General features: G+C 66.7%; 48 protein-coding genes and 1 pseudogene. 35 read left to right on the forward strand and 14 right to left on the reverse strand.

The features are described from left to right. The 12 genes from uvrB to AC6LJ5_RS13545 form a co-directional block, all read left to right on the forward strand. A partial coding sequence (gene uvrB, locus AC6LJ5_RS13490; protein WP_498140725.1) for an excinuclease ABC subunit UvrB occupies positions 1-2,050 on the forward strand: 2,050 nt, incomplete at its 5' end. A 259-nt stretch (positions 2,051-2,309) separates the two neighbouring features. Next, positions 2,310-2,801 carry a low molecular weight protein-tyrosine-phosphatase gene (locus AC6LJ5_RS13495; protein WP_103275065.1) on the forward strand — a complete coding sequence of 164 codons (492 nt, stop codon included), beginning with the start codon at positions 2,310-2,312 and terminating at the stop codon, positions 2,799-2,801. A gap of 188 nt (positions 2,802-2,989) precedes the next feature. Further along, complete coding sequence (gene iscR, locus AC6LJ5_RS13500; protein WP_103275064.1) at positions 2,990-3,529, forward strand: Fe-S cluster assembly transcriptional regulator IscR; 540 nt, start codon at positions 2,990-2,992, stop codon at positions 3,527-3,529. A gap of 22 nt (positions 3,530-3,551) precedes the next feature. Further along, positions 3,552-4,763 carry an IscS subfamily cysteine desulfurase gene (locus AC6LJ5_RS13505; RefSeq protein ID WP_103275063.1) on the forward strand — a complete coding sequence of 404 codons (1,212 nt, stop codon included), beginning with the start codon at positions 3,552-3,554 and terminating at the stop codon, positions 4,761-4,763. A gap of 33 nt (positions 4,764-4,796) precedes the next feature. Next, a complete protein-coding gene (iscU, locus tag AC6LJ5_RS13510; RefSeq protein ID WP_498140726.1) occupies positions 4,797-5,201 on the forward strand; it encodes a Fe-S cluster assembly scaffold IscU in 405 nt (134 codons plus the stop codon). A gap of 150 nt (positions 5,202-5,351) precedes the next feature. After that, the gene (gene iscA, locus AC6LJ5_RS13515; RefSeq protein WP_103275061.1) at positions 5,352-5,675 is read left to right on the forward strand and encodes an iron-sulfur cluster assembly protein IscA; all 324 of its coding nucleotides are present in this window, start codon (positions 5,352-5,354) and stop codon (positions 5,673-5,675) included. Positions 5,676-5,678: 3 nt separating this feature from the next. Beyond that, positions 5,679-6,191 carry a Fe-S protein assembly co-chaperone HscB gene (hscB, locus tag AC6LJ5_RS13520; protein WP_212312614.1) on the forward strand — a complete coding sequence of 171 codons (513 nt, stop codon included), beginning with the start codon at positions 5,679-5,681 and terminating at the stop codon, positions 6,189-6,191. A 69-nt stretch (positions 6,192-6,260) separates the two neighbouring features. Further along, positions 6,261-8,123, forward strand: coding sequence for a Fe-S protein assembly chaperone HscA (hscA, locus tag AC6LJ5_RS13525; RefSeq protein ID WP_498140727.1), 1,863 nt, complete (start codon positions 6,261-6,263; stop codon positions 8,121-8,123). Positions 8,124-8,132: 9 nt separating this feature from the next. Continuing rightward, complete coding sequence (gene fdx / locus AC6LJ5_RS13530) at positions 8,133-8,474, forward strand: ISC system 2Fe-2S type ferredoxin (RefSeq protein ID WP_103275058.1); 342 nt, start codon at positions 8,133-8,135, stop codon at positions 8,472-8,474. Next, positions 8,474-8,668, forward strand: coding sequence for a Fe-S cluster assembly protein IscX (gene iscX, locus AC6LJ5_RS13535; protein ID WP_212312617.1), 195 nt, complete (start codon positions 8,474-8,476; stop codon positions 8,666-8,668). The genes fdx and iscX overlap by 1 nt, the downstream gene beginning before the upstream one ends. Positions 8,669-8,973: 305 nt before the next feature. After that, positions 8,974-9,858, forward strand: a complete 885-nt coding sequence (locus AC6LJ5_RS13540; RefSeq protein ID WP_103275056.1) for a methylglyoxal synthase — start codon at positions 8,974-8,976, stop codon at positions 9,856-9,858. A gap of 176 nt (positions 9,859-10,034) precedes the next feature. Next, positions 10,035-10,451 carry a DUF4399 domain-containing protein gene (locus tag AC6LJ5_RS13545; protein WP_498140728.1) on the forward strand — a complete coding sequence of 139 codons (417 nt, stop codon included), beginning with the start codon at positions 10,035-10,037 and terminating at the stop codon, positions 10,449-10,451. 36 nt (positions 10,452-10,487) lie between these two features. On the opposite strand, the gene AC6LJ5_RS13550 is transcribed toward AC6LJ5_RS13545, so the two are convergent. The 3 genes from AC6LJ5_RS13550 to AC6LJ5_RS13560 form a co-directional block, all read right to left on the reverse strand. After that, entirely contained in the window at positions 10,488-10,775 is a 288-nt protein-coding gene (locus AC6LJ5_RS13550) for a type II toxin-antitoxin system RelE/ParE family toxin (RefSeq protein ID WP_498140729.1), read from the reverse strand. Beyond that, positions 10,772-11,056 (reverse strand): antitoxin of toxin-antitoxin stability system, encoded by a 285-nt coding sequence (locus tag AC6LJ5_RS13555; RefSeq protein WP_498140730.1) that lies wholly within the window; start codon positions 11,054-11,056, stop codon positions 10,772-10,774. Before AC6LJ5_RS13555 ends, AC6LJ5_RS13550 begins: the two co-directional genes overlap by 4 nt. Before the next feature lie 205 nt (positions 11,057-11,261). Next, complete coding sequence (locus AC6LJ5_RS13560) at positions 11,262-12,065, reverse strand: enoyl-CoA hydratase/isomerase family protein (protein WP_498140731.1); 804 nt, start codon at positions 12,063-12,065, stop codon at positions 11,262-11,264. A gap of 327 nt (positions 12,066-12,392) precedes the next feature. Here AC6LJ5_RS13560 and AC6LJ5_RS13565 point away from each other — a divergent pair, with 327 nt between their 5' ends. The 9 genes from AC6LJ5_RS13565 (at position 12,393) to AC6LJ5_RS13605 (ending at position 23,293) form a co-directional block, all read left to right on the forward strand. Then, positions 12,393-13,190, forward strand: coding sequence for an ABC transporter ATP-binding protein (locus tag AC6LJ5_RS13565; RefSeq protein ID WP_369869795.1), 798 nt, complete (start codon positions 12,393-12,395; stop codon positions 13,188-13,190). Continuing rightward, positions 13,190-14,068 (forward strand): branched-chain amino acid ABC transporter permease, encoded by an 879-nt coding sequence (locus tag AC6LJ5_RS13570; protein ID WP_103275050.1) that lies wholly within the window; start codon positions 13,190-13,192, stop codon positions 14,066-14,068. The genes AC6LJ5_RS13565 and AC6LJ5_RS13570 overlap by 1 nt, the downstream gene beginning before the upstream one ends. Before the next feature lie 3 nt (positions 14,069-14,071). Then, a complete protein-coding gene (locus tag AC6LJ5_RS13575) occupies positions 14,072-15,109 on the forward strand; it encodes a branched-chain amino acid ABC transporter permease (RefSeq protein WP_103275049.1) in 1,038 nt (345 codons plus the stop codon). Between the two features lie 53 nt (positions 15,110-15,162). Continuing rightward, the gene (locus AC6LJ5_RS13580; protein ID WP_498140732.1) at positions 15,163-16,341 is read left to right on the forward strand and encodes an ABC transporter substrate-binding protein; all 1,179 of its coding nucleotides are present in this window, start codon (positions 15,163-15,165) and stop codon (positions 16,339-16,341) included. A 13-nt stretch (positions 16,342-16,354) separates the two neighbouring features. Continuing rightward, a complete protein-coding gene (locus AC6LJ5_RS13585) occupies positions 16,355-17,179 on the forward strand; it encodes an ABC transporter ATP-binding protein (RefSeq protein ID WP_392413447.1) in 825 nt (274 codons plus the stop codon). Next, positions 17,176-19,041 (forward strand): AMP-dependent synthetase/ligase, encoded by a 1,866-nt coding sequence (locus tag AC6LJ5_RS13590; protein ID WP_498140733.1) that lies wholly within the window; start codon positions 17,176-17,178, stop codon positions 19,039-19,041. The genes AC6LJ5_RS13585 and AC6LJ5_RS13590 overlap by 4 nt, the downstream gene beginning before the upstream one ends. Next, entirely contained in the window at positions 19,038-20,192 is a 1,155-nt protein-coding gene (locus AC6LJ5_RS13595) for a thiolase family protein (RefSeq protein WP_103275045.1), read from the forward strand. Before AC6LJ5_RS13590 ends, AC6LJ5_RS13595 begins: the two co-directional genes overlap by 4 nt. A gap of 5 nt (positions 20,193-20,197) precedes the next feature. Then, positions 20,198-20,881, forward strand: coding sequence for a TetR/AcrR family transcriptional regulator (locus AC6LJ5_RS13600; RefSeq protein WP_498140734.1), 684 nt, complete (start codon positions 20,198-20,200; stop codon positions 20,879-20,881). 129 nt (positions 20,882-21,010) lie between these two features. Then, on the forward strand, positions 21,011-23,293 hold the full coding sequence (locus AC6LJ5_RS13605; RefSeq protein WP_498140735.1) for an FdhF/YdeP family oxidoreductase: 2,283 nt from the start codon (positions 21,011-21,013) through the stop codon (positions 23,291-23,293). Positions 23,294-23,318: 25 nt separating this feature from the next. Here the strand turns inward: AC6LJ5_RS13605 and AC6LJ5_RS13610 are convergent, their stop codons facing one another. The 5 genes from AC6LJ5_RS13610 to prfB form a co-directional block, all read right to left on the reverse strand. Beyond that, the gene (locus tag AC6LJ5_RS13610) at positions 23,319-24,752 is read right to left on the reverse strand and encodes an aminotransferase-like domain-containing protein (RefSeq protein ID WP_103275042.1); all 1,434 of its coding nucleotides are present in this window, start codon (positions 24,750-24,752) and stop codon (positions 23,319-23,321) included. Between the two features lie 54 nt (positions 24,753-24,806). Next, the gene (locus tag AC6LJ5_RS13615) at positions 24,807-25,130 is read right to left on the reverse strand and encodes a preprotein translocase subunit TatB (RefSeq protein ID WP_498140736.1); all 324 of its coding nucleotides are present in this window, start codon (positions 25,128-25,130) and stop codon (positions 24,807-24,809) included. A gap of 16 nt (positions 25,131-25,146) precedes the next feature. Next, on the reverse strand, positions 25,147-26,670 hold the full coding sequence (gene lysS, locus AC6LJ5_RS13620; RefSeq protein ID WP_498140737.1) for a lysine--tRNA ligase: 1,524 nt from the start codon (positions 26,668-26,670) through the stop codon (positions 25,147-25,149). 9 nt (positions 26,671-26,679) lie between these two features. Next, a complete protein-coding gene (locus AC6LJ5_RS13625; RefSeq protein ID WP_103275039.1) occupies positions 26,680-27,435 on the reverse strand; it encodes an SDR family oxidoreductase in 756 nt (251 codons plus the stop codon). Positions 27,436-27,476: 41 nt separating this feature from the next. Continuing rightward, positions 27,477-28,581, reverse strand: a protein-coding gene (prfB, locus tag AC6LJ5_RS13630; protein WP_103275038.1) for a peptide chain release factor 2 whose coding sequence is annotated in 2 segments (ribosomal slippage) — positions 27,477-28,499 and positions 28,501-28,581 — 1,104 coding nt in all. Because the reading frame shifts where the segments join, the coding sequence is not laid out codon by codon here. A 301-nt stretch (positions 28,582-28,882) separates the two neighbouring features. Here prfB and AC6LJ5_RS13635 point away from each other — a divergent pair. Then, positions 28,883-30,193 (forward strand): MFS transporter, encoded by a 1,311-nt coding sequence (locus AC6LJ5_RS13635; RefSeq protein ID WP_498140738.1) that lies wholly within the window; start codon positions 28,883-28,885, stop codon positions 30,191-30,193. Between the two features lie 193 nt (positions 30,194-30,386). On the opposite strand, the gene recJ is transcribed toward AC6LJ5_RS13635, so the two are convergent. After that, positions 30,387-32,087 (reverse strand): single-stranded-DNA-specific exonuclease RecJ, encoded by a 1,701-nt coding sequence (gene recJ / locus AC6LJ5_RS13640; protein WP_103275036.1) that lies wholly within the window; start codon positions 32,085-32,087, stop codon positions 30,387-30,389. Continuing rightward, positions 32,069-33,010 (reverse strand): hypothetical protein, encoded by a 942-nt coding sequence (locus tag AC6LJ5_RS13645; protein WP_498140739.1) that lies wholly within the window; start codon positions 33,008-33,010, stop codon positions 32,069-32,071. Before AC6LJ5_RS13645 ends, recJ begins: the two co-directional genes overlap by 19 nt. Before the next feature lie 177 nt (positions 33,011-33,187). On the opposite strand from AC6LJ5_RS13645, the gene AC6LJ5_RS13650 reads away from it, so the two are divergent. From AC6LJ5_RS13650 to AC6LJ5_RS13665, 4 genes are all read left to right on the forward strand, one after another. Beyond that, entirely contained in the window at positions 33,188-34,420 is a 1,233-nt protein-coding gene (locus AC6LJ5_RS13650) for a lipoprotein-releasing ABC transporter permease subunit (protein WP_498140748.1), read from the forward strand. Beyond that, positions 34,413-35,102 carry a lipoprotein-releasing ABC transporter ATP-binding protein LolD gene (lolD, locus tag AC6LJ5_RS13655; RefSeq protein ID WP_103275033.1) on the forward strand — a complete coding sequence of 230 codons (690 nt, stop codon included), beginning with the start codon at positions 34,413-34,415 and terminating at the stop codon, positions 35,100-35,102. The genes AC6LJ5_RS13650 and lolD overlap by 8 nt, the downstream gene beginning before the upstream one ends. 107 nt (positions 35,103-35,209) lie before the next feature. Then, positions 35,210-36,028, forward strand: coding sequence for a TatD family hydrolase (locus tag AC6LJ5_RS13660; RefSeq protein ID WP_103275032.1), 819 nt, complete (start codon positions 35,210-35,212; stop codon positions 36,026-36,028). A gap of 218 nt (positions 36,029-36,246) precedes the next feature. Continuing rightward, positions 36,247-38,484 carry a TonB-dependent receptor domain-containing protein gene (locus AC6LJ5_RS13665; RefSeq protein WP_392409403.1) on the forward strand — a complete coding sequence of 746 codons (2,238 nt, stop codon included), beginning with the start codon at positions 36,247-36,249 and terminating at the stop codon, positions 38,482-38,484. A gap of 70 nt (positions 38,485-38,554) precedes the next feature. On the opposite strand, the gene AC6LJ5_RS13670 is transcribed toward AC6LJ5_RS13665, so the two are convergent. Together AC6LJ5_RS13670 and AC6LJ5_RS13675 are read right to left on the reverse strand one after the other, a co-directional pair. Beyond that, positions 38,555-39,940 (reverse strand): sensor histidine kinase, encoded by a 1,386-nt coding sequence (locus AC6LJ5_RS13670; protein WP_498140740.1) that lies wholly within the window; start codon positions 39,938-39,940, stop codon positions 38,555-38,557. 2 nt (positions 39,941-39,942) lie between these two features. Continuing rightward, entirely contained in the window at positions 39,943-40,650 is a 708-nt protein-coding gene (locus tag AC6LJ5_RS13675) for a response regulator transcription factor (protein ID WP_103275029.1), read from the reverse strand. A 213-nt stretch (positions 40,651-40,863) separates the two neighbouring features. On the opposite strand from AC6LJ5_RS13675, the gene AC6LJ5_RS13680 reads away from it, so the two are divergent. Genes AC6LJ5_RS13680 through AC6LJ5_RS13700 form a run of 5 tightly spaced genes read left to right on the forward strand, consistent with a single transcriptional unit; the run spans position 40,864 to position 46,628 of the window. After that, the gene (locus AC6LJ5_RS13680) at positions 40,864-42,894 is read left to right on the forward strand and encodes a ligand-gated channel protein (RefSeq protein ID WP_103275028.1); all 2,031 of its coding nucleotides are present in this window, start codon (positions 40,864-40,866) and stop codon (positions 42,892-42,894) included. Between the two features lie 14 nt (positions 42,895-42,908). Next, positions 42,909-43,853: a siderophore ABC transporter substrate-binding protein gene (locus tag AC6LJ5_RS13685; protein ID WP_199770880.1), complete on the forward strand. Its 945-nt coding sequence runs from the start codon at positions 42,909-42,911 to the stop codon at positions 43,851-43,853. A gap of 30 nt (positions 43,854-43,883) precedes the next feature. Further along, positions 43,884-44,870 (forward strand): ABC transporter permease, encoded by a 987-nt coding sequence (locus AC6LJ5_RS13690; protein ID WP_103275027.1) that lies wholly within the window; start codon positions 43,884-43,886, stop codon positions 44,868-44,870. 13 nt (positions 44,871-44,883) lie between these two features. Further along, positions 44,884-45,873, forward strand: a complete 990-nt coding sequence (locus tag AC6LJ5_RS13695) for an iron chelate uptake ABC transporter family permease subunit (protein ID WP_498140749.1) — start codon at positions 44,884-44,886, stop codon at positions 45,871-45,873. Then, positions 45,870-46,628, forward strand: coding sequence for an iron ABC transporter ATP-binding protein (locus tag AC6LJ5_RS13700; protein ID WP_498140741.1), 759 nt, complete (start codon positions 45,870-45,872; stop codon positions 46,626-46,628). Before AC6LJ5_RS13695 ends, AC6LJ5_RS13700 begins: the two co-directional genes overlap by 4 nt. A 73-nt stretch (positions 46,629-46,701) precedes the next feature. Here the strand turns inward: AC6LJ5_RS13700 and AC6LJ5_RS13705 are convergent, their stop codons facing one another. Together AC6LJ5_RS13705 and thiM are read right to left on the reverse strand one after the other, a co-directional pair. Continuing rightward, positions 46,702-48,804 carry a 5'-nucleotidase C-terminal domain-containing protein gene (locus AC6LJ5_RS13705; protein ID WP_103275025.1) on the reverse strand — a complete coding sequence of 701 codons (2,103 nt, stop codon included), beginning with the start codon at positions 48,802-48,804 and terminating at the stop codon, positions 46,702-46,704. A gap of 135 nt (positions 48,805-48,939) precedes the next feature. Next, positions 48,940-49,818, reverse strand: a complete 879-nt coding sequence (gene thiM, locus AC6LJ5_RS13710; protein ID WP_392409414.1) for a hydroxyethylthiazole kinase — start codon at positions 49,816-49,818, stop codon at positions 48,940-48,942. A gap of 266 nt (positions 49,819-50,084) precedes the next feature. Between thiM and AC6LJ5_RS13715 the strand changes: the two genes are divergently transcribed. From AC6LJ5_RS13715 to AC6LJ5_RS13730, 4 genes and pseudogenes are all read left to right on the forward strand, one after another. Further along, positions 50,085-51,230, forward strand: coding sequence for an alpha-hydroxy acid oxidase (locus AC6LJ5_RS13715; RefSeq protein ID WP_498140742.1), 1,146 nt, complete (start codon positions 50,085-50,087; stop codon positions 51,228-51,230). Positions 51,231-51,400: 170 nt separating this feature from the next. Continuing rightward, positions 51,401-53,875, forward strand: a complete 2,475-nt coding sequence (locus tag AC6LJ5_RS13720) for a DNA internalization-related competence protein ComEC/Rec2 (protein WP_498140743.1) — start codon at positions 51,401-51,403, stop codon at positions 53,873-53,875. 351 nt (positions 53,876-54,226) lie between these two features. Then, on the forward strand, positions 54,227-56,278 hold the full coding sequence (locus tag AC6LJ5_RS13725) for an endonuclease (RefSeq protein WP_498140744.1): 2,052 nt from the start codon (positions 54,227-54,229) through the stop codon (positions 56,276-56,278). Between the two features lie 244 nt (positions 56,279-56,522). Further along, a pseudogene (locus tag AC6LJ5_RS13730) lies at positions 56,523-57,584 on the forward strand (IS630 family transposase). Positions 57,585-57,671: the final 87 nt, after the last annotated feature.

Consider the following 57,671-nt stretch of genomic DNA (forward strand, 5'->3'; position numbering starts at 1 on the left):
GGGGGGGGACACCACCGTTCCGGGCGCTGCCCCGGGCTTTGTCGAGTATCCGGGCAGTCCATTCCAGCTGTACCAGCCGTATCCGCCGGCGGGCGACCAGCCGACGGCCATCGACAGCCTGGTCCAGGGCATGGAAGACGGCCTGATGTACCAGACGCTGCTGGGTGTCACCGGGTCGGGCAAGACCTACACCATGGCCAACGTGATCGCCCGTCTCGGCCGTCCGGCCCTGGTGTTGGCGCCCAACAAGACGCTGGCTGCGCAGTTGTACGCCGAAATGCGCGAATTCTTCCCGAAGAACGCGGTCGAGTACTTCGTCTCGTACTATGACTATTACCAGCCCGAGGCCTACGTGCCGACGCGCGATCTGTTCATCGAGAAGGACTCGTCCATCAACGAGCACATCGAGCAGATGCGGCTGTCGGCCACCAAGAGCCTGCTGGAGCGCCGCGACACTGTGATCGTGGGCACGGTGTCCTGCATCTACGGTATCGGCAATCCCGGCGACTACCACGCCATGGTGCTGATCCTGCGCTCGGGCGACCGGATTTCCAGGCGCGAGATCCTGGCGCGGCTGGTCGCCATGCAGTACACCCGCAATGACGCCGAGTTCACGCGCGGCGTGTTCCGCGTGCGTGGCGAGACGATCGACATCTTTCCGGCCGAAAGCGCCGAGCTGGCGCTGCGGTTGACACTGTTCGACGACGAGATCGAGAGCCTGGAGCTGTTCGACCCGCTGACCGGCCGCATCCGCCAGAAGCTGCCCCGCTTCACGGTGTACCCGGGTTCGCACTACGTAACGCCGCGCGATACCGTCCTGCGCGCCATCGAGACGATCAAGGAAGAGCTGCGCGAGCGCGTCAAACGCTATGTCGACGACGGCCATCTGGTCGAGGCGCAGCGGCTGGAGCAGCGCACCCGCTTCGATCTGGAAATGCTGCAGGAGCTGGGCTTCTGCAAGGGCATCGAAAACTATTCGCGGCATCTATCGGGTGCGGCGCCAGGCGAGCCGCCGCCCACATTGATCGACTATCTGCCCAGCGATGCGCTGATGTTCATCGATGAAAGCCACGTCACCATCGGGCAGTTGAGCGCCATGTATCGCGGCGACCGGTCGCGCAAGGAAACGCTGGTCCAATATGGATTCCGCCTGCCTTCGGCGCTGGATAACAGGCCGCTGAAGCTGGAGGAATTTGAAGCGCGCATGCGCCAGTGCGTGTTCGTGTCCGCCACGCCGGCTGCCTATGAGCGCGAGCATACGGACAACGTGGTGGAGCAGGTGGTGCGTCCCACGGGTCTGGTGGATCCGGAGGTGCAGGTGCTGCCGGCGCGCACCCAGGTCGACGACCTGCTGGGCCAGATCAAGGCCAGGGTGGCGGTGTCGGAGCGCGTGCTGGTGACCACGCTCACCAAGCGCATGGCCGAGGATCTGACCGACTTCCTGGGCGAGCACGGCATCCGCGTGCGTTATCTGCATTCCGATATCGATACCGTCGAACGCGTGGAAATCATCCGTGACCTGCGGTTGGGCACGTTCGACGTGCTGGTCGGGATCAACCTGCTGCGCGAGGGCCTGGACATTCCCGAGGTTTCGCTCGTAGCGATCCTGGATGCCGACAAGGAAGGCTTCCTGCGCTCGGAGCGCAGCCTGATCCAGACCATCGGGCGCGCCGCGCGCAACCTCAACGGGCACGCGATCCTTTATGCCGACCGCATCACGGATTCGATGCAGCGGGCCATGCAGGAAACGGAGCGGCGGCGTGTCAAGCAGCTGCAGTTCAACGCGGACCACGGCATCACGGCGCGTGGCGTCAGCAAGGCGGTGCGCGAGCTGATCGACGGCATCGTGGCGCCGGTCCAGCACGATGCGCTGGAAGCGTCGGTTCCCGCGGAATTCCTGAACGACGAAAAGGCGCTGGCGCGCGAGATCAAACGCCTGGAAAAGCTGATGATGGACCACGCCCGGAATCTGGAGTTCGAACAGGCTGCCGCCGCCCGCGACACCCTGACGGCATTGAAGCAGCGCGTCCTGCTGGACGGCGCGGTGTGAGGCGAGGGCGGCTTGGCGGGCCGCCCATCTGCCTCTCGGGTCGCTGACGAAAAGCTGAAAAATGTTGTTCTGGCGCAGCGCAATCGGGCGTTCAAATTTTGCGCAGATTTTTCCCGGACAAGCTTGGGGAAGGTCTGGATTTTTCATTCCAATTCATTGATTTAAAAGTAAATTTTTGATACGGCATTTTGTCCTGCTCCCCCCTTTTGGATGCAAAAAAAGCTTGCCTTATCGCGGGTTTTCCCGCACACTTGCCAGCATGATGACCAAGGTACTTTTCGTTTGCATGGGCAATATCTGTCGCTCGCCGAGCGCAGAGGGCGTGTTTCGCCATTTGGTGAACGACGCGGGTTTGGGCGACGTGGTTCGCATCGATTCCGCCGGCACGCACGCGTTTCACATCGGCGAGGCGCCTGACGCCCGGGCGCAGGCCGCGGCGCGCAAGCGCGGCTACGAGATCACGCACTGCGAGGCGCGTCAGGTCACCGCGGAAGATTTCCGTGAATTCGATCTCATCCTCGCCATGGACTGGGACAATCTGTCCGCCATGCAGCAGCAGTGCCCGAAGGCCTATCAGCACAAGCTGATGCTGCTGATGCGCTTCGCCAATGAGTTCGAAGAAGCCACCGTGCCTGATCCTTACTACGGCGGCGCCGACGGTTTCGGCAAGGTGCTGGACTACCTGGAAGACGCCTGTCAGGGCGTGCTCGAACTGGTCCGCAAGCGCGCCACTCAATACCAGGCGGCCTGAGCCCCTGGTTCGGGTCGGCGATAGCCGGCCTGGGCTGAATTGGCAGTGAATCAACCGCGCGTCAGCGCGGTTTTTTCTGGTTACGAGCCATACCAATTTAGTCGGGAATTTGTTATACTTGAGCCAATTACTCGGGTATTGGCCGTTGGATTCTCTGGCGGCCATGGCCGATTCACAGGGAACCCACCATGCGGTTAACTACCAAAGGGCGTTTCGCCGTGACTGCCATGATCGATCTGGCTATGCGGCAGCATAGCGGTCCGGTCACTCTCGCGGCCATCAGCCAGCGCCAGAATATTTCGCTTTCCTACCTGGAACAGCTGTTCGGAAAGCTGCGCCGCCACGAACTCGTGGATAGCGTGCGCGGCCCCGGCGGCGGTTATTCGCTCGCCCGCCTGGCGCGCAACGTGACCGTTGCCGACATCATCTTCGCCGTGGACGAGCCGCTGGATGCCACCAGCTGTGGTGGCAAGCGCGACTGTACCAGCGGCAACGACGGCAAGCCGGGCAAGTGCATGACGCACGAACTCTGGGCCACGTTGAACCGCAAGATGGTCGATTACCTGGATTCGGTGTCCCTGCAGGATCTCGTGGATCAGCAGCGTGTGCGCCAATTGCAGGAAGCCAATAATCAGGCACAGGCCTGCGCCGTGCGTGTGAACCGGGTGGGTGGCGCGAACGCCGCCAACGCCCCGACCACGACCGTCGCCGCCAACGCCACCGCATAAGCAGCATCAGGAGTTTGTAGAAATGACCACCCGCCCGATCTATCTGGACTACTCGGCCACCACGCCGGTCGATCCCCGCGTCGTCGACAAGATGGTTCCCTGGCTGTACGAGAACTTCGGCAACCCGGCCTCGCGCAGCCATGCCTTCGGCTGGGAGTCCGAGGACGCCGTCGAGCGCGCCCGCGAGGAAGTCGCCAAGCTGGTGAACGCCGATCCGCGCGAAATCGTCTGGACCTCCGGCGCGACCGAGTCCGACAACCTTGCCATCAAGGGCGCCGCCAACTTCTACGCCGAACGCGGCAAGCACATCATCACCGTCAAGACCGAGCACAAGGCCGTGCTGGACACCTGTCGCGAGCTGGAACGCCAGGGCTTCGAGGTGACCTACCTGGACGTCAAGGAAAACGGCCTGATCGACCTGGACGTGTTCAAGGCCGCGCTGCGCCCTGACACCGTGCTGGTCTCGATCATGATGGTGAACAACGAAATCGGCGTGATCCAGGACGTGGAAACGCTGGGCGAAATCTGCCGCGAAAAGGGCATCATCTTCCATGTGGACGCCGCGCAGGCGACCGGCAAGGTCGAAATCGACCTGCAGAAGCTCAAGGTCGACCTGATGTCGTTCTCGGCTCACAAGACCTACGGCCCCAAGGGCATCGGCGCGCTGTACGTGCGTCGCAAGCCGCGCGTGCGCATCGAAGCGCAGATGCACGGCGGCGGCCACGAGCGTGGTTTCCGCTCGGGCACGCTGGCCACCCACCAGATCGTCGGCATGGGCGAAGCCTTCCGCCTGGCGCGCGAGGAAATGGGCACCGAAAACGAGCGCATTCGCATGTTGCGCGATCGTCTGTGGGCCGGCCTGTCGCAGATCGAAGAGGTCTACCTGAATGGCGACATGGACCAGCGCGTGCCGCACAACCTGAATGTCAGCTTCAACTATGTCGAAGGCGAGTCCCTGATCATGGCGATCAAGGAACTGGCCGTCTCCAGCGGCTCGGCCTGCACCTCGGCCAGCCTGGAACCTTCCTACGTGCTGCGCGCCCTGGGCCGCAACGACGAGCTGGCGCACAGCTCGATCCGTTTCACGCTGGGCCGCTTCACCACCGAGCAGGAAATCGACTACGCGGTCGAACTGCTCAAGAGCCGCGTGGGCAAGCTGCGCGACATGTCGCCGCTTTGGGAAATGGCCAAGGAAGGCATCGACCTGAATACCGTGCAGTGGGCTGCGCATTAAGCGCCCGCGCCTTGAAATACGTGGAGAATCAATATGTCTTACAGCACTAAGGTCCTGGACCACTACGAAAACCCGCGCAACGTCGGTTCGTTCGACAAGTCGGACGACTCCGTCGGCACCGGCATGGTCGGCGCTCCCGCCTGTGGCGACGTCATGAAGCTGCAGATCAAGGTCAACGAATCGGGCGTGATCGAAGATGCGCGCTTCAAGACCTACGGCTGCGGCTCGGCCATCGCCTCCAGCTCGCTCGTGACCGAATGGGTCAAGGGCAAGACGCTGGACGAAGCGCTGACGATCCGCAACACGCAGATCGCCGAGGAACTGGCGCTGCCGCCCGTGAAGGTCCACTGTTCCATCCTGGCCGAAGACGCGATCAAGGCCGCGGTGCAGAACTACAAGGAAAAGCACTCGGTTCCGGCCGAGGCGGCGGCGAACTGAAAATGAATATGGCCCACCCCCGAAGCGCTGCGCGCTTCCCCCTCAAGGGGGCATGCCGGCGGACCGGCGGAGCCGGATCCGTGGCATCGCGATGGAGCGATATCGGTTTCATGCGTGGCGGGTGGTGCGTCGGCACCCTGGAAGAATAATATGTCCGTTACCTTGACCCAGAAGGCAGCCAATCACATCGGCCGCTACTTGCAAAAGCGCGGCAAGGGCATCGGCTTGCGGCTCGGCGTTAGGACCACGGGCTGCTCCGGCATGGCGTACAAGCTGGAATACGTGGACGAGGCAGCGCCCGAGGACATGGTCTTCGAGAGCTTCGGCGTGAATGTCTACGTCGATCCCAAGAGCCTTGCCTATCTGGACGGCACTGAGCTTGACTACGCACGCGAAGGCCTGAACGAAGGCTTCAAGTTCCGCAACCCCAACGAGAAGGCGACCTGCGGCTGCGGCGAGTCGTTCACGGTGTAAGTCTTGGCTGGAGACGATCACTTCAGCCTGTTCGGCTTGCCGGCGCGCTTCGACCTCGATACGCAAATGCTGGAATCGGCGTGGCGCACCGTGGCCGCGCAGGTGCACCCAGACCGCTATGCCACCGCCAGTCCGGCCGAGCGCCGGGTGGCGATGCAATGGGCGGCGCGAGCCAACGAGGCCTATCGCCAACTGCGGGATCCGATGCTGCGGGCGCGCTATCTGTGCGAACAGGCAGGCGTGGACCTGCAGACCGAGAGCAACACGTCCATGGATCCGGCGTTCCTGATGCAGCAGATGAGCTGGCGCGAAGCGCTGGACGATGCGCGCGGCGATGCCGCTGCGCTGGCATCGCTGCAAGCAGAGCTGCAGGAGGCGCGCGGACAGATGCGAGCGCGCCTGGCGCAACTGCTGGACGTGGACAAGGACTACGCGGCAGCGGGGCAGAAAGTGCGGGAATGGATGTTCGTGGAGAAGCTGGCGCAGGAGCTGGCCCACGCGCAACCGGCGGAATAGTCCAGGGCGCCGGACGGCCGCCACCGAACTTGCGGCCGGGCTGCGCCCACTGAGCAGAAAAACACAATCATGGCTTTATTGCAGATTTCCGAGCCTGGCGAATCGCCCGCGCCGCACCAGCGCAAACTGGCGGTGGGCATCGACCTTGGCACCACCAATTCGCTGGTCGCCGCCGTGCGCAGCAGCGTGGCCGAAGTCCTGCGCGACGAGCAAGGCCATGCGCTGCTGCCTTCGGCGGTGCGCTATTTCCCCGGCGGTCGGGTCACGACCGGTCGCGAGCCGCTGGCCGAGCAGGCGCTGGACCCGTTGAACACCGTGGTGTCGGTCAAGCGCTACATGGGCCGTACGCTGGAAGAGGCGCGGGCCTCGCGCGCGCCGTATGAATTCGTGGACGCGCCCGGCATGGTGCGCATCCGCACGGTGCAGGGCGACCTGAGTCCGGTGGAAGTGTCCGCCCAGATCCTGGCCGTGCTGCGCCAGCGCGCCGAGGATGTCCTTGGCGACGACCTGGTCGGCGCCGTGATCACGGTGCCCGCCTATTTCGACGACGCGCAGCGCCAGGCGACGCGTGACGCCGCCAAACTGGCCGGCCTGAACGTGCTGCGCCTGCTGAACGAACCCACTGCCGCGGCCATCGCCTATGGCCTGGATAACGCCGCCGAAGGCGTGTATGCGGTCTACGACCTGGGGGGCGGCACGTTCGACGTGTCCATCCTGCGCCTGACGCAAGGCGTGTTCGAAGTGATCTCCACCGGCGGCGACACGGCCCTGGGCGGCGATGACTTCGATGCGCTGATCGCCGACCACGCCGCGAGCGGCCTGGGTTCCGCCGAACTGCCGCCGGCCGACCGCCGCGCGCTGCTGGTGGCGGCGCGTGCGGCGCGTGAAGCGCTGTCCGACGCCGACGATGCGCGTCTGCGCCTGACCTTGTCGGATGGCCGCGAGCTGGACTTCGCGCTCAGCCGGCAGCAATTCGAATCGCTGGCCCAACCCTTGGTGCTGCGCACGCTGGATTGCGCGCGCCGCGCCTTGCGCGATGCCGAGTTGCGTCCCGCCGACGTGCGCGGCGTGGTGATGGTGGGCGGGGCCACGCGCATGCCCGTGATCCGCGCGGCCGTGGGCGAGATGTTCGGCACGACGCCGCTGACCGACCTGGATCCCGATCAGGTGGTCGCGCTGGGCGCCGCGCTGCAGGCGAACCTGCTGGCCGGCAACCGGGCGCCGGGCGAAGACTGGCTGCTGCTGGATGTGATCCCGCTGTCGCTCGGCCTCGAAACCATGGGCGGCCTGGTGGAGCGCGTGATTCCGCGCAACAGCACGATACCCGTGGCGCGCGCCCAGGAATTCACCACGTTCAAGGACGGCCAGACCGCCATGAGCATTCACGTGGTGCAGGGCGAGCGCGACCTGGTGAGCGATTCCCGCTCGCTGGCCCGCTTCGAGCTGCGCGGCATTCCGTCCATGGTGGCGGGCGCGGCGCGCATCCGCGTGACTTTCCAGGTGGATGCCGATGGCCTGTTGAGCGTGACCGCGCGCGAGCAGAGCAGCGGGGTCGAGGCAGCCGTCTCGGTCAAGCCTTCGTATGGCCTGAGCGACGACGAGATCGCCCGGATGCTGGCCGACAGCGTGGCGCAGGCCGATTCCGACGCGCGCGCGCGCATGCTGCGCGAGCAGCAGGTCGAGGCGCGCCAACTGGTGGAGTCGGTGCAGGCCGCGCTGGCCGCCGATGGCGATCTGCTGGACGCCGACGAGCGCAAGCGTGTGGACGATTGCCTGAGCGCCGCCGCCGGCGCGCAGGAGCTGTTGGACGTGGACGCGGTCAAGGCCGCCGTCGAGGCGTTGTCGGCCGCGACCGACGAATTCGCCGCGCGGCGCATGGACCGCAGCATCCGTGCGGCGCTGGCCGGCCGCAAACTTGACGAGATCGCCTGATAACAAGCTATGCCGAAACTGACTGTACTGCCTCACCCCGAATACTGCCCCGAAGGCGCGGTGATCGAAGACGCGCCCAAGGGCGTGTCGATCTGCCGCATCCTGTTGGACAATCACATCGACATCGAGCACGCCTGCGAACTGTCCTGCGCCTGCACGACCTGTCATGTGGTGGTCAAGGAGGGCTATTCCTCGCTGGAAGACGCGACGGATGACGAGGAAGACCTGCTGGACAAGGCCTGGGGCCTGACGCCGACCTCTCGCCTGTCGTGCCAGGCCTGCGTCGCCGACGCCGACCTGACGGTCGAGATCCCCAAGTACACGATCAACCATGCCAAAGAGGGCCATTGATGAAGTGGACCGACACCTACGAGATCGCCGCCGCGCTCTACGACGCGCATCCCGACGTGGACCCCAAGACGCTGCGTTTCACCCAGCTGCGCGAGTGGGTGCTGGCCTTGCCGGGGTTCAATGACGATCCCGCCCATAGCGGCGAGAAGATCCTTGAAGCCATCCAGATGGCCTGGATCGACGAAGCGGACTGAACCGCTGGCTGAAGACGCTCCCTGACGGGAGCGTTTTGCATTGCGGCGGACATTCCGGATCCCGCAATCAGGGACCGGACGCGCTTCGGGCCGTCGATGATGCCGGGTTCGGGCTGCCGCGCGGCGATATTGCCGCGCGGCACGTCACGTGGGCGGGGCCTCACGGTATCATCAAGGCTTCGTCAGCGCGTTTGGCGCCCCAGCGTCCCGCTGACGCTTTCCGAACGAGTCTGTCGGCCCGAGTTTGTTCGATCAGGTCTGTCAGGCCGAGGCCATTCACCGAGTCCATTCGACCGAGTTCATCGATGCCCGCTGCCCAACTGCGTTTTGGATTGGCCGCCAACCGGCTGCACCATGAAACCCCCGATGCCGCGCTGTTCACTTGGTTGCGCGCCAGTTCCGCCACCATCCGTGAACTGGGCGTGCAGCTGCACACCGTGGGTCGCACGCACGACGCCATCGTGCGCGAGGGCATGTTGCAGGGCTACAGCGGATTGATCCGCTATCCCTATGGCCGCGAGGGCGGGCTGATGAAACTGGTGGCGCGCGTCACCGAAGGTCGAGACGGCCAGGCGCCGTTCGACGGCGCCATCTACTTGATCGATCCGGTCGATCCTTCCTCGATTTTTCCCGAGGCGCTGGCGCTCAAGCGGCAGTGCATCACGCACGGCCGTCCGTTCATCTCGACGCTGGCCGGCGCCATCGAATGGATGGAGGTCGAGCGCGTGCATGCGGGCCTGACGCCGGACGCGTCGCTGTCCCGCATGTTCGATTACGAGGGCCAGACGCTGGCCCTGATCGCCCACGATGCGCTCAAGGATGAGATGGTGGCCTTCGCCAGCGAGCATTTCGACGTGCTGTCCCGTTTCGCGCGGCGCGTGGCCACCGGCACGACGGGCGGCCGGCTCAATGACCTGGCCTGGTCGCGAGGCTGGCCCAAGGACAAGCCCTGGGTACATCGCTACCTGAGCGGGCCGCTGGGCGGCGACGCGCAAATCGCCGAACTGGTGCTGGAACACCAATGCCAGCGCGTGATCTTCTTCGAGGATCCCCACGTGGCGCGCCAGCACGAGGCGGATATCCAGTTGCTGGAGCGCGCGGTGCGCGTGGTCACGGAGTCCGCGACCTGCGCGACCTCGCCGTCGGTGGCGCGCCGCTGGGCGCAGGCGGTGGAAAAGCGCGGAGCCTGAGACCGCAGGGTGAATCGGCGGCAGGCAGCGGAGCCGGGCTGCGTCGCAGCAAAGTGTCACGCTTGCGGCGGCGGGCTTCTGCGAGAATAGGGCGCGAGTGCGGCGCGATGCGCCGCGTCCACTCGGCCGCAGGCCACCAATGGCCGGGCCATCTTGTTCAACGCAAGGAGGATGCCATGATGCAAGCAGTATCGTTTGCCCGCATTTGCGCCGGCTTGGCTGGCGCGGTCTTGTTGAGCGCGAGTCTGGCAGCCAAGGCGGCCGACAAGGTGTATTTTGTCGAACCCAAGGACGGGGCCACGGTGGCTAGCCCGGTGAAGGTGAAGTTCGGCGTGGACGGCCTGGCCGTCAAACCGGCCGGCGACATGAGCGCCGGTTCCGGGCACCACCACCTGATCGTTGACGGCAAGCCCGTGCCCAAGGGCGAGGTCGTGCCGACGGACGACACGCACATCCACTTTGGCAAGGGCCAGACCGAAACCGAGCTCAAGCTCGCGCCGGGCAAGCACACGCTGACCATGCAGTTCGCCGACGGCGCGCATCGCTCTTATGGGCCGGACCTGAGCAGCACGATCTCGGTGACGGTGAAGTAGTCCTATTTTGCAAGGCTGGGGCCGCCTGCTGCCACGTCATCTGTGCAGCGGCGGCCATCTACGTGCCGTGTGGGTCAAGGCCAGGATCCATACCGTGCCGTCCGGCGCGATTTCATAGGCCAGCCGATACCGTTCATGCGGAACGAGTTCGCGCACGCCGGGAACGTCTGCAGGCTTGCCGATGCGCGGGTGTGTGGCGAGCTTGGCGGCAGCCAGGCTGAAAAGCTGGTCCACACGCGCCGCGGCTGCGGCGCTGTCGGCGGCGATGTAATCCCAGATATCAGAGCGATCCTGTTCGGCTTGCGGCGTCCAGACGACGGTCACGCCTTGTCTTCCGGGGCGGTTCGTATACGTCTGGCGGCGTAGACGGCTTCGACCTCGTCGTTCGGGCGGCCCAGGCCGGCGCGCATGGAGGCGCGTGCGGCGTCGATCTTGCCGCGTCGGTAGTCGTCATGGTCGCGAGCCGGCTGATGCTGGGCGACATAGTCGCGCATTAGTTCGCTGACGATCTGGGACGCGGGCCGATTCTCGGCGGCGGCCTGTGCCAGGAATGCGGCGTGCAGAGCGGGTTCCAGGGTCATGGTGAAAATGGTCTCTTCAGGCATGTGGGAGTCCTTTTTTTACCAAGGGGAGTATGGGCGGTACAGGCTCGGCATGTACGACTTGCGATGAATGCAGGACCGATGGCAAGACGTGCAAACCATCGCGTCTTGCGGCTCTCCGAGACGCTTGCCGATGGGGCTAGGCAAGGCCCGCGCCAAAGCACGCTAGCGTGCTGCCCGCAGGCCGTCCATCCTGCGGCAGCCAGCCTCAAGCCCCCGTGAACCGCGGCGGCCGCCTTGCGCGGAACGCCGCCACGCCCTCGGCGAAATCTGCCCGCGTCGCGCTTTGCAGAAAGCAGGCGGTTTCTTCACTGAGCTGGGTTTCCAGCGTGGCCTGCGCCGCCGTGCGCAGCAGCCGCTTGGCGCCGGCGATGCCGTGCGGCGCATGGGCGGCGATGGCGCCCGCGTAGGCCGCCGCCTGTTCGCGCAGCTGACCGGTCGGTGCTACTCGGGTGACCAGGCCCCAGGACAGCGCTTCCTCGGCGCTGAACGGATCGTGCCGCAGCAGCAGGTCCAGCGCCCGCTTTGGTCCCACTGTGCGCATCAGACCGTGCGTCATGCCGGCATCGGGCGTGGCGCCCAGCTTGAGATACGCCGTCATGAAGCGCGTGCCGGCCTCGGCGATCGCGAGGTCGCAGGCCAGCGTCAGCGACAGACCGGCGCCCGCGGCGATGCCATGCACCTGCGCCAGCCAGACCTTGTCCATGCGCGCGACGCGCACGAGGAAATCGTTGAGTGGCGTGAACAGGTCCATGAGCGACGCGCGCACCGCGCAGGCCGCGCCTTCGAACATCGAGATGTCGCCGCCCGCACAGAACGCGTTGCCCGCGCCCTGCAGCGTGACCACGCGAATGTCGGCGCGGGTTTCCAGCCACTGGGCGGCGCGCTGCAGGTCTTCGGCCATGGCCACGTCGATGGCGTTGAGCGCGTCGGGCCGGTTCAGCGTCAGCGTGGCGGCGGCGCCGCCGGTTTGGAGGATGAGCGTGCGGAAGGCGGGCAGACCGGTGTTCATGGCGAGTCTCCGGGGTAGGGCGCGGGCTGGGACGGATACCGGGTAAATACCAGCTACTTGTTCAAAAACCGCGATGCTATGTTCTGGACCGAGCGCTTGCTTGGTTTGTTGTCACGCCAAGCTAGCGTAACGCATAGAACGATTTTCCGGCGCTGTATTGGCGTAGGTTAAGACAGGTTCGTTGCATCGCCTGCCTCGCGGGTTGTCGCCAGTGCTTGCTGGATACCGAAGGGCCGTCGCCTCGCGCGCCGGCCTGCCGGCTCGACAAGAAGCGGACTTCGCGTCCCTGCGAGGAGACTACAGGTGGATCAATCCGACAGCGCCCCCTTGCTGGAGGTGGACGGGATCACGCTGGCGTTCGGCGGTATCAAGGCGCTGACCGGCGTGGGTTTTCGCGTGCAGCCCGGCTCCATCACCACCGTGATCGGACCCAACGGCGCCGGCAAGACCTCGCTGTTCAACACCATCTCCGGCTTCTACCATCCCGCCTCGGGCCAGATCCGTTTCCAGGGCGCCGATATCACGCGCAAGCCGGCGCCCGAGCGCGCCAGGCTGGGACTGGCTCGCAGTTTCCAGAACATCTCGCTGTTCCGCGGCATGACCGTGCTGGACAACATCAAGCTGGGTTGTCACGCGCACCTGCGCAGCAACGTGCTGGACGCGCTGCTGTACCTGGGCCGCGCGCGGCGCGAGGAAATGGCGCTGCGCGCCGAGATCGAGGAACGCATCATCGATTTCCTGGAGATCGACCACATCCGCCACGCGCCGGTGTCGGCGCTGTCCTACGGCCTGCGCAAGCGCGTGGAACTGGCGCGGGCGCTGGCGATGCGGCCCAAGGTGTTGATGCTGGACGAGCCGGTGGCCGGCATGAATCGTGAAGAGACCGAGGACATGGCGCGCTTCATCCTGGACGCGCGCGCCGAATGGGGCGTGACGGTGCTGATGGTGGAGCACGACATGGGCATGGTCATGGACCTGTCCGATCACGTGGTGGTGCTGAACTTCGGTCAGGTGATCGCCGACGGCGCGCCGGCGCAGGTGCAGGCCGATCCCGAGGTGATCAAGGCATACCTGGGCGCGGGCGACGTGGGCGACCTGCGCCGCCGCCTGCGGGAGGCGGCCTGATGGACGGGCTGTTCTTTCTGGAGGTGACGCTGGCCGGGCTGGGCAGCGGCGGCCTGTACGCGCTGGCGGCGCTGGCCTTCGTGATCGTCTACAAGGCGACCCGCGTGGTCAACATCGCCATCGGCGAGTTCCTGATGATGGGCGCCTACGCGTTCTATGCCTTCGCCGCCGGCATGGATTGGCCGGTCTGGCTGGCCATCGCCGGCGCGGTGGCGGCCTCGGGCCTGCTGGGCGCGGTGGTCGAGCGCCTGACCATACGTCCGATGCTGGGCGAGTCGCCGATCTCGGTGTTCATGGTGACGGTGGGGCTGGCCTCGATCCTGGTGGGCGTGGTCGAGCTGGTCTGGACGGCCGACCAGCGACGGCTGCCGGAGTTCATGCCGCGTTCGCCGGTGATGGTGGGCGAGGCGTTCGTGGCGCCCAAGGTGTTCTACGGCTTCTGGGTGGCGGCGGCGCTGATCCTGGTGGTGCTGGCGATATTCCGCTACTGGCGCGGCGGCGTGGCCCTGCGCGCCACTGCTGCCGACCAGGGCGCGGCCTACGCCATGGGCATCAACGTGCCGCGCGTGTTCTCGCTGGCCTGGGTGGCGGCGGGCGCGATCGCGGCGGTGTCGGGCGTGATCGTCGGCGCCATCGGCGGCATTTCCTCGTCGATGGGCGTGTTCGGCCTGTCGGTGCTGGTGGTGGTGATCGTGGGCGGCCTGGACAGCGTCGTCGGCGCGTTGGCGGGGGGGCTGTTCATCGGCGTGCTGGAAGCCTGGGCCGGCGCCTACCTGGGCGGCGAATACAAGCTGCTGGCCACTTTCCTGGTGCTGGTGGCGGTGCTGATGGTCCGGCCTTACGGCCTGTTCGGCACCCGTGAAATCGAGAGGCTCTGAACCATGCGCATCGCGACCGCGAAGCAGACCTACCAGGCGGACGAGGCGCTGTTCGATACGCGCGTGCAGCGGCTCTGGCTGCTGTTCCTGGCGGCGGCGCTGGCGCTGTTTCCCTTCGTTGCCGACGCCTACTGGCTGTACCTGGCCTGTCTGGTGGCCATCAACGTGGCCAGCGCCACCGGGCTGAACATCCTGACCGGCTACACCGGGCTGGTCAGCCTGGGGCAAGCCGCCTTCATGGGCCTGGGCGCGTACACGGTGGCGGTGCTGGAGCAGCGGCTGGGCACGCCGGCGCTGCTCAACCTGCTGGCAGCCGGCGTGGTGGCGATGCTGGGCGGGCTGGTGGTGGGCGTGCCGTCGCTGCGGGTGAAGGGGCTGTACCTGGCGATCTCCACGATCGCCGCGTCCTTCATCGCGCACTTCATCTTCGCCAACGGGTCGTTCACCGGCGGCACCGCCGGCCTGCAGGTGCCGCCCGCGCGGCTGTTCGGGGTCGACCTGGATACCTCGTTCCGGATCTACTGGCTGATCGTGCCGCTGACCGCGCTGATGGTGCTGGGCGCGGCCAATCTGTTCCGCACGCGCATCGGCCGCGCCTTCATCGCCATCCGCGACCGCGACATCTCGGCCGAGGTGCTGGGCATCCGGCTGCTGCGCTACAAGCTGCTGTCCTTCGGCCTGTCCTCGTTCTACGCGGGCGTGGCCGGCGGTCTGTGGGCCTACTTCTTCCGCGTGGTCACGCCGGAGAGCTTTCCGCTGATCATGTCGATCTTCTTCCTGGCCGCCGTCATCGTGGGCGGCATGGGATCGATCCTGGGCTCCATCCTGGGCGCGGCCTTCATGACCATGGTGCCCGAGATGCTCAAGCTGGTGGTGGGCTGGCTGCCGGTCGGCGGCGACGCGCTGAGCCTGATCTCGCCCGTGCGCACCATCGTGTTCGGCCTGCTGATCGTGGGCTTCCTGATCTTCGAGCCGCTGGGGCTCGCGGAAATCTGGCGGCGTGTGCGCCGCTATTTTCACCTCTGGCCGTTCCGCGCCTAGCCCGCGGACGCCGCAGACAAGCAGACTACAAGCAGACCACAAGGAGACATCCCATGAAGCGCATCCCGACAGGCGGTTTGTTGAAATGGCTGGCCCCCTTGGGGCTGGCGGCGGCGCTGGCCGTCGCGCCCGCGGCCCAGGCCGAGGAAGACCTGGTGCTGGGCGGCTCGATCCCGCTGAGCGGCGTGTTCGCCTTCGCCGGCCAGGGCATCCACGCCGGCATCACCGACTATGTGAAGATCGTCAATGACCAGGGCGGCATCAAGGGCCGCAAGCTGCGCTACGTGCCGGAAGACACCGCCTACAAGGTCGACGCCTCGGTGGCCGCCTTCAAGAAGATCACCAGCCAGAACAAGGTCAACTTCTACTACGGCGATTCCACCGGCTTTTCCAAGACCATCAACGCCGAACTCAACCGCGCGGGCAACATCCTGATGACCGGCGCGTCCTTCGCCACCGAGTTGAACGACCCGGCCAAGTATCCGGCCCAGTTCATGCTGGGGCCGGACTATACCGAGATGTTCGGCATCCTGCTGCGCTACATCGCCAAGGAAAAGCCGGGCGCCAAGGTCGCCTTCGTGTATTCGGACACCGAGTTCGGCCGCGATCCCATCGCCAGCTCGCGCGCCGTGGCCGAGAAGCTGGGCCTGAAGGTGGTCACCGAGATCATGACGCCGCCGGGCAGCGTGGACGTGTCCACCGAGGTCATCAAGCTGCGCCGCGCCGATCCGGACTACACCATCTTCCACGGCTACGTGCTGGCGCCGATTCCGGAATTCGTCGGGCAGGGCAAGCGCATGGGCCTGAAGACGCAGTACATGGGCACCTTCTGGACCATGGACAATTCCACCGTGATGCAGATGGGCGAGGACGCCGAGGGCTTCATGGGCGTGATGCCGTACCGCTATTACTACGACCAGGCGGCCGACGCGCCCATGCTGAAGAAGATCCGCGAAATGCGGCCGCAGTACCAGAGCACGGGCTACATGCAGGGCTTCCTGGCCGCCATGCTGTTCACCGAGGCGGCCAAGCGCACGCTGGACGCGGGCAAGGACCTGAGCGCGACCAACATGAAGGCGGCGCTGGACGGCATCAAGGATTTCGACACCGGCGGCCTGATCGGCGTGCCCATCAGCATGAAGGGCAATTCCATTCCCGTGGGCCGGATCTACCGCGCCGACGTGAAGCAGAAGCAGATGGTGCCGGCTTCAGACTGGATCGTGCTCAAGTAAGGCGGACGCGGCCATGACCGAGGGACAGGAAGCGCCGCGCGCGCTGCTGGACATCAACAACATCGAAGTCGTCTACAACAAGGCGGTGCAGGTGCTGCGCGGCCTGTCCCTGTCCGTGCCGGCCGGCGGCATCGTGGCGCTGCTGGGCAGCAACGGCGCGGGCAAGTCCACCACGCTCAAGGCCGTGTCAGGGCTGCTGGACCTGGAGGATGGCGCGCTGGTGGCCGGGCGCATCGCTTTCGATGGCGGCGACACCGCCGGCGCGCGGCCGCAGAACCTGGTGCGCGCGGGACTCGCGCACGTGATGGAGGGGCGGCGCGTGTTCGAGGACCTGAGCGTCGAGGAAAACCTGGTGGCCGCCACCTACGCGCTGACCGGGCGGCGCGACGCCAAGCCGGACTTCGACCTGGTGTACGGCTACTTTCCCCGGCTGCATGAACGGCGCAAGGGCCTGGCCGGCTATCTGTCGGGCGGCGAGCAGCAGATGCTGGCCATCGGCCGGGCGCTGATCGCGCAGCCCAAGCTCATGCTGCTGGACGAACCGTCGCTGGGCCTGTCGCCCATGCTGGTCGAGAACATCTTTTCCATCATCGCGCGCATCAACCGCGAGCAGGGCGTGGCCATGCTGCTGGTGGAGCAGAACGCATCCGTGGCGTTGGCGGTGGCGCACTACGGCTACATCATGGAGACCGGCAAGGTGGTGATAGACGGCAGCGCCGACAAGCTGGCGGCGGACCCGGACGTGCGCGAGTTCTACCTGGGCGTGGGCGGCGCCGGCGAGACGCGCGGCTTCCGCGACATCAAGCACTACAAGCGCCGCAAGCGGTGGCTGTCATGAGCGGCGCGCGCGACCGCATGTCGGTGGTGGGCGAAGCGCGCCCGGCCTGGCCCGAGCTGACGCTGCCGCAGATGCTGCGCGAGCAGGCGCGGCGCCAGCCGGACGGGCTGGCCTTGCGCCAGAAGGACTTTGGCATCTGGAAGCCCAGTAGCTGGGCGGAATACTGGCGGCGCGCCTGCCGCGTCGGCCTGGGGCTGCGCGCGCTGGGCCTGGCGCCGGGCGGGCGCGTGGCCATCGTCTCCGAGAACCGCATCGAGTGGCTGCTGACGCAGATGGGCGCGGGCGCGGTGGGCGCGGTCGCCGTGGGCGTGTACGCCACCAGCCCGGCCGAGGAAATGGGCTATGTGCTGGAACATGCCGACATCGAACTGGTCGTGTGCGAAGACCAGGAGCAGGTCGACAAGGTGCTGCAGGTCGCCGACCGCCTGCCGGGCCTGCGCCGCATCGTCGTGATCGAGACCAAGGGCCTGCGTTCCTATGCCGTCGCCGAGCGCGCGCGCATCGTTACCTTCGCGCAGGTCGAGGAAGACGGCCAGCGGCGCCAGGACCTCGAACAGGGGGCGCTGGATGCGGCGCTGGATGGCCAGCGCCTGGCCGATATCGGGCTGATGATCTACACCTCGGGCTCGACCGGCAAGCCCAAGGGCGCGATGCTGAGTTACCGCAATATGCGCGGCGTGGCCTGGGGCATCGCCGAGCGGCTGGAGATGGACGCGCGCAGCGTGCACCTGTCCTATCTGCCGCTGTGCCACGTGGCCGAGCAGATGCTGTCCACCTTCGTGCCGATCTACGTGGGTTCGCAGGTGAATTTTGGCGAATCCATCCGCACCGTGCAGGAAGACCTGCGCGAGGTCGCGCCCTCGATCTTCCTGGGCGTGCCGCGCATCTGGGAAAAACTGCACGCGGCGATTTCCATCAAGATACAGGAAGCCGGACGCCTGCAGCAATGGCTGTACCGGCGGGCGCTGACGGCCTGCGCGCCGTTCCTGGAAAAGTCGTCGGCGCAATACAGCTGGCGCGAACGTTGGACCCATGCGCTGTGGTACTGGCTGGTGCTGCGCGCCTTGCAGAACTTCATCGGCCTGCGGCGCGTGCGGGTGGCGATGACCGGCGCGGCGCCGATTCCGCCGGACGTGGTGCGCTACTTCCGCAACATCGGCGTGCCGCTGCTGGAGGTCTATGGCCTGACCGAGTCCTCCGGCATGATCTTCGGCCAGCATCCCGACCGGGTCAAAGTGGGCACCGTGGGCGAGCCCATCGCCGGCGTGGGCTGGCGCGTCGGCGAATCCGGCGAACTGCAGGTGCGCGGCGACATGGTGTTCGAGGGTTACTACAAGAACCCGCAGGCCACGGCGGATACCGTGCGTGACGGCTGGCTGCACACGGGCGACGTGGTGGCGGTGCAGGGCGGGCGGGTGCGCATCGTCGACCGCATGAAGGACATCATGATCACCTCCGGCGGCAAGAACCTGACGCCGTCCGAGATCGAGAACGCGGTCAAGGGCAGTCCCTATGTGAAGGAGTGCATCGTGATCGCTGACGGACGCAAGTACGTGTCGGCGCTGGTGCAGCTGGAATTCGACACGGTCGGCAAGTGGGCCGAGTCGCGCCGCATCGCCTTCACGCACTTCCGTTCGCTGGCCGAGCATCCGCAGGTGCGCGCGCTGGTCGAGCAGGAGATCGCGCGCGCCAACCAGGGCCTCGCGCCGGTGGCGCAGATCAAGCGCTTCCACCTGCTGACCAAGGAACTGGATCATGATGACGGCGAAGTCACGGCGACCATGAAGGTGCGCCGCGCCAGCATCTATCGCGCTTACGCGCATGAAATCGAAACGCTTTACGCCGAGGAGAACGCGGCATGAATGAAGCGGTGATCGTGCAAGCCGTGCGCACGCCTTTCGGCAAGCGCGGCGGTGTCTGGGCCGATACGAGGCCAGACGATTTGCTGGCCAGCGCGGTGACGGGCCTGTTGCGGCGGGCCGGGCTGCCCGGCGAGCGGGTCGACGACCTGATCGCCGGCTGCGTCAGCCAGGCGGGCGAGCAGGGCGCCAACATCGGCCGCCTGGCCGCCATGCTGGCCGGACTGCCAGAGACGGTGCCGGGCGTGTCGCTGAACCGCATGTGCGGGTCCAGCCAGCAGGCCGTGCATTTCGGCGCCCAGGCCATCGCCGCCGGCGACATGCGCTATGTGATCGCCGGCGGCGTCGAGAGCATGAGCCGCGTGCCCATGTTCCTGGACGTGACGCTGGGCCAGGGTGAGTTCCGGGGCTTCGACACGCTCAATCCCGCATTGCTGCAACGCTATCCGCTGGTGCACCAGATCGAGAGCGCCGAACGCATCGCCGAGCATTGGGGGCTGACGCGCGCCGAGATGGACGACTGGGCGCGCCAGAGCCATGCCCGCGCCTGGGCGGCGGCGGGCGCCGGCCTGCACGACGAGCTGCTGCCAGCCCCCGCCGGCGTGCCGGCGCGCGATGAAGGCATCCGCGAACACACTGACCCCGCGCGCATGGCGGCGATGGCGCCGGCGCTGCGGCCGCCGGGGCAGGGCGGCGTGACCGCCGCCAATGCCAGCCAGCTGTCCGACGGCGCCGCCGCCGTGCTGCTGGCCGACATGGACGCCGCGCTGGCCGACGGTCTGCGTCCGCTGGCGCGCTTCAAGGCGCGGGTGGCGATCGGCTCGGACCCGGTGTTGCAGCTGACGGGCGTGATCCCCGCCGCCGAGCGGGCGCTGGCGCGCGCCGGCCTGACGCTGCGCGACCTGGACTGGATCGAGATCAACGAGGCCTTCGCCAGCGTGGTGCTGGCCTGGCTGCGCGCCACAGGCGCCAATCCCGAGCGTGTCAATCCCTGGGGCGGCGCCATCGCGCACGGCCATCCGCTGGGCGCGACCGGCGCGGGCCTGATGGCCAAGATGCTGGCCGGGCTGCGCGCCATCGACGGACAGTTCGGCATGCAGCTCATGTGCATCGGCCACGGCATGGCCACGGCCACCATCCTGGAACGGCTGTAGCGAACATGGACAAGCGGGACGACGATCCGGACATCCGCGGCGCGGCGCGCGACGAAGGCCCGGACTCTGCGCGTCGCCGCGAGGTGATCCTGACCGCCGGACGCCTGTTCCGCGAACACGGCTATGAACGCACCACGGTGCGCGAACTGGCGAAGGCCGTGGGGCTGCAATCCGGCAGCCTGTTCCATCATTTCCGCAGCAAGGAGGAGATCCTGGTCGCGGTGATGGACAACGGCATCCAGGAGGTGCTGGACCATGGCCGGCAGGCGCTGGCGCGTTATGCCGCGCCGGCGGACCGGCTGGCCGCGCTGTTCCGCGTGCATATGTGGAGCATGCTGCACGGCGCGGGCGGGGATGCGATGAATGCGCTGGTCTATGAATGGCGCAGCCTGTCGGCTCAGAGCCAGCGCGGCGTCAAGGTCCTGAGCGATCTTTACGAAGGGATGTGGCAGGAAACGGTGGCCGCTGCCGTGTACGCCGGCCTGCTGGCCGGCGACGCGCGTGTGATCAAGCGCTGCGTGCTGGGCAGCATGAACCTGACGGTGCAATGGTATCGACCGGGCGGCAGGCTGGCGCCGGATGCCTTCATCGAGGCGATGTTGCAGGCCTGCCTGCCGGCGCTGCCAGCGGGAGTGGGGAAATGGCCCTTGGCGCCGCCAGGCGATGGCGCAGTGCAACGTCCGCGCTAGGGGATGATTCCGGAAACGCAACTGTGCTCGTTCCAGGGACGTCAATCTGTACTCTTTTTTGTCATCGGCGACTCATTACATTAACCAACATCAAGGTCAATGAGCGCGCAAGGTGCTAAGGAGGCAGTCATGAGCAAGCGAGAGGTTCCGGGCATACGCAGGTACGATGCTCCCGCCGGCGGCTGGGGCGCCCTGAAGGCGACCGCCCAGGCGGTCCGCCAGCAGATGACGGCGCTGGAGGCGCCGCTGGTGCTGATGCGCACCAACCAGCCCGCCGGCTTCGATTGTCCAGGCTGCGCCTGGCCCGACAAGGAGCATCGCTCCACCTTTCAGTTCTGTGAAAACGGCGCCAAGGCCGTCACCTGGGAAGCGACCAACAAGCGGGTCACGCCCGAGTTCTTCGAGCGGCACACGGTGACGGAGTTGCTCGGACTCAGCGACTACGAGCTCGAGAACTTTGGCCGGCTGACGCATCCGATGGCCTATGACGCGGCCAGCGACAAGTTTCGTCCGGTGTCGTGGGAAGCGGCGTTCGCGCGCATCGGCCAGGTGTTGCGAGGCCTGGACTCGCCGGACCAGGCGGAGTTCTACACGTCCGGGCGAGCGTCCAACGAAGCGGCCTACCTGTTTCAGCTATACGCCCGCGAGTACGGCACCAACAATTTTCCCGACTGTTCGAACATGTGCCACGAAGCCACCAGCGTGGGACTGCCGCAGTCCATCGGCATCGGCAAGGGCACCGTGTCGCTGGACGATTTCGAGCGGACCGAGCTCATTATCTCGATGGGTCACAACCCCGGCACCAACCATCCGCGCATGATGGGCACCCTGCACGAGGCGGCGCGCCGAGGCGTGCCGATCATCGTCTTCAATCCGCTGCGCGAGCGCGCGCTGGAACGCTTCGCCGATCCGCAGGACGTCCTGGAAATGGCGACGTTCCGCTCCACGCCGATCGCCTCGACCTATTTCCAGGTCAAGGCGGGCGGCGACGCGGCGGCGCTCAAGGGCATCATGAAGGCGCTGCTGGAGCTGGATGAGCAGCGCGGCGGCATCCTGGACCGCGATTTCATCGCCATGCACACCGAGGGCTACGAGGCGCTGGCGGCCGACCTGGCCGAGACGCAATGGCCGCAGATCGAGAAGGAGAGCGGCCTGACGCGGGCGCAGCTGGAGCAGGTGGCCGAGGCCTATGCCAAGTCCAATGCCACGATCATCACCTACGGCATGGGCCTCACGCAGCACAACACCGGCACCTGGAACGTGCGGCTGATCGCGGACCTGCTGCTGTTGCGCGGCAATTTCGGCAAGCCTGGCGCCGGCATCTGTCCGTTGCGGGGCCATTCCAACGTGCAGGGTAACCGCACGGTGGGAATCACCGAGAAGCCCTCGGAGGTCTTCCTCGACAAGATCGAGGAGGTTTTCGGCTTCACGCCGCCGCGCGCGCATGGCCATGATGCGGTCAAGACCATGCAGGCCATGGCCCGGGGCGAGGCGAAGGCGCTGATCTGCCTGGGCGGCAATTTCGCGGTGGCGATGCCGGATCCGGAGCAGGCGTTCGCCGCCATGCGGCGACTGGACCTGAGCGTCCACCTGGGCACCAAGCTCAATCGTTCGCATCTGCTGGTTTGCAAGGAGAGCTACCTCCTGCCCGTGATCGGCCGCACGGAACTGGACATGCAGGCCAGCGGCGCGCAGTCCATCACGGTGGAGGATTCGATGTCGATGGTGCATGCCTCGGCAGGCCGGTTGCGCCCGGCGTCGCCGCAGCTGCGTTCCGAGCCGGCGATCGTCGCCGGCATGGCGGCCGCGACGCTGGATCACAGCAAGGTCGACTGGAACGGGCTGGTGGCGGACTACGACCGCATCCGCGACCTGATCGAGCGCACCATACCCGGCTTCGACGGCTACAACGAACGCATCCGCGTGCCTGGCGGGTTCCGCATGCCTCTGCCGCCGACCGAGCGCCGCTGGCCCACGCCCTCGGGCAAGGCCATGTTCTCGGTGTTTCCCGGCGTGCGCGAGAACTACGAGCCCTGGGCCGATGATGTGCTGCGCCTCATCACCATCCGCAGCCATGACCAGTACAACACCACCATCTACGGCCTGGACGACCGCTATCGAGGCGTGTTCGGCCGACGGGACGTGCTGTTCATGCATCCCGCCGACATGGCCGAGCGCGGCCTGGAGCATGGCGACCTGATCGAGATCCAGACGATCTCCGCGAATCGCGCGCTCAGGCTGGGCGGCATCACCGTCATCGAGTACGACATCGCGCGCGGATCGGTGGCGGCCTATTATCCGGAAGCCAATGTGCTGGTGCCGCTGGACTATATCGACGAAGAGTCCGGCACGCCGTCGTACAAGTCGATTCCGGTGCGCATCCTGCGCCAGGAGACAGCGCAGGCGGCCTGAGTCGCCGGGCAGAGTAGTCGCGCCGTCAGCGTCTGGCGCGCAGGGCGCTGGCGGCGATCTTGCCGACGGTGGCCACCGCCTGCTCGACCTCGCGCGACCAGGGGCTGCTGTAGTTGAGCCGGATGAAATTGCGGTAGCTGTCGGAGACCGAGAACATGTAGCCCGGCCCGACGGTGATGCCGCGCTCCAGCGCCCGCTGGTAGATTTCCATGCCGTCGATCGGCGCGGGCAGTTCCACCCACAATACGTATCCGCCTTGCGGGTTCGAGGTGCGCGTGCCTTCGGGGAACCATCGGTGCACCGCGTGGCGCATCAGGCCGGCCTGCTGTGCGTAGGCCTTGCGCATGCGCCGCAGCCTGTGGTCGTAGCCGTCGCGCTCCAGGTATTCCGCGATGGCCAGTTGCGGAATCGCGGGCGTGGTCAGCGTGTTCAGGAATTTCAGCTTCTCGACCTGGTCGCGGTAGCGGCCCGGCAATGCCCAGCCGATGCGGTAGACGGACGTCAGGGTCTTGGAGAAGGACGAGCAGTGCAGTACCAGGCCCTTGGTGTCATGGGCCTTGAGCGTGCCGGGCGGCGTGTCGCCGTAGTAAAGCTCGTTGCAGACCCCGTTCTCGATGATGGGCATGTCGCGTTCCGTCGCCAGCCGGACCAGCGCCGCCTTGCGCTCATCGGGCATGCGAAAGCCCAGCGGGTTCTGGAAGTTCGGCATCACCATGCAGGCGGCGATGGGTAGCTCGCGGGCCAGCCGGGCAAGCATGTCCACGTCGATGCCCAGCTCCGGATCGGTGGGAACCTCGACCACTTTCATGCCCATGCGCTCGATGGCGTGCAGCATCGCGTAGAAGGTGGGCGTTTCCACCGCGATCACGTCGCCCGGCCTGGCCACGGCCTGCAGGCACAGATTGATGGCCTCGGTCGCGCCCACGGTGACGATGGGCTCGGCCGGATCGACGACCAGGCCCTGGTCCAGGTGGCGCCGCACGATCTGCCGCAGCAGCTGGGGGTGTCCTGGGGGCAGGGCGTTGCGCAGCTCGTTCAGCGAGGCGTCCTTGCTCGCGGCATGGGCGTAGCGGCCGAGCTTGTCGAAGGCGAAGCCGGCGGGGTCGGGATAGGGCGAGCCCAGCGGGATGGCGTGGCCTTGCGAGATTGTGCGCAAGGTGGACAGCACCAGCCGACTGACGTCGACCGGGGAGGAAATGGCGATAGGCCGTGCCGTGTCGGCCTGGCCGCCGGCCGGGGCGCGCTCGCCAGCGGGCGGAGTCACGTAGAAGCCCGATTGGGGGCGACTCTTGATGAGCCCGCGGCTTTCCAGCAGCAGATAGGCGCGCAGGACCGTGGTGATGCTGACCTGGCGCTGCCTGCTGGTTTCTCGCACCGATTGCAGGCGCTCGCCGTCGCGATAGACGCCCTTGAGGATCTGCCCTTCGATATCCCGCGCCAACTTCTCGTAGAGCTTCATGGGCTGCCTTGAGGTCGTGGAGGCAATCTTGCTCGAGTCGGAGGAGGGCGGGTGTCAGCCCCTGCGCTTGAGGAACGCACCCACCGCGCAGGCCACGGCCAGCGCCAGCAGGCACCCTGCCACGGGCAGCAGGTAGTCGGCCTGGCCGCGATAGCCGCCGCCGGTCACGCCGCCGGCCACCGCGCCCATCCACAGCACCGCGCTCATCAGCGAAGCCAGCAGCGACAGCGCGGCGCCGACGCACAGCGCCACGAAGGCCGGCTTGCGGCGCGCCGGCGCGGCGTGAAAAGCGCCGGCGGCCTGGCCGCGCCGGGGTTGCCTGATCAGGTAGACCAGCCCGGCGGCGACCGCCAGCAGCACCAGGATCTTGAAGAACATGGCGCGGTTCCCGGCCTCAGTCCTCGCGGCGCAGGTGCGGGAACAGGATCACGTCGCGGATGCTGGGGCTGTCGGTCAGCAGCATGATCAGACGGTCGATGCCGATGCCGCAGCCGCCGGTCGGGGGCATGCCGTATTCCAGCGCACGGATGTAGTCCGCGTCGTAGTACATGGCTTCCTCGTCGCCGGCGTCCTTGGCTTCGACCTGCGTACGGAAGCGCTCGGCCTGGTCCTCGGGGTCGTTCAGCTCGGAGAAGCCGTTGGCGATCTCGCGGCCCGTCATGAACAGCTCGAAGCGCTCGGTGATGCCCTCGCGCGCGTCGGACGCGCGCGCCAGCGGCGAAACCTCGACCGGGTAGTCGATGATGTAGGTCGGGTTCCAGAGCTTGGCTTCGGCGGTTTCCTCGAACAGCGCCAGCTGCAGCGCGCCCAGGCCGGCGCGCGACAGCACCGGGCCGTCGGCGTCGGCGCCCAGTTTCTTCAGCTCGGCGCGCACGAAGGCGGCATCGTCCAGCTGCGCCTGGGTGTAGCCGGGCGCGTACTTGAGGATGGCTTCGCAGATGGTCAGGCGGTCGAAGGGCTTGGACAGGTCCAGCTCGCGCTCTTGATAGGTGAGCACGGCGCTGCCGGTGGCCGAGATGGCGGCCTGGCGGATCAGCTCTTCGGTGAAGTCCATCAGCCAGCGGTAGTCCGCGAAGGCTGCGTAGAACTCCATCATCGTGAATTCAGGGTTGTGGCGCGGGCTGACCCCTTCGTTGCGGAAGTTGCGGTTGACCTCGAACACGCGCTCGAAGCCGCCCACGATCAGGCGCTTGAGGTACAGCTCGGGCGCGATGCGCAGGAACATTTCCATGTCCAGCGCATTGTGATGCGTGACGAAGGGCTTGGCCGCGGCGCCGCCCGGGATAGGGTGCAGCATCGGCGTTTCCACTTCCAGGAAGCCGGCGTTCAGCATGAACTGGCGGATGCTGCCCATGGCCTTGCTGCGCGCCTCGAAGGTGCGGCGCGTGGCGTCGGTCATGATGAGGTCGACGTAGCGCTGGCGGTAGCGCAGTTCCTGGTCGGCCACGCCGTGGAACTTGTCCGGCAGCGGACGCAGCGACTTGGACAGCAGGCGCGCGGTGGTGGCATGCACCGACAGCTCGCCCTTGTTGGTCTTGAAGACCGACCCCTCGATCGCGATGATGTCGCCGATGTCCCATTGCTTGAAGGCCGCGTACACGTCCTCGCCCAGCGCGCCGCGTTCCAGGTAGATCTGGATGCGGCCGCTGCTGTCCTGCAGCGTGGCGAAGCTGGCCTTGCCCATGACGCGCTTGAGCATCATGCGTCCGGCCACCTTGACGGTGACAGGGTTGGCGGCCAGGGCTTCCTGCTCCTGGCCGTCGTACTTGTCGTGCAGCGCGGCGGCGCGGGCGTCGGGAACGAAGTCGTTGGGGTACGCGACCCCGGTTTCGCGCAGTTTGGCCAGCTTGGCGCGCCGTTCGGCGATCAAGCGGTTTTCATCCTGGGCGGTGGCCGGAGCGGTCGTGTGGTCGGTCATGGTGGGGGATCAGTCGTAATTGCGGATGTCGTCGATTTCAGTCGTGCCGAAATCGTCGCGATCCAGGTAGGCGAGGATGCGGGTGGCCACGTTGGCGGGCGAGGACAGCTTGCCGGTGGCGTGGAATTCCTGGAACTTGGACAGCGCGGGGAAATGCGCCGGGTCGCTCGAGCGGATCGCGACCTGCATGTCGGTGTCGACGATGCCGGGCGCCAGCGAGACGACGCGCGCGCCGGTCTCGCCCTGTTCCTGCTTGACCACGCGCGAGTACATGTCCAGCGCCGCCTTGGTGGCGCAGTACACGCCCCAGCCGGCGTTGGGATTGCGGCCCGCGCCGGACGAGATGTTCAGCACGCGGCGGTCGGCCGGAAGGTCCTCGACCGCGGCCAGGAAGCGCGCGGTCAGCAGCATGACGGCGGTGACGTTCAGGTTGAAGGCCGAGGCGATGGCCTGGCCGTCGATCAGCGCGTCGGTGCCGGACACAGGATGCACCGTGCCCGCGTTGTTGATCAGCAGGTAGCGCTTGGCGTCGCGCGGCAGCGCGGCGCAGATCCGTTCGGCGGCCTGTTCGGCGGCACGCAGGTCGGACAGGTCCACGGCCAGCTGCTCCAGCTGCGCGTCCTGGGCGCGCGCGTGCGCGGCCAGCTCGGGATCCTCGCGGCGGGCCAGCGTGATCAGGCGCGTGCCCGGTTTGGCCAGCTGGCGCGCCATGGCGGCGCCGATGCCGCGCGAGGCGCCGGTGAGGATGGCGACGGTGTGAGTCATTCAGGGACCTCCGGATGCGATCGATGTAAGGGACGGGCCGCTCAGACGCCTTGCTTCAGGCTGGCCTGGATGAACGGGTCCAGGTCGCCGTCCAGCACCTTCTGGGTGTTGGAGATTTCCACGTTGGTGCGCAGGTCCTTGATGCGGCTCTGGTCCAGCACATAGGAACGGATCTGGTGGCCCCAGCCCACGTCGGTCTTGGAGTCTTCCAGCTTCTGCTGCTCGGCCATGCGATTGCGCATTTCCAGCTCGTAGAGCTTGGACTTCAGCATCTGCATGGCTTCGGCGCGGTTGCGGTGCTGCGAACGGTCGTTCTGGCACTGCACCACGATGCCGGTCGGCATGTGCGTCAGGCGCACGGCCGAGTCGGTCTTGTTGATGTGCTGGCCGCCGGCGCCGGACGCGCGGTAGGTGTCCACGCGCAGGTCGGCCGGATTGACCTCGACCTCGAAGGAATCGTCGACTTCGGGGTAGACGAACACGCTGGCGAACGACGTGTGGCGGCCGCCCGACGAGTCGAACGGGCTCTTGCGCACCAGGCGGTGCACGCCGGTCTCGGTGCGCAGGTAGCCGAAGGCGTACTCGCCCTCGATCTTGATGGTGGCGGATTTCAGACCCGCGACTTCGCCTTCGGATTCTTCCAGCACTTCGGCCTTGAAGCCCTTGCGCTCGGCGTACTTCAGGTACTGGCGCAGCAGCATCGAGGCCCAGTCCTGCGCTTCCGTGCCGCCGGCGCCGGCCTGGATGTCCAGGAAGCAGTTCAGCGGGTCGGCCGGGTTCGAGAACATGCGGCGGAATTCCAGCGCTTCCAGCTTTTCCTGGAAGCCGTTGGCGTCCAGCTCGATCGATTCGAGCGTGGCGTCGTCGTCGTCCGAGGCGGCCAGCTCGAACAGCTCGTTCGAGTCGGACAGGCCGGTACCCAGCGCGGTCAGCGTTTCCACCACGTCTTCCAGGGCTTTCTTCTCACGGCCCAGGTCCTGGGCGTGCTTGGGGTCGTTCCAGACCGAGGGATCTTCCAGCTCGGCGTTTACGACTTGCAGGCGTTCGGCTTTGGCATCGTAGTCAAAGATACCTCCGTAGAGCCTGTTCGCGCTCCGCGTAGTCGGCGAGGCGGGCGGCGAGCTGGTTCTGACGTTCGGCTTCCATGATTGATCCTATCCTGATGACTTTTGTGCGAAACCGGGCATTTTACCGTGGATGGAGCCGACCCGCGGGCGGAGGGCGAAGGAGGGGGACGGATACGCTCGACGCGTCGGGTTGCGGCGCCCGGCGGGAACGGCCTGGCGCGGCGTCTAGGGGTTTGCGCGCGGTCCGGCGGATTGTTCAGCTTTCTGTCAATCGGCGGGTTCTAGGCTGGCGTGGCGCCGGCCGCTCCCAAGGCGGACCGGGCGCGCCGCCAGGCTGGCCGGCTGCCAGCCGCATCCCGACAGAGGACAGGAGACTAGCAATGGAAAACACCATGGCCCCCGGCACGGCGCCGGCGGTACCGGCGTCAGAGGAAGACCGGATCTACCGCAAGGTGGGGTGGCGGCTGGTGCCGCTGCTGGTGGTCTGCTACGTCGTGGCCTATCTGGACCGCGTCAACGTGGGCTTCGCCAAGCTGCAGATGCTGCAGGAACTGCAATTCAGCGAGACGGTGTACGGGCTGGGCGCCGGGATCTTCTTCATCGGCTACTTCCTGTTCGAGATTCCCAGCAACATCATCCTGCACAAGGTCGGGGCGCGCGTCTGGATCGCGCGGATCATGATCACCTGGGGCCTCATTTCCTCGTGCATGATGTTCGTGAGCAGCGTGCCCATGTTCTATGCGCTGCGCTTCCTGCTGGGCGCGGCCGAGGCGGGCTTCTTCCCCGGCATCATCCTGTACCTGACCTACTGGTATCCGGCCGCGCGGCGTGGGCGCATCACCACCTTCTTCATGACGGCGGTGCCCATGTCGGGCCTGATCGGCGGGCCCATCTCGGGCTGGATCATGAACACCTTCCATGGCGACCACGGCCTGTCGGGCTGGCAGTGGCTGTTCCTGCTGGAGGGCATCCCGTCGGTCATCATCGGCGTGCTGGTGCTGCTGTGGCTGGACGACCGCATCAACAAGGCCAAGTGGCTGACCGCCAATGAAAAGGCCGTGCTGATCCGCCACATCGCCGCCGAGGAGCAGCACAAGGAAGATCCGCCGATCCGCGCCGCGCTGGCCAAGCCGCGCGTCTGGGCCATGGCGCTGATCTACTTCTCGTTCGTGATGGGCCTGTATGGGGTTGGTTTCTGGATGCCGACGCTGATCAAGGCCACCGGCGTGCAGAGCCCGCTGGCCATCGGCCTGTTGACGGCGGTGCCCAACCTGTTCGCGGTCATCGGCATGATCCTGATCGCGCGCAACTCCGACCGCAACCGCGAGCGCCGCTGGCACGTCGCCATTCCGGCGCTGTTCGGCGCGCTGGGCCTGCTGTTCTCGGCGGTATGGAGCGGCAACACCGTCCTGGCCATCGTCGCGCTGACCGTGGCCAACATCGGCATCTGCACCGTGCTGCCGCTGTTCTGGAGCCTGCCGACCGCGCTGCTGGGCGGCACCGCCGCCGCGGCCGGCATCGCGCTGATCAACTCGGTGGGCAACCTGGCCGGCTTCGTCAGCCCCTACCTGGTCGGCTGGCTCAAGGACATGACCGGCACCACCAACACCGGCCTGTACATGCTGGCCGCCTGCCTGGTGGTCGGCGCGCTGGTGGCGCTGGCGCAGCCCGCCAAGCTAGTCAATAAGTAGACAGCCCCAAGCCGCGGGCAAGGCCAAATCCGGCCTGCCCGCGGCAACCACATTCAAGCAACCGACGGCGCCAAGCGCCTCACGTCCCTAGAAAGACGCTCGCCCCCAGACCGGGGCCGCGCGGAGCCGGCTTTGCCGGTCCGCAGTGGCGCCCCCTTGAGGGGGAAGCGCATAGCGCTCGGGGGTGGGCCTACTATTCAGCGTGTTCGATGACCAGTTGCACCGACACCATTCCGTTCCACACGTTCTGCTCCAGCCGGTAGGCCGCCTGGATGCGTTCGGGCAGCGACTGGTCGTGGCCAAACCAGATGGCGTCGAAGCGTTGCTGGCCGCGTTCCAGCGACAGCTTCAGGTGCTTTTCGCCGACCAGGCGCTGGTTGCGCACGGTGAACTCGTCCAGGAACAGCGGCGCGGCGAAGCCGGCGCCCCAGACCTGTTGCTGGAGCAGACCGGCCACTTCCGCGTTGGCGTAGCCCGATTCGAGCGAGCCGTCGGTCTCGATGACCGGCTCGAACGAATCGCGGCCGGTCAGCTCGCGCACCGCGGCGTCGAAGGCCGGGGCGAAGGCGGCGAAATCGTTGCGGCCCAGCGTCAGGCCGGCGGCCATGGCGTGGCCGCCGAACTTGCGGATCAGGTTGGGGTTGCGCTTGGATACCAGGTCCAGCGCGTCGCGCAGGTGCACGTCGGGAATCGAGCGGCCCGAGCCGCGGATCTCGTCGTCGCCGGCCGGCGCGAAGGCCAGCGTGGGGCGCCAGAATTTCTCCTTCAGGCGCGAGGCCACCAGGCCGACCACGCCCTGGTGCCAGCCCGGGTCGAACACGCAGACGGTGGCGCCGGCGGCGGCGTTGGGCTCTTCCATCGCGGCCAGCGCCTGTTCGCGCATCTCGGCCTCGATGGTGCGCCGCTCGCGGTTGATGTTGTCCAGCTCGCGCGCCATCTCCAGCGCCTGGGCCTCGTCGTCGGTGGTCAGGCAGGCGATGCCCAGGCTCATGTCGGCCAGGCGTCCGGCGGCGTTGATGCGCGGACCCAGCGCGAAGCCCAGATCGAAGCCATTGGCGCTGCGCGGCTCGCGGCCGGCCACGGCGAACAGGGCGCGCAGGCCCGGTTGCAGGCGGCCGGCGCGCATGCGCTGCAGGCCCTGCGTGACCAGCAGGCGATTGTTGGCGTCCAGCTTGACCACGTCGGCCACGGTGCCCAGCGCCACCAGGTCGGACAGCGCGTCCAGCCTGGGGCCGCCGTCGGCCGCGTAGACGCCGCGCCGGCGCAGCTCGGCGCGCAGCGCCAGCATCATGTAGAAGATCACGCCCACGCCGGCCAGGTTCTTCGACGGAAAGCCGCAGCCGGGCTGGTTGGGGTTCACGATGGCCAGCGCGTCGGGCAGCGTGTCGCCCGGCAGGTGGTGGTCGGTGATGACCACGCCGATGCCGGCGGCATTGGCGGCGGCCACGCCGTCGACGCTGGCGATGCCGTTGTCGACGGTGATGATGATGTCGGGTTTGCCGTTGCGATGGGTCACGGCCAGGTCGACCACGGCAGGCGACAGGCCGTAGCCGGTCTCGAAGCGGTTGGGCACCAGGAAGTCCACGTCCGCGCCCATGGCCGACAGCGCGCGCAGCCCGACCGCGCAGGCGGTGGCGCCATCGCAGTCGTAGTCGGCCACGATGAGCAGGCGGCGGCCGGCCTGGATGGCGTCGGCCAGTACGCCGGCGGCGTGCGCGGAATGGGTCAGGCCGGCCGGCGGCAGCAGCGCGGGCCAGGCCAGCTTGGTCTGGTCGGGATGGGTGACGCCGCGCGCGGCCCACAGCCGCGCCAGCAGGGGATGGATGCCCGAAGCCTGCAGGGCGCGCAGCGCGTCCTGGTTGGCGGGGCGTACGGTCAAGCGGGGTGAGACCACCAGGCGCTCCAGTTCTTCTTGGGCGCGGGCAGCCAGCCTAGCAGGCTGCCGCGCGGTTTCAGGGTGAGGGCGACGCTGCGGTCGTCGCCCAGCAGCAGTAGTTCGGTCGGGGCGTCGGGCAGGCCTTGCTTGCCGGACCGGGCGCGCAGCTGCGCGTCCAGCGCGGGCAGCGCGTCCAGCCAGGCGGCCCAGTCGCCCGCGCGTTGCGGCGCGTCCAGGCCGTCCAGGATCAGCGCCTGTCCGGGCGGCGCGATGCGCCAGGGGCGGGCGCCGCCGTACAGCCAAAGCGCGTTGACCGGCGCCACGCCGCGCGCGGCGCGCGCCTCGTTGACCGGATGGTCGTGCCAGGCCATCTGTATTTCATTGAGCAGCCGGCGCCACGGACGGGTTTCGGCGTCCTGCTTCCACCAGTCGTTCAGCCGGTGGCCGGCCACGGCCAGCGGGCTGGCGGTGGCCGGCCGCAAGCCTTCGGGCAGGCGCAGGCGCCAGCGGCGCGCGTCCAGCGGCTCGGCCGCGAAGCCGGTGCCGTCGAACAGCGGCCGCACGGTGTCGTACAGCGCGGCGCTTTCCTCGGCGCGCAGGTCCATCTGGTCCGGATCGGCCAGCATGGCCTGGTCCGCGCCCAGCGCCAGGTGTGCCAGTTCTGCCAGCCAGACCGGCTCGCCGTCCTGCGGCTGGTCCTGCGTCAGCAAGGGGCCCAGGCCGGCGCCCAGGGGCAGGCCGGCCTCGGGCCGGTGGCCGGCGCGGCGCAGCTGCCAGGCTTCGAAGGCGGTGCAGCCGTGCGCGCGCAGGTCGTAGGGTTCGGCGCGCGCGGCGCCGGCCTGCAGCCAGACGTGCAGCGCGGGGGCGCGCTCGGGCAGCAGCTTGGCCAGCTCGGCGGCCACGGGGAGGGCGGGCAGGGCGCCCGGTATCACGATCAGCATGGGCGGGATTGTAGTCTGGCGATGGCGGGAACTAAGGCCCGCCGCCATCTGCCATAGGTGGATACGCCTGGTCTTGGAACCGCACATCCGCGGCCCCGATTTCCTGGCCGTTAATGCCATAATGCGCTCGTGCTGAAAATACCCTACGAATTCTGGATCGGCGCCCGCTATGCCGGGTTGGCCCGGATCCGCCAGCGACGCGGCCGCCGCGATCGCTTCATCTCCTTCGTCGCCGCGAGTTCGATGGCGGGCATCGCGTTGGGCGTCGCCGCCCTGATCGTGGTGCTGTCGGTCATGAACGGCTTCCAGAAGGAAGTGCGCGACCGCATGCTGTCGGTGCTGCCGCACATCGAACTCTACATACCCGGCGCCGCGCCCGAGCGCGTGCTGGACCAGTGGCAGCAGTACGCCGACGCCGCCAAGAAGAATCCCGCCGTCAAGGCCGGCGCGCCCTTCGTGGCGGCGCAGGGCATGCTGGTGCGCGGGCAGGCGCTGCGCGGCGTGCAGGTGCGCGGCATCGATCCCGCCACCGAGGGCGGCGTGTCCGACCTGCCCAGGCAGATGGTCACGGGCAAGCTGTCCGACCTGAAGCCCGGCGGCTTTGGCGTGGTGCTGGGCAACGAGCTGGCCGACGGCATGGGCGTGAAGGTCGGCGACACGCTGATGATGATGGCGCCGCAAGGCTCGATCAGCCCCGCCGGCTTCGCGCCGCGCATGCGCCAGTTCACCGTGGTGGGCGTGTTCTCTTCCGGCCACTACGAATACGATTCCTCGCTGGCCTTCGTCGACGACGAGGACGCCGCCCGCGTGTTCCGCGACAGCGGCACGGCCGGCGTGCGACTGCGCGTGGCCGACATGCAGAGGGCGCCCGAGGTGGCCGCCGAGCTGGCCCAGGTGCTGCCGCCCTACATGATGGCCAGCGACTGGTCGCGCAACAACCGCACCTGGTTCGCCGCGGTCAAGACCGAAAAGCGCATGATGTTCCTGATCCTGGCGCTGATCGTGGCCGTGGCCGCGTTCAACCTGCTGTCCTCGCTGGTGATGGCCGTCAAGGACAAGCAATCCGACATCGCCATCCTGCGCACGCTGGGCGCCGGGCCGGGCGAAGTGGCGCGCATCTTCCTGGTGCAGGGCGCGTTGATCGGCGTCATCGGCACGCTGCTGGGCGTGGCCGGGGGCATCGCGATCGCCTACAACGTGGACGTGATCGTGCCCTTCATCGAACACCTGCTGGGCGTGCAGTTCCTGCCGCGCGAGGTGTATTTCATCAGCGCGCTGCCGTCCGACCCGCAGGTCAGCGACATCGTCACCATCGGCCTGACCTCGCTGGTGCTGTCGCTGCTGGCGACGCTGTATCCCAGCTGGCGCGCCTCGCGCCTGCAACCCGCACAGGTGCTGCGCCATGATTGATTCCGCCACCCCCGCGCTGCAGGCCGATCAGCTGGTCAAGTTCTACGACGAAGGGCCGACGCGCATCGACGTGCTGAACAACGTCAGCCTGACCGTGGCGCGTGGCGAGATGGTCGCCATCGTCGGCGCCTCGGGCTCGGGCAAGAGCACGCTGCTGCACATCCTGGGCCTGTTGGACGTGCCGTCCAGCGGTTCGGTCACGGTGGACGGCAAGCTGGCCGTCGGTCTGTCCGAGGCGCGCAAGAGCGCGCTGCGCAACCAGAGCCTGGGCTTCGTCTACCAGTTCCACCATCTGCTGCCGGAATTCTCGGCGCTGGACAACGTGGCCATGCCGCTGATCGTGCGGCGCCAGGACCGCGAGCAGGCCCGCGCGGCCGCGCGCGAGGTGCTGGGCATGGTGGGTCTGGCCGCGCGCGAAGAGCACTATCCCGGCCAGCTGTCCGGTGGCGAACGCCAGCGCGTGGCGCTGGCGCGCGCGCTGGTGACGCGGCCGGCCTGCGTGCTGGCCGACGAGCCCACCGGCAACCTCGACCGCCATACCGCGCACAATATGTTCGAGCTGCTGTCGCGCGTGAACCGGGAATCCGGCACGGCCTTCGCCATCGTCACGCACGATCCGGAACTGGCGGCGCGCGCCGACCGCCAGCTGCTGATGGAAAACGGCCGCCTGGTTTCAGGCTGATCGTTTTCGCGCCGTGGGTCCGGGCGGATGCCGCCTGCGCGTCCGCTGGACTTGCCGGCGCGCCCTCCGGGCAGGCGCGGGCGCATAATGCCCACCAGGAGCCCGCGATGCTGATCGACACCCATTGCCATCTAGACGCCGCAGAATTCGACGCCGACCGGCCCGAGGTGGCCGCGCATGCGCTGCGGGCCGGCGTTACCGCCATCGTGATCCCGGCTGTCGAACGCGCCAACTTCGGCGTGGTGCGCGACCTGGCACGGCGCACCGCCGGCGGCGCCTATGCGCTGGGCATCCATCCGCTGTATGTCGAGCGCGCGGGCGAGGGCGACTTGCAGGCGCTGCGCGAGGCTGTTCAGCAGGCCCTTGATGATCCGCGCTTCGTCGCCATCGGCGAGATCGGGTTGGATTTCTTCGTGCCTGAGATCGCCGCCGGCGCGCCGCGCGAGCGCCAGGAACATTTCTACGCGGCCCAGCTGGCGCTGGCCGCCGAATTCGGCCTGCCGGTGCTGCTGCATGTGCGCAAGTCCCAGGACATCCTGCTCAAGCACCTGCGCCGTCATGGCCGCATCGGCGGCATCGCCCATGCCTTCAACGGCAGCGCGCAACAGGCGCAAGCCTTCGTCGACCTGGGCTTCGCGCTGGGCATGGGCGGGGCCATGACCTACGAGCGGGCGCTGCAGATCCGCCGCCACGCCACCGACGTGGCGCTGGAGCACCTGGTGCTGGAAACCGACGCGCCGGACATTCCGCCCGCCTGGCTGCATCCGCCCGACCGGCGCAACCGGCCGGGCGAGCTGGCGCGTATCGCGGACACGCTGGCGACGCTGCGCGGGCTGACGCCGGAACAGGTGGCGCGGGCGACCAGCGCCAATGCCTTGCGGGTGCTGCCCAGGTTGGCCGGGGTTGTCGGACTGACGCCCGCCTGAGATCTTTTGCCCCGATTTGTTGGGACGAGATCGTGAAAATTGTCGTGTAAATACGTCATTTTGATCAGATTTTTCTGAAATCTGTCATTTGTCTGAATAAAACCTGACAAATAATTGAATAGGTTAATGGGAATAAATACCATTGGCGTTCTCTATATGAACCCAAGCCCAGCGCCTTGCGCGCCGTTCCTTCGGGAACGGTTCTTCTGGTTACTCCCATGTCCACGCACATCCGTTCCAGCGGCTCCAGGCGAGCCCGTTCCATCCCCGTCCTTGCTCTGCGCCAGATTCCCCTGGCGCTGGCCCTCGCCGCATCGGGCGCCGTCCACGCCCAGGGCGCGCAGGATGGCGTGACCCACCAGCTCGATTCCGTCGTGGTCACGGCGTCGGGCTTCGAGCAGCAGATCAAGGAAGCGCCCGCGTCCATCTCGGTCATCACGCGCGAGGAACTCGAAACCAAGCCCTTTCACAACCTGGCCGACGCGGTGGCCGATGTCGAGGGCGTGACGGTCGAGCGCGGCGGCAAGGCCGGCGGCATGAACATCAGCATCCGCGGTCTGCCCAGCGACTACACGCTGGTGCTGGTCGACGGCAAGCGGCTGAACCAGAACAGCTCCGGCGCGCGTCCCAACGGCTTTGGCGACGTCGACACCAACTTCATCCCGCCGATGGCGGCGATCGAGCGCATCGAGGTGGTGCGTGGCCCGATGTCCACGCTCTACGGCTCGGATGCCATGGGCGGCGTCATCAACATCATCACCCGCAAGGTCAGCCAGGAATGGATGGGCCAGATCACGCTGGACGGCACCGCCCAGGGCGATAACCGCTATGGCAACAACTACGGCTCCGCCTTCTACCTGAGCGGCCCCATCGCCACCGACAAGCTGGGCCTGACCGTGCGCGGCGGCCTGTACCGGCGCCTGAGCGCCAACGGCAGCTATCCGGTCAATCAGGCGGAATACAACAGCGGCAACTACACCGGCGACATCGCCGGCTTCAGCGGGCTGGGCGACAGCCTGCAGCGCAACCTGGGCCTGCGCCTGGCGCTCACGCCCAACCGCAACCACGACATCCTGTTCGACATCGACAGCAACTGGCAGGTTTTCGACAACGCCAATGGCGAGCTGGGCACGCTCAACAGCAGCGTGGCCAGGAACCGGCAGGGTGGCGGCTACGAGCCCGAGATGCGCTTCAACCGCCAGCGCTACGCGCTGACGCATCTGGGCCGCTACGGCGGCTCGGTCAGCTCCGACACCAGCCTGGTGTACGACACCACCGAGACCATCGGCCGGACCAATCCCATGAACGCGCCGCGTCAGCCGACCGACGGCGCCAAGCGCGACCTGGAATACGACAACTGGGTCTTCGACACCAAGTGGACCATGCCGTTGTTCAACGAGCGCCACAGCCTCACCATGGGCGGCCAGTGGCGCGAGCAGAAGTTCAAGGACACCCTGGTCTCGGCGCCGCTGAATCTGAGCCAGTACCAGTGGGCGCTGTTCGCCGAGAACGAGTGGCGCATCGTGGACGACCTGGCGCTGACCCTGGGCGCGCGCTACGACCGCAACGAGCAGTTCGGCGGCAAGTGGAGCCCGCGCGGCTACCTGGTCTGGAACGCCACGCCGGCGTGGACTTTCAAGGGCGGCGTGAGCAAGGGCTACAAGACGCCGGACATCAACCTGATGACCGACGGCATCATCGGCCTGGGCGCGCAGGGCACCCGGCCGCTGCTGGGCAATTCGCAACTGCGTCCCGAAACCAGCACCTCGTCGGAGCTGGGCGTGGTTTACGACGACGGCGCAGGCCTGACCGGCAACCTGACGGCGTTCCACACCCGCTTCAAGGACAAGCTCGACAACCAGAACGTGGCCAATTGCCGCGCCAGCGGCGGCCCCGTTCCGGGTTGCCTGGACCTGGGCGTGTGGGAGCGCAACGGCGTGCCGGTGGACAATTTCTCGCAGCGCGTGAATGTGGATTCGGCGACCATCAAGGGTTTCGAGCTGGGCGGCCGCGTGCCGCTGTTCGAGGGCTGGTCGTTCAACGCCAACTACACGCTGACCGCCAGCGAGGTCACGTCCGGCGCCAAGCAGGGCCAGCCGCTGGGATCGCAGCCGCGCCATGCCTTGAACCTGGGCCTGAAGTGGCAGGTCAACGACAAGTTCAGCACCTGGGTGCGCGGCGAATACCGCGCCAAGCAGTTCAACGACATGAACTGGGAAAAGGAACAGGTGTTCTACAGCCCGTACTGGCTGGCCAGCCTTGGCGGCTCGTACGCGGTCAGCAAGAACGTGACCCTGTCGGCCTCGGTCTACAACCTGTTCGACAAGAACTTCGAGAACTACGGGCCGACCAAGACCGGCGCCAGCGCGCCGACCGCCGCCACCAACTGGTCCAACTCGTACCGCCAGGTGCTGGAAGGCCGGCGCTTGTGGGTGTCGGCGAATATCACGTTCTGACCGGAGCGCAGGCGGGGCCCGGGGCTCGCCGGGCCGCCGGCCGGACCCGAGGTCTCGCCGGCGGGACGTTTCAAGTCGCGGCCAGCGGCAGCTCGATGCGCACGCTCAATCCCTGAGGCAGCACATTGCTGGCCGAGATGCGGCCCTTGTGGGCGGCCACCGCCGCCCGCGCGATGCTCAGGCCCAGGCCGGCGCCGCTGCCCGCCATGGCCGCGCCCGAGGCGCTGCGGTAGAAGGGCTCGAACAGATAGCCCAGTTCCTGCTCCGGCACGCCCGGGCCGCGATCCTCGATTTCCAATTGCACGTCGCGCAGGCCCGCCAGCAGGCGCAGGCGGATGCTGCTGCCCGTCGGCGCGAAGCGCAGCGCATTGCGCAGCACGTTCTCGATCGCGCTGGCCAGGCTCTCGAGGTCGCCCTGGATGCGCAGGGGGGCGGGCCGTTCCCAGGCGATGCCGACGTTGCGGTCGCCCGCTTCAAAGCGCGCGTCCTCGACCACGGCGTCCACGACTTCGGCCAGGTCGAGCATGTCGGCCGGCTCGGGCAGGGCGCCCATCTTCGCCAGCGCCAGCGTATTGCCCACCAGCGCGTCGAGCCGTTCGCCTTCGCGTTCGATGCGGTCCAGCTGCAGGTCCAGCCGTTCGTCCTTGCGCCGCGCCAATTCCACGGCCAGCTGCAGCCGCGCCAGCGGCGAGCGCAGCTCGTGGGCGATGGTGCGCAGCAGCTGTTCGCGCGTGCCGACCAGCGCCTGCAGGCGGCTGGCCATGGCGTCGAAGTCCTGCGCCAGCAGGCCCAGCTCATCCTTGCGCCGCGTCAGCCGGGCCGGCGTGCGCGCGTCCAGTTGGCCGGCCGACAGGGCCTGCGTTGCCAGCCGCAGGGCGTCCAGCGGCGCGGTGACGTTGCGCGTCAGGGCCCAGCACAGCGGCGCCGTGACGGCCAGGGCGAACAGCACGATGACGAGCGCGACGGGCGCCAGGCCCAGCAATTCCCAGTGTGAGGAATCGAAGGGCAGGAACAGCATCAGCAGTTCGCGACCGTCGGGCAGCGTCAGCAGCTGCGGATCCCACCAGGACACGCGCACGCTGGGCGACGGCGCGGACGCGGCGGGGAATAGGTCGGGCGGCGCGGCGCGATAGTCCTTGAGCCAGTCGCGCAGGCGCGCGGGCAGGGCGCGGCCCAGGATGTCGTGGTCGGAGGCGTCCACCAGATAGATGTTCAGCGCGCTGTAGCGCGCATCCATGGCCGCGACCCAGCGTTCCAGCCCGTCCGCGCCGTCCTCGCGCGCGATCTGGGCGGCGTCGTGCGCCAGGCTGCCCGGATTCAGGCCATCGAGCGAGTTCACGCGATACCAGGCGACCGCCGCCGTGAACAGCATGCCGCAGACCAGGATCAGCGCCATCGCGCTCCAGAAGGTCAGGAAGGCTCGCCAGAACAGCGAGCGCACGGGCAGCAATGGCATGGTCACGCGGCGGCGAGCACGTAGCCCAGCCCGCGCAGATTGCGGATGGCGGGCGCGCCGCCGCTGTCCAGTCGCAGCTTGCGACGCAGGCTGCTGATGTGTGTGTCGATGCTGCGATCATAGCGGTCGGGCACGCGGCCCAGCGCATACATGCCGATCTGGTCGCGCGCGACCACCTGCCCGGCCGTGCGCATCAGGATTTCCAGGATGCGCTGCTCGGCGCCGGTCAGCACCACCTCGTCGGCGCCCAGGCGGGCCCGGCCGGAAGCCGGGTCCAGGCTCAGTGCGCCGACCGCCAGACCGGACGGGGCGGCCTCGGGGATTTCGTCGAAGCGGCGCAGCACGGCGGTGATGCGCGCCTTCAGCTCGCGCGGGCTGAAGGGTTTGGTCAGGTAGTCGTCGGCGCCGAATTCCAGGCCCAGCACGCGGTCCGTCTCGCCGCCGTGCGCGGTGAACATGATGACGGGCCGGCGCGAGCGCTGCCGGTACTGCTTGAGCAGGTCCAGCCCGTTGCCGTCTGGCAGCATCAGGTCCAGCAGCAGCAGGTCGAAATCCTGCTGGCTGGCCAGGTGCAGGCCTTGTTCGCAAGTGTGGGCCAGTGCGAGCTGGAAATGGGCGGGTTCTAGGTATTCGCGCAGCATCTGCGCGAGTTCGGCGTCGTCGTCGATCAGCAGGATGCGACGCGCTGTCGGGGTAAGGAATGTAGCCATGGGCGTTGTGCTTCTCGCACCCGGCAGTGTGGCGCATGGCCCCATGCCGCAGCGTCAAGAAGTGCAAAGAACATAAAAGTTGCAGAAAGCGGGTTGCCGCCATCGGATCCCTCCCATTTTAATATGAGAATAGTTTTCATTATGAATCGTAAGAAGCAGGGGCAGCCGGCGCGCGTGGCGCGGCGGTCCACCTGGGACGGGAGCATCAGGAATATGAGCAGCACACACGTCGCGGCGTCGCGTCGCGCCATTGGCACGCCTACGCATTTGCGCACCCGCCTGGCGGTCGCGCTATGCGCGGCCGGAGCGGGCGTTTCGGCCTCCGCCTGGGCTGACGGCGAGGACCGCGCCAGGGTCATGGATACGGTGGTGGTCACCGCCAGCGGCTTCGAGCAGCAGATCCAGGACGCGCCGGCCTCGATCAGCGTGATCACGCGCCAGGACCTGGAAAAGAAGTTCTACCGCGACGTGACCGACGCGCTGGTGGAAGTGCCCGGCGTGGTGGTCACCGGCGGCGCCGATCGCCAGGACATCAGCCTGCGCGGCATGGGCGCCAAGTACACGCTGATCCTGATCGACGGCAAGCGCCAGAACTCCCGTGAGACCCGCACCAACTCCGATTCCTCGGGCGTGGAGGGCGGCTGGACGCCGCCGCTGTCGGCCATCGAGCGCATCGAGGTGGTGCGCGGCCCGATGTCCTCGCTTTATGGCTCGGACGCGATGGGCGGCGTGATCAACATCATCACGCGCAAGGTGCCCAGCGAATGGGGCGGCGAGATCCGCATGGACTCGACCATCCAGGAAAGCAGCAAGTCGGGCGACATCTACCAGGGCAATTTCTACTTGGCCGGGCCGATCAAGAACGACCTGCTGGGCCTGCAGATCTATGGCCGCGCCACGCAGCGCGACGAAGACAACATTTACGACGGCTTCCGCAAGCGCAACACCAACAGCGTGACGGCCAAGCTGGCGCTCACGCCCAACCGCGACCACGACATCGTGCTGGAGGCCACCACGGCCCGCCAGAAGATCCAGAACACGCTGGGCAAGACCGTCGCGCCGCTGGCGCCGGGCGAGCGCTGCCCGCGCACGGGCTGCCCGGCCTCGTCCGAGACCGACTACCGCAGCAACAAGTGGGCGCTGTCGCACACCGGCCGCTGGGGCTGGGGCGTGTCGGACAGCTACGTGCAGCAGGAAGAGTTCGACAACCGCTCGCGGCAGATGAAGATCAAGAACCTGGACCTGCAGACCAGCTGGACCCTGCCGCTGGGTTCGCACACGCTGACGCTGGGCGGCAGCTACCTGAACCAGCGCCTGAAGGACCAGACCGGCAATCAGCTGGCCAATGGCCCCAACAAGGTCGAGCGCTACCAGTGGGCGCTGTTTGCCGAGGACGAGTGGCGTCTGACCGAGCGCTTCGCCGTCACCGGCGGGCTACGCATGGACAAGGACGAGAACTTCGGCACCCACTTCAGCCCCCGGCTGTACGGCGTGTGGCACATGGCCGAGCGCTGGACCCTGAAGGGCGGCGTGTCCACCGGCTTCCGTTCGCCCGACCTGCGCCAGACGGTGGCGGGCTGGGGCCAGGTCAGCCGTGGCGGCAATATGTACGGCAACCCCAATCTGACGCCCGAGAAATCGGTGACCGAGGAACTGGGCATCCTGTACGACGACGGCGCGGGCTTCAATGCCGGCCTGACCATCTTCAACAACGACTTCAAGGACAAGATCACGCGCGTGGCGTGCTCGGCGTCGCAATGCACCGACGGGCCGAACCAGTTCGGGGCCAATCCCACGACCTATATGAACGTGGACAAGGCCTATTCCCGTGGCGTGGAAGCGAGCATGAAGCTGCCGCTGGCGGACGATTGGTCCATGACCAGCAGCTACACGTTCACCAAGTCCGAGCAGAAGACCGGCCAGTACCAGGGGCAGCCGCTGAACCAGCTGCCCAGGCACCTGTTCACCACGACCGTGAATTGGCAGGCGTCGGACGCGCTGCAGGCCTGGACCCGCATCAACTTCCGCGGCAAGGAAAGCCAGCCCATCACCGGCCCGTCCGCGTCGTCGGTGGTGGCGCCGTCCTACACCTTCGTGGACCTGGGCGGGTCCTACGCGGTCAACAAGCGCGTGTCGGTCTACGCCGGCATCTACAACCTGTTCGACAAGCAGGTCGGCTATGACGACTACGGCTATGTCGAGGACGGCCGCCGTTACTGGCTGGGCGTAGGCGTGAAGTTCTGAACCAGGAGCCATCGATGCACACCAAGCAAACATCTACCCGCCGCCTGCTGGCGCGCGCCGCCGCCGGACTGGCCCTGGGCCTGGGCATGGCGGCCGCCGCCAGCGCCGCGTCCATCCCCGTCAAGCATGCGCGCGGCGAGACCGCAGTGCCGGCCAATCCGACCAAGACAGTCGTGCTGGACCTGGCCGTGCTGGACACGCTGCACACGCTGGGCGTGGACGTCACCGGCGTGCCCGCCGCCGCCAAGCTGCCGCCGCAGCTGGAACAGTACGCGGACAAGCGCTATCTGAAGGTCGGCAGCATGTTCGAGCCGAACTATGAAGTGATCCACGCCGCCGCGCCGCAAGTGATCTTCGTGGCCGGCCGTTCCGCGCCCAAATACGACGAGCTGTCCAGGCTGGCGCCCACCGTGGACCTGACGGTCGACGCCAAGGACCTGGTGGGTAGCGTGATCCGCAACGCCGAGCTGCTGGCCGCGATCTATGGCAAGCAGGCGCAGGCCAGGGAAAAGATCGACGCCCTGCGCGCCTCGATCGCCGCGCTGCACGGCAAGGCCGGCGCCGCAGGCACCGGCCTGATCGTGCTGACCACGGGCGGCAAGATGAGCGCCTATGGCCCGGGCTCGCGCTTCGGCGTGATCCACGACGCCTTTGGCGTGAAGCCGGCCGCGGCCGGGCTGAGCGTGTCCAACCACGGCCAGGCGATCTCGTATGAGTTCATCGCCCAGACCGATCCCGACTGGCTGTTCGTGATCGACCGCGACGCCGCCATCGGCCGCGAAGGCAGCCCGGCCCGCAGCATGCTGGACAACGCGCTGATCCGCCCGACCAAGGCCTGGAAGAACGGCCGCGTGGTCTACCTGAACAACTACAACTGGTACCTGCTGGGCAGCGCCGGTCTGGATGCCATGCAGCAGAGCGTGGACGAGGTCGCCCGCGCGCTGGCCGGGGCGAAGTAGGGGCATGGCCGGGAGCAGGGCGCTTTGCGGATGCAGGTGAAACCCGCCGGCGGCTGGGCCGGACTGGCGGTCTTGCTGGGCCTGCTGCTGGTCCTGTGCGCGGCCAGCGTCAGCCTGGGCGCCGGGCAGCTGTCGTTCGACGCGCTGCGCGGCGGCCCCGAGGCCGAGCGCGCCTGGCGCCTGTTGCTGGTCAGCCGGGTGCCGCGCACGCTGGCGCTGCTGCTGGCCGGAATGTCGCTGGCGGTGGCCGGGCTCATCATGCAGATGCTGGTGCGCAACCGCTATGTGGAACCGAGCACGGCCGGCACCGTGGAATCGGCCACGCTGGGCATCCTGGTGGTGACGCTGGTGGCGCCGGACACGCCCGTCATCGGCAAGATGCTGACGGCCACCGCCTTCGCCCTGGCCGGCACGCTGCTGTTCCTGGCGCTGCTGCGGCGCGTGCCGCTGCGCACGCCCTTCATCGTGCCGCTGATCGGGCTGATCCTGGGCGGCGTGATCCACGCGGCCACCACCTTCGTCGCGGTCCGCTATGACCTGCTGCAATCGCTGCACGCTTGGACCACCGGCGATTTCTCGGGCGTGCTGCGCGGCCGCTACGAGCTGCTGTGGATCGGCCTGGGGCTGACCCTGGCCGCCTATCTGGCGGCGGACCGATACACCGTGGCCGGCATGGGCCGGGAGTTCGCCGCCAACCTGGGCCTGAACCATGCGCGCCTGATGCTGGCGGGCCTGCTCATCGTGTCGGCGATTTCCGCCGTCGTGGTGGTGACGGCCGGCAGCATCCCGTTCCTGGGCCTGATCGTGCCCAACGCCGTCAGCCTGCTGCTGGGCGACAACATGCGCCGCGCCATCCCTTGGGTGGCGATCCTGGGCGGCGTGTTTGTGTTGGCCTGCGATATCGTCGGTCGGCTGCTGATCCATCCGTATGAGATTCCCCTGGGCACGGTCGTCGGCGTGGTCGGCAGCGTGCTGTTCCTGTGGCTGCTGCACGGACGGAGGAATCGTCATGCCTGAGGCCCGCTCGGCTATGGCCGCGCCGCGTCCGTCGCAGGCGGCCGCGCAGCGCGCCTCGCCCCAGGCGAGGCGGCTGTGGCTGCTGGCGGCCGCCGCCGTCGCCTGCATCGCGGCCTTCATGACGCTGGGCGCGCAGGGCGGCTGGTCCTTCATCCTGCCATTCCGTGGCGGCAAGCTGCTGGCCATGCTGGCCGTGGCCTATGCGGTGGCGGTGTCCTCGGTGCTGTTCCAGACCATCACGCACAACCGCATCCTGACGCCCGCCATCATGGGCTTCGACGCGCTCTACCTGTTGATCCAGGCGCTGGTGGTGTATGTCTTCGGACAGGCGGCCGTGGCCACGGGCCATCCGGTGGCGGCGTTCCTGCTGGAAGTCGGCGTCATGACGGCCTTCGCCTGCCTGCTGTTCCGCTGGCTGTTCGCGGACGCCGTGCGCAGCCTGCACCTGATGATGCTGGTGGGCATCATCTTCGGACTGCTGTTCCGCAGCCTGTCCAGCTTCGTGATCCGGCTGATCGATCCGAACGAATTCCTGGTGCTGCAGGACCGCATGTTCGCCAACTTCAATTCGGTGCGCCTTGAGCTGCTGCCGGTGGCGCTGGCCGTCATGGGCGCGGTGTCGCTGATGCTGTGGCGCATGCGCAGCCGCTACGACGTGCTGGCGCTGGGCCGCGACATCGCCGTGAACCTGGGCGTGGATTACCGTCGCACGCTGTTGGCGACGCTGGCGGCCATCGCCGCGCTGGTGTCCGTGTCGACCGCGCTGGTGGGGCCGGTCACGTTCTTCGGCCTGCTGGTCAGCAACCTGGCCTATCAGCTGATGGGATCGGACCGGCATCGGCATGCCCTGCCGGCCGCGATGCTGCTGGCGGTAGTGTTCCTGGTGGGCGGACAGACGCTGCTGGAACGCGTGTTGCGCTTGAACACCACGGTGAGCGTGGTGATTGAATTCCTGGGCGGGATCGTGTTCCTGACCCTGATATTGCGCAGGGGGCGCCGGTGATCGATATCCAGAACGTCAGCAAGCGCTACGGCGACAGCGTGGTGGTCGACGGCGTGACGCTGGCGCTGCCGGCCGGCGGCGTCACCGCCATCATCGGCCCGAATGGGGCCGGCAAGTCCACGCTGCTGTCCATGATCAGCCGCCTGCTGCCGCTGTCCGAGGGGCGCGTCCTGGTGGAAGGCCTGGACGTGGCCCGCGCCGACAGCCGCGAGCTGGCGCGCCGCCTGGCCATCCTGCGGCAGGACAATCATCTGCCGCTGCGCTTGACGGTCAGGGACCTGGTTGCCTTTGGCCGCTATCCGCACAGCGGCGGCCGGCTCACGCTGCAGGACAAGGAACACGTCGACCGCGCCATCGACTACCTGGAGCTGGAGCCCCTGGCCGACCGCTACCTGGACGAGATGTCCGGCGGCCAGCGCCAGCGCGCCTTCGTGGCGATGGTGCTGTGCCAGGACACGCGCTACGTGCTGCTGGACGAGCCGCTGAACAGCCTGGACATGAAGCACGCCGTCGCCATGATGGGCACGCTGCGCCGGGCGGCGGACGAGCTGGGCAAGACCGTGGTGCTGGTGCTGCACGACATCAACTTCGCGTCCTGCTATGCCGACCGCATCGTGGCCTTGAAGCAGGGCCGCGTCGCATGCCAGGGCGCGCCGGCCGAGCTGGTGCGCGCCGAGGTGCTGAGCGCACTGTACGCGCTGCCGATCGCGGTGCACGAGATCGACGGGCGGCGCATCTGCGTCTACTACCGTTGAAGGCCGCCGGCTCCCAGGGAATGGGAGCCGGCGGTTCCGACCGTGGCGGCGGATGTCCGCCGTCGGTCCGCGCTTATTGCGTCAGGTCGATCCTGTAGCGCGACAGCTGCGTCACCGGGTCCGGCGTGGCGTCATGCACGGACACATTGCCCACGCCATGCGCCGTGGCCATCGCCAGTGTGCCCGGCACCGATGCGAACACCACCGGTCCGGCCTGGCCAGCCAGTTTGACGAAGCGCCAGCTGCGGTCCAGGCCATAGGTGGCCAGGTCCAGCGAGGGATGGCGCTTGATGTAGCTGATCAGCACGTCGCGGCTGGCGTCCGGCGCCTGCAGCACGATGTCGCCCTTGCCGCCGGCCAGGCCCGGGAAGTCGCCGCCGCCGCTGGCGCGGTAGTTGTTGGTGACGACCAGGAACTGGGTGGCGGGATTGAGCGGGGCGCCCTTGTAGGTCAGGTTGACGATGCGCGAGCCCACCGGCTGGGTGACGTCTATCTCGTAGCGCAACGCATTGCCCTCGGCATACAGCACGTCGAAGTTGAAGGTCGGGAAGGTCGTGTCGACCAGATCCTGCGGCGCGACTTGGGCGGGGTCGATGCGCCGGAACTGCTCGGCCGTCTTTTCCAGCCACTGGCGCACGATGTCGCCGCTGACGCGCACCACCTGCAGCGTGTTGGGATACAGGTACAGGTCGGCTGCGTTGTTGATCGCGATGTTGCCCTGCTTGACGAAGGTGAAGTCGCCGGGACCATTGCGCCCGCCCTTGAATGGCGCCGCCGCCGACAGGATGGGCAGGGCGGCATAGGACGGGTTGTTGCGGGCGATGTAGTCCTTCAGGTAGTCGATCTGCGCCATGTTGACGATCTGCAGCGCAGACACGTCGCCGGCCATGGCGTAGTAGGTCGACATGTCGAACTGCGCCGCGCCGATCGGCGTCTTGACGTAGGCTATGGTGGCGGCGTGCTCGACCTGCACCAGCTGCTGCGTCGCCGCGTCGGGCGCGACGTAGGTGGCGGGCGTGTTGCCGCTCTGCGCGGTCAGGCGCGTGGAGATCCGCTGCACCTGGGTGGCGTCCTTCTGCACGCTCCAGCCCTTGTCATAGGCGAGCCTGAGCTTGATCTGGCCCAGGTTGTTGCCCCACTGGCCGGCCTGCACCGCCGGCACGCCGTTGATCAGGCCCTTGGCCAGGTCGATGCCGGGCTGGCCGGCGAACTGCGACTTGGGGTTGGTGTCCGGGAACAGCAGATGTTGGTGGCCGGTGATCAGCGCGTCGATGCCCGGCACCTGGGTAAGATAAGCCGCGCCGTTCTCCATGGACGCGCTGTAGGGCGTCTTCAGGTCGATGCCGCCATGCGCCAGCGCCACGATCAGGTCGGCGCCGGCCGCCTTCATTTCCGGCACATAGCGCGCGGCCGTTTCCTTCCAGCCCGTCACCTCGACGTGGCCTTCCAGGTTGGCCTTGTCCCATTGCAGGATTGGCGGCGGCGCGAAGCCGATCACGCCCACCTTCAGCGTCACGTCGACCGCCTTGCCGCCGGCATCGGTGGCCTTGAAAGTCTTGTTCAACACCACCCAGGGCTTGAAGATGGGTTGCTTGCTCTGGGCCGACACCACGTTGGCCGACACGAAGGGAAAGCCTGGCGCCGCGCAATCCTTGGCGCCGGCGGGATTGGTCTGCGGCGTGCCCTTGGCGATGCCCTTCAGGCCGAAGTCCACGTTGGTGATCTGCGACAGATAGGGCAGGCCGTAGTTGAACTCGTGGTTGCCCATCGTGGCCGCGTCATAGGCCAGCAGCTTCATCTGCTTGTAGATGGCGATCATGTCCGTGCACTGCACCGGCTTGACCAGCGCCTGGTAGTCGGACAGCGCCGTGCCCTGGATGGTGTCGCCGTTGTCGAACAGCAGCGTGTTCGGATTCTGCTTGCGGGCTTCGGCGATCAGCGTGGCCGTGCGGTCCACGCCGTAGCTCTTGTCCTCGGCCAGCTTGTAGTAGTCGTAGCCCAGCACGTTGGCGTGCAGGTCGGTCGTCCCCAGGATGGCGACATCTAGCGTGGCGCCCTTGAGCGCGTTGGACGGCGGCGCGTCGTCATCGTCGTCGCTGCCGCCGCAGGCGGACAGGCTGGCTAGCAGGGCGGCGCTGGCCGACAGGGCGAAGATCTTGCGCAGGGCGGGCTTCATCGTCATTCCTCCGGATATGAAGGAGACGAATTCTGGGGACGCCGTGTGACCCATCCATGACACGGAAGACCCGGTTGCAACCGCGACCTGCGGTCTTGCGGTCGTCATCAGGCGGTCATGGGTGCTGAGGCAGGCTCACGGGCGCAGCGGCGATTCCGCGACCAGGTCGTCCGGACGCAAGGCGGCCAGCGCGTCCAGGAAGCGCCACGCGAACGAGCCCGGCCCGTCGGCCAGCGCTCCGGCGCGGCGGCCGGCGATGGCGAAGCAGGACAGGGCGGCGACCGCCGCCGCATAGGCCGCGTGCCGGGAACCGGCTGCGCGGGGCGCCTGCCGTGATCCCGCGCTGTCGGCGGCCTGCCCGGCCACGGCGGCGAAGGCGCCCGTCAGCGCGGTCAGCGCGCAGCCCGTCGCCGTGACGCGCGGCATCAGCGCGTCGCCGCCGGCGATGCGCACGGCGCGGTGTCCGTCGGTGACATAGTCCACTTCGCCGGTGACGGCCACCACGGTCTCCTGCGCCAGCGCCAGCTCGCGCGCCGATTGCTCGGCCTGCGCCACCGGATCGCCCGCATCCACGCCGCGTCCGGCGCTGGCGCCGCCGGCCAGCGCGATGATCTCGGACGCGTTGCCGCGGATGATGGCCGGTTTCAGCGCCAGCAGCCGGCGCACCGCGTCGCGACGGAAGGCGGTGGCATGGTGGGCGACCGGGTCCAGCACCCAGGGCACCGAGGCCTGCGACGCCGCCTGCGCGGTCAGCAGCATGCTGTGCAGCCAGGGCTGGGACAGCGTGCCGATGTTGATCACCACCGCGCCGCTGATGCGCGAGAACTCGGGCGCTTCCTCGGCCGCGTGCACCATCGCCGGCGAGGCGCCGGCGGCCAGCAGTACGTTGGCCGCGTAGTTCATGGAGACGAAGTTGGTCAGGCACTGCACCAGCGGCGCGTCGCGGTGCAGCGCGGCGTGGAGGTCGCGGGAGGTGTGGGCGAGGGAGTCGAGATCGTTGCGTGCGTCAGCCATGCCGGCGGATCCTGGTTTGTGCGGCTGGCCGGGGGCGCCGGGCCGCGGATGCGAGGCCGCGCGCGGAGCGGGCGCGACAGCGTAGGCGAGGGCGGCGGCGCGGCGGAATTGGGGGCTATGTTCCGAGCGGGGGCGGCGCTTGTCAAGTTGGCGGGCGCGGCGGCCTTGGCGCGCTCCGGGGCGCTCAGCCCCTACACTAAGCCTACGCCCGGCACTGCCGCACGCCGGTTTCGCTTCGTCCTCCACGCCCGTCCCAAGGTCCCGCGATGCGCCTGAACCAGTGCCATAACTTTCACGACTTCCGCGCCATGGCGCGCCGGCGCCTGCCCGGGCCGATCTTCAACTACATCGACGGCGCGGCCGACGATGAAACCACCTACGCGCGCAACACCGCCGCCTTCGAGGACTGCGACCTGGTGCCCAATGTGCTGCGCGGCGTGGCCGACGTGGACCTGTCCGTGACCGTGATGGGCCAGAAGCTGGCGCTGCCGGTCTATTGCTCGCCCACGGCCCTGCAGCGCCTGTTCCATCACGATGGCGAGCGCGCCGTGGCCGCCGCCGCCGGCCGGCACGGCACCCTGTTCGGCGTTTCGTCGTTGGGCACGGTCAGCCTGGAGGAAGCGCGCCGGATCAGTGGCGGCCCCCAGGTCTACCAGTTCTATTTCCACAAGGACCGGGGCCTGAACCGCGACATGATGGCGCGCGCCAAGGAGGCCGGCGTGCAGGTGATGATGCTGACGGTGGACAGCATCACCGGCGGCAACCGCGAGCGCGACAAGCGCACCGGCTTCGCCATCCCGTTCCGGCTCAACCTGGCCGGCATCGCCCAGTTCATGGCCAAGCCCGGCTGGGCGCTGAACTACTTCACGCACGAGCGCTTCCGTCTGCCTCAGCTGGACGGCCACGTGGACATGGGCGGCGGCGTCATGTCCATCAGCCGCTATTTCACCGAGATGCTGGATCCGTCCATGACCTGGGACGACGTGGCCGAGATGGTCGCGCACTGGGGCGGCCAGTTCTGCCTGAAGGGCGTGATGTCGGTCGAGGACGCGCGTCGGGCCGCCGACATCGGCTGCACCGGCATCGTGCTGTCGAACCACGGTGGCCGCCAGCTCGATGGCTCGCGCAGCGCCTTCGACCAGCTGGCCGAGATCGTCGACGCGGTGGGCGACCGCATCGACGTGATGATGGACGGCGGCGTGCGGCGCGGCACGCATGTGCTGAAGGCGCTGTCGCTGGGCGCCAAGGCCGTGGGGCTGGGACGCTATTACCTGTTCCCGCTGGCGGCTGCCGGCCAGCCGGGAGTGGAGCGCGCGCTGGATCTGATGCGGGTGGAGATCGAGCGGGCGTTGCGGTTGATGGGGTGCAAGTCGGTGAGGGAATTGGGGCGGGCGAATCTGCGGTTCCGGTAGCGCGGGGATGGGCGTGCGGCGCGCGAGACTCGGCCGCGCCGTGTCGCTGCGCCCGCGTACATGTTCGCGCTGCGGTCGCCACGCAGTGACGAAGCCATTCATTTCCTGCTTCGGCCGTCTGCGCGCGGCCTACGCTGATCCCCTTCGACACCGGCCCGCGGCATGGTCCCGTGGCTTGCATTCCGTGTCGGCAAGGGGCGCCTATCACTGGCCGATTCTTCTGCTTCGCATTCGTCGCCGGCGCGGCGCTGACGCAGACCCTGGCGGAGCTGCCGGGGCCGGTGGCGCGCGCCGCGCTGGTGGCCGCGATTCTGCTGGCGGCGCTGGCGCTGCGACGGCCGCGACGCGCCGCCTGGAAGTTGACCGCCGCGCTCGCATTGGGCCTGTCCGCCGGCTTGTTCAACGCCAGCTGGCAGGCCCAGGCTCGCCTCGATGATGGTCTATCCGACGCGCACCACGATCAGGTGGCGCGCCTGATGCTGCAAGTGACAGGACTGCCGGACGGCGACGCCCGTCGCTGGCGCTTCGTCGCGGATACGCTGGAACCCGCGCCGCCCGGCATCCCCTCCCGCCTGCTGGTTACATGGCATGCGTCACCGGACGGACCGGACCTGCCGGCGCTGGCGCCGGGGCAGGTCTGGCGCATGGCGCTGGTGCTGCGCCGCCCGGCGGGACTGCGCAACGCGGGCCTGCCGGATGCGGAAGGCCGGATGTTTGCGCTGGGCCTGCGGGCCACCGGCACGGTGCGCGGCCAGCCCAAATTTGTAGCCGACCGTCCCCGGGCCGGGCCCGGCGTGGTGATCGAACGCGCGCGTCACCGCATCCGCGCGGGCATGCGCCGGGCGTTGGACGGGCATCGCTACGCGCCGGTCCTGATCGCCTTGGCGATCGGCGACCAGGCCGGGGTCGCACGCGAGGATTGGCGGCTGTTCAACCGCAGCGGCATCACGCATCTGGTGTCCATCAGCGGCATGCACGTCACCTCGATCGCCGGCGTGGCGGGCATGTTGGCCGCGTTCCTGTGGCGGCGCGCGCGTTGGCGCGGCACCGGATTGGCCGAGCGCGTGCCGTCGCGCATCGTGGGCGGCCTGGCGGCCGCCTGGGTCGCATTGCTGTATTGCCTGCTCGCGGGCTGGGGCGTGCCGGCCCGGCGCACCTTCTTCATGCTGGCGACGGTGCTGGCGGCGGCCATGTCGCGCCTGCCCTTGACGGGCGGGCGGGTGCTGGCCGTCGCCGCCGCCTTGGTGACGGCGCTGGACCCCTGGGCGCCGATGGCGCCGGGCTTCTGGCTGTCGTTCGGCGCGGTCGCCATCCTGCTGCGCATCGTCGCGGCGCCGGTGGATCCGTCGGCCGGCCTGGGCCGCCGCGTGGCGGCGAGGCTGGGGCAGGCCAGCCACCTGCAACTGCTGGTGACGCTGGGGCTGACGCCCCTGCTGGCCTTCTGGGTGGGCCAGGTGTCGGCGGGCTCGCCGCTGGCGAACGCGGTGGCGATACCGGCGGTGAGTTTCCTGGTCACGCCCCTGTCCCTGCTGTGCGCGCTGTTCGCGGCGATTCCGGGCGCGGAACGCCTGGCTGCCGGCGCCGGGCAGGCGGGGCTGGCGGTATTCGACCTGACCATGATGCCCGTCGCCTGGGTGGGCGAGGCATCCTGGGCCAGCTTCGATGTGGCGGCCGCGCCCTGGCCCTGGCCCTGGCTGCTGCTGGCGCTGGCGGGTATGGCCTGGGCCTTGCAGGCGCGAGGCTGGCCGGGGCGTCATTGCGGGTGGCTCTGGATGCTGCCGTTGCTGTGCTGGCGTCCCGAGCGGCCCGAGCCGGGATACTGGCGGCTGACGGCGCTGGATGTGGGGCAGGGCGGCGCGGTGCTGCTGGAAACCGCCACGCGCACGCTGCTGTTCGATGCCGGGCCGCGCCATCGGGGCGGATCCGATGTCGGTGAGCGGGTGGTGGCGCCCTACCTGCGTACGCGCGGCATCCGCATGCTGGATGATCTGGTGCTTTCGCACGTGCACATGGACCATGTCGGCGGAACGCGGGCGGTGCTGAACGCGGTGGCGGTGGGGCGCAGCCATGCGTCCTTTGACCTGGACGCCTTTCTGGCGCGGGACGCGCGCGCGGCGCTGATTTCAGAGGGGCGGGCGGATGCCGGCGTCTATGTCCTGCCTGTCGCACGATTGCGCTGCGCGCGAGGGCAGGCCTGGGAAGCCGACGGCCTGCGTTTCGCGTTCCTGCATCCGCTGGCGGCCGAGCGGGATCCGGCGGATCCCAACGCCGATAGCTGCGTGCTGCGCGTGCAGGGCGCGCGGCATTCCTTGCTGCTGACCGGCGATATCGGCGTGGCCCAGGAACGCGCGCTCGCGCCCGCGTTGCCGCCGACGGATGTGGTGATGGCGCCACACCATGGCTCGGCCACGTCGTCGGGCCGCGAACTGATCGCCGCCACGCGGGCCGGGCACGCGATCGCCCAGGCCGGCATGCTGAATCGCTTTCGCCATCCGGCGCTGGCGGTGCAGCAGCGCTGGACGACGGCCGGCGCGCGCTTCTGGAGCAGCGACCGGGATGGCGCGGTGGTGGCGGAATCCCTGCCTGCCGAATTGCGGGTGCGCGGAGAGAGGCAGCACAACGGGCGCTACTGGCAGGGACGCTGAAGCGCATAGTGCGTGGCGGAGATTACAACCAGATTAGGACCCGTTCCAACCTGAAGGGTCTCACCCCTTGTTTACTTGGATTACTGTGCAGCTTGAAGACTGATTGATCGAGGTCGATTTTCAAGTGTTAGGTAGTTTAAATAAGCTAGATAAATCATAATTGTCAAAGGTGCAGGGCGATATTTCATCGCTTGGCCACGGAAGGTCACCAAAGTAGGTCAATCGCTAGCAAGATGCCGTTCCGCGTCAAGGTGCTGCAACGACTGCATCTCGGTTAGCTACTCACCAAAATTAACAGGGGTTCAAATGGGAATTAAGCATAAGGCAGCGGTACTGTTGGAACATGGGCACGTGGCCGCCATGGTAGAAGCTGCAAAAAAAAGTACAAGGGTCGTCGCTACCAAAGATGAGGTGTCCAAGGCGATCGAAAATTTCGGCGAGTTTCTCAGTCGCAATCGACATCAGGATGCGGTCGCCCTTCTTCTGGCCCTAATGCTGTGGGACGCCGATCAAACAATTGCTCGGGTCCGACGTGCAGGATTGTTTCGCGCCTCGCGGTACGATTTTCGTACAAAAGGCGTGCGTCAGACCGTCAAGGCGGCGCTTGAATTTGCGACCGAGATCGCAATTCAACCTCATCGCCTTTCCTATTTGCGATCTGTCTTGATACTAATGACAGCTGCAGACGAAGCGCGACACGCCAATGGCGCGCTCCTAGAACGTTTGAAAGCTCGTCGACTAACCGCTCAAAAAAGCCAACTTGTTCTTGTTAATGCCGCGTTTTCTAGCGAGTGGATCGGCGATCCAAGCGCTGATTCAAATTGTCTAAGGCACTGGGGGAGCGAGGACTTGTCGATGGCACTGTCTTATGTTCTTCACCTTATGCGAAAAGAGATCGGTAGAGAGCCAAAGCTATGGCAGCATGTGGATGAACAGCTCTGCCAGCAGGCGGGGAATGTCTACGCTGATCTACTAATCGAAGCAGCTCGTATAAACGAGTTTTTAGAAGCTGAACAACTTCTCGATGTAATGCCGTATCGAGTGGTCGAAAACGGTAATGTCCTGCAAGTGTGCTCGACTGATGAGATGCTTGAGAAGAGCATTCGGCTGGGCTACATCCAGAGCAACACGCAGCGTGCGATTCAAGTCCGAGAGGTATTGCATCAATATGAAATCGAAGGGCAGACACCGCGGACTATGGCCAGTTTCGTTGCAGAGGCATTCCAAGCAGGGATGGGTGAACTAGTAATATTGGAAAATGATCCAATAACACGGTTAGTTTTCCTGACCATACAAGATCCTGGTTTTTTTGCGCCGCTCGCCGCCGATTTCTTATTTGTTGAGGATGCGGTCACTCTTGCCAGTACTGGCATTGAGAACTATCAGCAAGATTCAGAAGGTCCGTTGCGGGTTAGCGACACTCTGCTTGTAATGGATCTCATCAAGGTTCAACGCTACTTCAGTTTTATACACGCAGTCTTCGATGAGAGGTTGCGTGAAATAGAAGATGACCAGTTGAGAAAAAAACTTCGAATTCGTTCCACTCTACCAATTATGCCAGCCGCAATCTTGCGCCAGCAGCTTGAATTTATTCTTCCCCCTGACAAAGTCGATGAGGCCTTGAAGCTCCTGACGCTCGCGGAAGACGAGAAGTTTATTGACCTTCAATACAAGCCTCTCATAGCTGCGGGCGAATACTTTGTCGTCGCCCCTGCGCTAATTTCCCGTTCAAATCTCGCTCGCAATACTGTCGTCGCGAACAAGCTACGCAAAGCTAGCTTGGGGCACGAAGATCCTATGGAAAAGATGGTCATTCGGGCGCTGTTGGATGCCGGTTTCAAGGTTAGGAACAATTTCGACTTCAAGATAGGTACAAAACGTGAAACCGACATTGTCTGCTGGCGAGATGGCCATCTTTTTCTGCTGGAATGCAAGAATGCATATCATCCATGTTGCGCGCGCGAGACGATGAATAGCTTCGAGCTTCTCCGAACAGCGGAAGAGCAATTGGATCACCGATTGGAATGGCTTGGGGTAGCCGAGAATCAGCAGAGCTTAATCGATTGGCTAGGATGGAATGTCCCTCGTACAACGGAAATTCATACCGGAGTTGTCGTTGCCAATCGAGTTTTCAATGGGTACTCGATAGGTTTACATCCGGTGAGACAAGCACACGAACTGATCAATGTCGTCAAGCGAGGTGAAGTCAAAACAGGGGATGGAGAGACAAGAAGTTTCTGGCGTGGTCAACAGTTTCATGCTCTGGACTTAGTGGATTATCTCCGAGGAGGTAGCATCATCAATGAGCAGTTTTCGAAGCTGGATCCTTTCGATCGCAATGTTCGGATTGGTAAGATAATCCTTTCAAGAAGAAACTATCTTATCAATCACGCTGAACGCTAGGGCTATCCAGAAGCGGACAAACAATGTCGCCGCCCACGGTGTGACTGCATGTCAATTGCATCCATTGCTATTGGGTGGGCGGTGGAAAAGGTCACGCCAGATCATCCTGTAGAGATTTTGGCCTCCAGGCAAGAATCAGAATTCAGTGGTGCTGATGCTTGAAGTTTAGTCGGCCACTAGTATCCTGTCCCGTAAGTTCACCGTCAAAGGAAATAGGTAGGATAAGGCATCTTGGGAGAAGCCGATGCCTAACTCCTACACACGCCGTCATGGGGTGGCGTTGACTGAGGTCAAACTGAATGAGTTGAGTGCGATTGGGCGCTCGAGATCGCTACCGGCGGCGTTGGCGCTTCGAGCCTGGATTGTGCTGGTCTGCGAGGGTGTTGAGGCTGCAAGTACAGTGACCAAGAGGCGTGGGCGTTACGCGCAGGACCAAGTCTCTGGTCTCTATGATGAAGTTCGCCCGGGCAGGCTGCGTACAGTAGACGACGAGTGTGTTACCGACTTGATCAACAAGACGTTGCATACCAAGCCCACCGACGGTGCAACACACTCGAGTACTCGTGGTTCTTGCCGGCGAGAAGGGCCTGAGCAAAACAGCGGTAGCCTGGTATCGGAAGGCGTTCCAGATCAAGCTGCGTCGTATGGAGAGCTTCAAACTGTCGACGGAGCCGCTGTTCATCTAGAAGTTGCGCGATTGGTCGGGCTATATCTGAACCCGCCCGAGAACGCGCTGGTGCTCTGTGTCGATGAGAAGAGCTAGTGTCAGGCGCTTGAGCGTACGCAGCCCATGTTGTGGATGGACCTGGGTTACGTCCGAGGCGTTACCCATGATTCAGTGCGTCATGGCACGACCACACTGCTTGCTGCGTCGAATGTCATGAACGGGCAGGTGCTGGCGCAATGCCGCCCTCGGCATCGACACCAAGAATATCTGGATTTCCTGCGCGCCATTGATCTGGCCCTGTCATTCGAACTAGACGTGCACTCTATCCCAGACAACTACGCCAGCGATAAATATCCAAAGGTGCGGGCATGGCTGGCTCAGTGGCCACGATGGCGCATACATTTTGTGTCGACCTACTCAAGTTTGCTCAATCAGGTCGAGCGCTTTTTTTCGATCATCGCCGACAAAGCCATACGCCGCGGCTCGTTCAAGAGTGTCAAGGAAATGACGACCAAGATCGATACGTTTATCAACCTCTATAACCAGACCTGCAATCCCTTCATCTGGACCGCTACGGCAGACTCAATCCCACAAAAACTCGCTCGCCTGTGTGGGCGTCTTTGCGGGATGGGACACTAGCACCGCGCCTTCAGTGCCCATAAGGCGCGGTGCTGGATTTGGCTGCTTATCTGCCGAAAATTGGCCATCTAGGATGGAATCTCATGA

This window comes from Achromobacter sp. 1011791174 (assembly GCF_059760925.1).

Excerpts from the sequence above, each read along its gene's own strand:
- AC6LJ5_RS13605 (WP_498140735.1), top strand. The coding sequence starts at position 21,011 with ATGAGCAAGCGAGAGGTTCCGGGCATACGCAGGTACGATGCTCCCGCC.
- AC6LJ5_RS13705 (WP_103275025.1), bottom strand. The coding sequence starts at position 48,804 with ATGAAGCCCGCCCTGCGCAAGATCTTCGCCCTGTCGGCCAGCGCCGCC.
- AC6LJ5_RS13690 (WP_103275027.1), top strand. The coding sequence starts at position 43,884 with ATGCAGGTGAAACCCGCCGGCGGCTGGGCCGGACTGGCGGTCTTGCTG.
- AC6LJ5_RS13685 (WP_199770880.1), top strand. The coding sequence starts at position 42,909 with ATGCACACCAAGCAAACATCTACCCGCCGCCTGCTGGCGCGCGCCGCC.
- AC6LJ5_RS13675 (WP_103275029.1), bottom strand. The coding sequence starts at position 40,650 with ATGGCTACATTCCTTACCCCGACAGCGCGTCGCATCCTGCTGATCGAC.
- thiM (WP_392409414.1), bottom strand. The coding sequence starts at position 49,818 with ATGGCTGACGCACGCAACGATCTCGACTCCCTCGCCCACACCTCCCGC.
- AC6LJ5_RS13505 (WP_103275063.1), top strand. The coding sequence starts at position 3,552 with ATGACCACCCGCCCGATCTATCTGGACTACTCGGCCACCACGCCGGTC.
- AC6LJ5_RS13580 (WP_498140732.1), top strand. The coding sequence starts at position 15,163 with ATGAAGCGCATCCCGACAGGCGGTTTGTTGAAATGGCTGGCCCCCTTG.
- AC6LJ5_RS13665 (WP_392409403.1), top strand. The coding sequence starts at position 36,247 with ATGTCCACGCACATCCGTTCCAGCGGCTCCAGGCGAGCCCGTTCCATC.
- AC6LJ5_RS13615 (WP_498140736.1), bottom strand. The coding sequence starts at position 25,130 with ATGTTCTTCAAGATCCTGGTGCTGCTGGCGGTCGCCGCCGGGCTGGTC.
- AC6LJ5_RS13645 (WP_498140739.1), bottom strand. The coding sequence starts at position 33,010 with ATGCTGATCGTGATACCGGGCGCCCTGCCCGCCCTCCCCGTGGCCGCC.
- lysS (WP_498140737.1), bottom strand. The coding sequence starts at position 26,670 with ATGACCGACCACACGACCGCTCCGGCCACCGCCCAGGATGAAAACCGC.
- AC6LJ5_RS13555 (WP_498140730.1), bottom strand. The coding sequence starts at position 11,056 with ATGCCTGAAGAGACCATTTTCACCATGACCCTGGAACCCGCTCTGCAC.
- AC6LJ5_RS13495 (WP_103275065.1), top strand. The coding sequence starts at position 2,310 with ATGATGACCAAGGTACTTTTCGTTTGCATGGGCAATATCTGTCGCTCG.
- iscR (WP_103275064.1), top strand. The coding sequence starts at position 2,990 with ATGCGGTTAACTACCAAAGGGCGTTTCGCCGTGACTGCCATGATCGAT.
- AC6LJ5_RS13625 (WP_103275039.1), bottom strand. The coding sequence starts at position 27,435 with ATGACTCACACCGTCGCCATCCTCACCGGCGCCTCGCGCGGCATCGGC.
- AC6LJ5_RS13570 (WP_103275050.1), top strand. The coding sequence starts at position 13,190 with ATGGACGGGCTGTTCTTTCTGGAGGTGACGCTGGCCGGGCTGGGCAGC.
- AC6LJ5_RS13660 (WP_103275032.1), top strand. The coding sequence starts at position 35,210 with ATGCTGATCGACACCCATTGCCATCTAGACGCCGCAGAATTCGACGCC.
- AC6LJ5_RS13715 (WP_498140742.1), top strand. The coding sequence starts at position 50,085 with ATGCGCCTGAACCAGTGCCATAACTTTCACGACTTCCGCGCCATGGCG.
- AC6LJ5_RS13595 (WP_103275045.1), top strand. The coding sequence starts at position 19,038 with ATGAATGAAGCGGTGATCGTGCAAGCCGTGCGCACGCCTTTCGGCAAG.
- iscA (WP_103275061.1), top strand. The coding sequence starts at position 5,352 with ATGTCCGTTACCTTGACCCAGAAGGCAGCCAATCACATCGGCCGCTAC.
- AC6LJ5_RS13560 (WP_498140731.1), bottom strand. The coding sequence starts at position 12,065 with ATGAACACCGGTCTGCCCGCCTTCCGCACGCTCATCCTCCAAACCGGC.
- lolD (WP_103275033.1), top strand. The coding sequence starts at position 34,413 with ATGATTGATTCCGCCACCCCCGCGCTGCAGGCCGATCAGCTGGTCAAG.
- AC6LJ5_RS13695 (WP_498140749.1), top strand. The coding sequence starts at position 44,884 with ATGGCCGCGCCGCGTCCGTCGCAGGCGGCCGCGCAGCGCGCCTCGCCC.
- hscA (WP_498140727.1), top strand. The coding sequence starts at position 6,261 with ATGGCTTTATTGCAGATTTCCGAGCCTGGCGAATCGCCCGCGCCGCAC.
- AC6LJ5_RS13680 (WP_103275028.1), top strand. The coding sequence starts at position 40,864 with ATGAGCAGCACACACGTCGCGGCGTCGCGTCGCGCCATTGGCACGCCT.
- fdx (WP_103275058.1), top strand. The coding sequence starts at position 8,133 with ATGCCGAAACTGACTGTACTGCCTCACCCCGAATACTGCCCCGAAGGC.
- AC6LJ5_RS13600 (WP_498140734.1), top strand. The coding sequence starts at position 20,198 with ATGGACAAGCGGGACGACGATCCGGACATCCGCGGCGCGGCGCGCGAC.
- AC6LJ5_RS13610 (WP_103275042.1), bottom strand. The coding sequence starts at position 24,752 with ATGAAGCTCTACGAGAAGTTGGCGCGGGATATCGAAGGGCAGATCCTC.
- AC6LJ5_RS13670 (WP_498140740.1), bottom strand. The coding sequence starts at position 39,940 with ATGCCATTGCTGCCCGTGCGCTCGCTGTTCTGGCGAGCCTTCCTGACC.
- AC6LJ5_RS13590 (WP_498140733.1), top strand. The coding sequence starts at position 17,176 with ATGAGCGGCGCGCGCGACCGCATGTCGGTGGTGGGCGAAGCGCGCCCG.
- AC6LJ5_RS13545 (WP_498140728.1), top strand. The coding sequence starts at position 10,035 with ATGATGCAAGCAGTATCGTTTGCCCGCATTTGCGCCGGCTTGGCTGGC.
- iscU (WP_498140726.1), top strand. The coding sequence starts at position 4,797 with ATGTCTTACAGCACTAAGGTCCTGGACCACTACGAAAACCCGCGCAAC.
- AC6LJ5_RS13635 (WP_498140738.1), top strand. The coding sequence starts at position 28,883 with ATGGAAAACACCATGGCCCCCGGCACGGCGCCGGCGGTACCGGCGTCA.
- AC6LJ5_RS13575 (WP_103275049.1), top strand. The coding sequence starts at position 14,072 with ATGCGCATCGCGACCGCGAAGCAGACCTACCAGGCGGACGAGGCGCTG.
- AC6LJ5_RS13585 (WP_392413447.1), top strand. The coding sequence starts at position 16,355 with ATGACCGAGGGACAGGAAGCGCCGCGCGCGCTGCTGGACATCAACAAC.
- AC6LJ5_RS13540 (WP_103275056.1), top strand. The coding sequence starts at position 8,974 with ATGCCCGCTGCCCAACTGCGTTTTGGATTGGCCGCCAACCGGCTGCAC.
- iscX (WP_212312617.1), top strand. The coding sequence starts at position 8,474 with ATGAAGTGGACCGACACCTACGAGATCGCCGCCGCGCTCTACGACGCG.